Genomic DNA, 57,671 nt, shown 5'->3' with positions numbered 1-57,671 from the left:
AACTAAAACTCGTTCAATTTTAAAGGTAATCTCCTCAGCTAAAGGTAATATTTTGTTTTTCTGAGTCGGTAAGTATTCGTTTAATAAAACTATCTAGCTCTGCTTTTTTTACAGGTAAACTAACACTCATTTGGCGCTCGTTATTACTGTAAATTATTAGCTCATCATCCTTTGTCGTTATGCGTTCAATACTCTCAATAACTAACCAATCTGGACCATGCTTTTTATCAAAAAATCCCATCAAACTAAAAAGTAGTAAATGTTGGGCATCTCGCTGAATAAAATCCTCTAGCCTATTTCTTGATTTAAATAAGGGCGTTAGCCTATAAACGCTTGAGCAAAAAACAAATACCCACAACCCAAATAGCGCTTTAAACCACATAGACTCTAAAAGCCCAGTGCTAATCATTAAAATAATAAGCACTAACCCTATTAACGATATAGCTATCGCTATTTTTTTATTTACAGCGTCCACAACTAATCCCTTTTAAGTCGCTTTTTTTCTTCTGATGCTTTTTCTGTCGGCTCAGGCCAATCATTAAAAAAAACGGTTAAATAACGGCTTTTCACCAAATACCACAATACCCATAAAACAATCATCATTTGTACTGCTAAAAATGATGAAAATCGATAATGGCTATGCGCGGCTTGAATACTTAACCATGTTAAATCAACAACAGCACATACAATAAGGGGCCAGCGCATATGCCGCCATATTTTTGCTAACTTATCGCTCGCACTGTGTGAATCTCGTGGTCTGCGTAAACAAAATAAAATAGTTGGTATTATTGCGATACTTCCAATTGCTATTGCAATAAAAAAATCATTTTTATTTTTAAAAAATAACGACATTAAATCAAGTTCAGGCCTGCGACTTAAAGCCGCAATCACCCAAATAAAATAGCCACGTAATAGCACAAGCAAACTTAAATTAAATGCAATAGGAGTTCGGTAACTTCCGTACTTATCCCAGTATTCTGGACCGTATCGGCTCATTGTTGCGTCCTAACCATTATGCTTTTGAAGCAGCTCAATTAATTCATCTTCCGTGAGTATGTCGATATCTAAATCTTGGGCTTTAGTCAGTTTTGAACCCGCTTTTTCACCCGCGACTAACGCATCAGTTTTCGCTGATACGCTACCAGATACTTTAGCACCTAGTTGCTGTAAGCGTGCTTTTGCGTCATTACGATTAAGCGTATTTAGCGTACCAGTAAGTACATAAGTAAGCCCAGCAAGCGGTTGTTCTTCTTCAGAAGGTGCACTCAACGCTGGCCAGTTTACGCCTTGCTCTATAAGCGCATTAACAACTTCTAAATTATGCTCTTCATCAAAAAAGCCTCGAACATGTGTTGCAACTATTTCGCCTACATCACTTACCTGCGTTAAACTATCAATGCTGGCATTTATTATATTTTCAAGGGTAAGGAAGTGATTAGCTAAATTTTGTGCTGTTGCCTCACCTGCTTCGCGAATACCTAATGAATATAAAAACTTAGCAAGCGTAGTGCCTTTCGCCTCTTCAAGGGCTGTTACTAAATTTTTGGCTGACTTAGGTCCCATGCGTTCAAGTGATTCAAAATGTCCTTGTTTTAAAATAAACAAATCAGCGGGCGTTTTTATAAGCTCTCTGTCTACCAACTGATCAACAATTTTATCGCCAAGGCCGTCTATATCCAGCGCTTTGCGTGACGCAAAGTGTTTAATTGCTTGTTTGCGTTGTGCAGGACATACAAGCCCCCCCGTACAACGAGCGACAGCTTCGCCTTCAACCTTTTCAACATGAGAGTCACAAATAGGACAAGTTACTGGAAATTCGATATCTCTGGCATCATCAGGGCGGCGCTCAAGTACAACTTGCGTTATTTGTGGGATTATTTCAAAGTGTCACTTTATATCATACATTTCAACTAGAATTAACCTACTCTATATATTTGACTTATACAATAATTGATACCATAGTTTTTCTAATTGAAATTTTCAAGTAGGGATTTTGGGATGTCAATCGAAGTAAAACTCAACTCGTTATCCGCCTCTCTATGCCCAGAGTCACACAGAGTGCTCGTTAAGTATGCCAGAAGTCGGGCGCGCCAAGGAAGGAACAACGTAATCAACTTAGTAGATACATACATTGGACTACTAGAATCCCCCATAAGAAATGGTGACGCTGCTGAACTAACAAAGGTTCTCGTATATATCCGCACACACCTGTGCCAAAACTACACAAACCATGTGGTTCTGACAAAACTCTCCGAAATTTACAACCTAATGTCACTATTAGTAAATAAAGGAATAATCACGGGCGACTTGCGCTTCCCTGAGAAGCCCAATTTTAACGCTAAATATAAAGTTTATAAGACTCAGGTAATTCCTACTAAGTATCTAAGCAAGATCAAGCCTAAAAAGTGCAGTGCTGACGAAGAATTCTACGATACGCTATCAAGAACCTGTTCTGCTAAAATAGTCGTGAGGTTAAAAGAGCATGTCTACAATTTCAAGATAGTAAAACACCACAGAGGTCCACTAAATGACTTTTTAAACTTTGTATATTTTGAGCACCAAAGATGGTACGAACATCCAAAGGTAATCGAAGGATCGCTACTTAAATTCAGGAACAACCTACTACGCAAGTTCTCCAGAAACTCTGCCTACGGAAAGTTTCAAAACGTAAAAAATGCCATTGAGGTCCTTAGGGACCATAATCTTATACCTAAGAATACAGACTTTCCAGACAACCTACGGAGGTGCACAAAAACCATGAAGGTTACAGTCAACAACCCTCTCCTATGTACCACTGACGTTTATGATGAACGAAAAAAAAACCTATTCAGAAACACACCTGATTTCATAAAAGAGCTAGCCGATGAACTTGACAGTAATCTAAAGCTCTTACTTAAAGAAGCAAGGAAAATAGTCTACGAAGCTTACCGAAAGTTTAAAGATCGTGACCTGATAATATCGAACAGTGAAAAGTCTGAATTCCTCAAGCATCCCGAGCTTCGAACATTGAAAACAGTCACTTCAAAAAATCATCGGGCATGGGAAAAAGAGTGCAATCCATTTTCAAGCGGAATTGCTTCAACCCCAAAAAGAGTAAGTAACCTTGTGGCTTACTTCGATCACTTTTATGACTGCTTCATAAATGGTACGGGGAAACACAACCTAGAAGGAATTAGATGTATAAATGAAGTTCAACAATACCTTGGATTAACAACTTCAGTAGCTTCCGCGATGCAAGTCATCATTGTTGAAGAGCTTGGTATCAACCCTTACTCGCTGTATAGGGTGAAAGTATATTCAGGTGGTCACGGGCATGAATTTATCCAAGTAACTGATGAAGGTTCTGTAAGACTCAGGGCCTTAAAGCCCCGAGCTAGACATGCTAAAACAAGAAAGGCTGAGGGGTCTTTACTCGATCTAAAAGATATCCCAGAACAGGATATTGATGCTGCGACCTGCCTAAAAATAGCACTTAGTATGACCTGTAGGGCGAGAGAAGTTACAAAACAAAGTGAGCTCTGGTTATGCTCTTCCAAAGATGGCGTCAAATACCGCACGCCTGGAACCTTTCAAAATACATTAAAAACAATCAGAGCTAAGGCTGCAAAAAACAGCGACATATTAAATAATATCACACTAAAAAAAGTTCGCTCATCAAAAGGAGTTTGGATTTATTTAGACTCCAATGGTAACTCCTTAAAGGCCGCTAATTACTTTGGAAACACTGTAAAAACCACTCTTACAAGGTATATCCCTGATTACCTAGCTGAATTAGTGTATAGAGTAAAAATCAGAAACTTTCAGCACATCCTCTTGTTCATGGCTATAGCCTATGATGAATCACCAGAATACTCAATTGGGTTAACTATCGGAGAGTTTAGCGACCAAGTTACAAAAGCTTTCGACAATCCAGATATGGGGGGTTCTCTTTATGAGAGCCTTAAATCACAAGAGACAGAATATGAAACCTCTGAGGTTAAGTATTTTTGCGTATCATTTAAAAATATAGTGCTGGCATTGAAATATGCAAAGGATGGTAAAGAGCAAAGTCTTAAAGATGACTGTAGAGCTGCAATTTCTAAAATTTCTGAAGGTCCTCTCATCATGAAGCAACTTCTTAGACAAGCTGAGAAAAAACTTAACAGCATCGAAGAAGAGTGAAATGGAAAATACTGGATTACCCCCTTACAAAGAACTACATGACCCTAATAAATCAGCAACTATGAATAAGGTGGACAGCTACCCCAAACCCAGCTGGATGATGAATGAAAGTGTATTCGATACTACCTGGGTGATAGCAAAAACAGGGTATGCATTAGAAGATAACCAGAACCTTACTCGAAATCTTACTTTTGCCAGAGAGGTTTCTCACAACGAACTACTGACAGATAAAATCAACAAACCTTTACTTGAGGACGTAAGGAACAGCCTGCTCTACTTGAATACCAAAGGCAAGATAACAAGAGCTGAAAGAACCGGAGATATATTGAAAACTGCGTGTCACTTGATATTTCACGCAAATGAACTGCAAAAGCTAAAAAACCAGAAGCCTATAAGAACCTTGGCGGAAATCAGCTTTGAACACGTTAAAGATTATTTACTATCTTTCAAAGTAGAAAGGCTTGATTTTGATAAGTTATTGGAAATTATTCTAAATCACTGGAATTCAAAAGGCGATATAGATTGGGACTTACTAAAACGGTCAACAACACTTACAACCAGGCAGTTCGGAAGCCTAAAAAACAGGTTAATAAAATATTTAGAATGTAATCACGAAAAATTCCGCACTGAAATTGGTTATACAAAACATTACCCCAATGCTTACATTATTGAATTCGACGCAGATCGTGATTTAGTACCAAAAGCTAAAACCATATCAAACGAAATATCTAAACTTCACTGCCTTTACACAGCCAGACCTACTCAAAAGTACAAATTCAGGCACGCTGTACAGAAGCTCTTCTCAAGCGGGCACACCATTTTCAATGAAATGGTTGAACCCAAGAAAACCCCACTTATGCCAGTTGAAACGGCTCTTCATACACTGTCATCGGCACTCCACTTTATTCGCACTTATGGGCTAGCGTTGAGGGAATACCTTTCTTCGTTAAATAAGGAAGAGAGAGCCATAATAAACTCTAACGGAGCAAGAGAACATATTGATAATTTTATTAAATATCAACTTATGGCTTTTGAAAACACCTCGATACCTGCCGCCCTCAACGACCTAAATCTTACTTCATGGCGTCGTGAGAGTGAGAATTATAAAAACGATTTTAGCGACGGCATATCCGTAGCAACAGCTGTAAGGATATACATCGCCTCTATCTGGATACTTATCGCTAGTTTTTCTGCTGCCAGAACAACTTCACTTCTCACATTGAGACGCAATTGTTTTGTGCAATCACCAATAGATGGCTTATTTGATCTAATTTTGCGGATACCAAAAAGCTCAGAAAGATGGGAGCTTGAAGAGGTACACAGGCCAATCCCTGACCTAGTATATGATTACGGTTTAGAGTTTGCTGCATTTGTATGCGAAATTGAAGATAGACGTAGTTTAGTTTGTGACGATAAAGAATCGTACCTTTTTACTCGTACTCTCAATGCTCGTTCAAGCACCGCATCCACCTATACAAGAGAAACTAATGAACATCAAAAAGCACTTAGCAGAGACGCTCTAGACGATTGCTTAGATACATTTTTTGACTGGGTCGAGTCTCCAGTGATTGATGGAAAGAGATGGTACGCGAGAACACATCAATTTAGACGCTTCTTCGCAGTTCTATATTTCAATCTTACTGATGGAGAGGGGCTGGATGAACTCTCTTGGTTTCTGGGGCACGCCAGCTTAGACCAGACATTTCATTATGCTGAAATAGCTCCAACTGATGAATGGATTGAGGAAGCAGAGTTAGCTCTTGCTAGAATCGGAGCCTCTTTAAACAAACACATCAATGCTGATGAAGATATTCTCGCCATTGTTGATAAAGCTAGAAAAACATCGAATGTATCGACTGTAATAGAACCTCTTGTGCAAAAGCTAATTTCTGAACATAAAGAAAAAACCAACCAGGAAGTTCGCTTTTGTAGAATTGAAGGTGAGGAAGTTTTCTTTTATTTCTCTGGAAAAAAAGGATACTAATAATGTCTCAGTACAAGCCTGGAGAAACCTCAACTGAGGTAATAAACAAAAAGAACGACATTACCAAGTCAATTTTAAAGAAAGCCAATTTAATAGATGCAATTAAGTGTATTGATGATGTATACACATCCCTGAATATTAAAGGATATTCTATTGCGGAGTCAGCTGTTCACAAATGGAGCGATGATGAACTAGGCATCGTCTCATACTCATGGAATACAGCACACACCAAACACAACGCTCAGGCACTTAAAAAACTTCAAGCGGCGATCAAAAATGTAAATAAAAGACTCGCTGGAGGCCAAAAGGAATGTAAAAAGAGGCGGCAATATGAATCTACTGACGACACCACTGTTCAATTACGCAAAGAGAATGAAGAACTGAAAAATTCCTTAGCAGAAGTATATCGCGCTTACATGCATCTGATTGAAAGCTACCGAGAGGATAAGGTAATTGACGACGCCATTAGAAAACTAATCCTAGACCAAGCGCACATACTTGGAAAACAGCGTATTTGGGACGTTAAGTAATGTCGAAAGTTTTTATTGCCGACCAGCCTAACCTTGGTAGCATCTTAACTAGCAGCAGAATAGCTGAAAGGTCTAAATGCCAGGTCCCCCTGATTATAAAGGAAGGTGGCAGCTTTGATTGGAATGCGAACGCATTTCTTACCCATGTTGGAGGCGGCCCTAGAGTTTATAACGTAAAACCCCTTGCAACTACAGTTGTTAAAAAGGCATACAACTTAAATTTGTTCTGCTCTTTTCTAGAGCTAGAAAACACCAATATTTATGATGCGAATGATAGCACTCTCTATCACTTTGTTGAACACCTCAAAGACAGAGGTATATTTGACGACACAATAATAAAACACGTCAGGTTAGCTATTGAATACATAGTATATATATCTAACCGACAACCAGAGGTAATGTTAGCCAGCTGCGATAAAGATGACACTAAGAGTTACAAGGTAAACTATACGAAGAAGACTATAAAAAAAGGCCACATCGAAATACAATACTATACTCACCACTGCCTTGATGGCTTAATTCACATAAGTACTGATGTTGATTTCATTCGTGACCACGAGTTAGAGATGTGGCTTGATTCGATTAATTGCAACACGTTCCACCCCATTGTTGACGATTTTCTCCTAAGCAGATGGCAAGCATTCACCACTTTACTTGATATATCTGGCTCGAGAATTACCGAAATACATCAAATCACCAGATCAATGATTAAGGAAGCGGCCAAAGGCCTGCTTAGCAGCAAGCAGCACATCATTAGAAACATTCCTGTTGTGAAAGGTAAGTACAAAGGCAAAAAGCGCGAAGTTGAAACAACTCGGGACGATATCCAGATTCTACTTTGGCACATCGAAATGGTGGAAAATATATTTCCTGATATTAGCCACGATGCGATATTCGTTGACTCAAGGAACGGGAAGGCGCTCAAGGCCACATACTTAAAAAACTATGCTAAGAAAGTTATTAACGGAAGCAAATACTGCCGCCATCTCAGCCATGTTACCAACCACTCCTTCCGCCATAGGTTTATCACTCTAACAATAGCTAAGTCCATTAAAAAATTAGCTAAATCCGGAAGTTTTCATAACATTTTAACGGTTGCTGCAAATGCGTGCCGAAAAATCACTATGCACGCATCTACTGACACATTATCAACATACATTCACCTCGCCCATGAAACTAATCAACCTACTTCAAATCGAAATATAGAGGAAAACCAAGTATCAACTCAGGTTAAGATTAGAGTGAAACACATGCTCAAGGTTGCTGGCGCTCTAAACTCAAAAGAAATTAGTGAAAAGGAGGCTTTAGATTCTCTATTAATAACACTATCTGAGCTTCGTAAGTTTTCTACGCTTACTTAATGAGACTTAATCAATTCCAATTGGACATGTTAAGGATGTTTGGTCGTCGTATGCCAATATCCGGGTTACTTTACAAACTAGGAAACTCTACACTTTCAAAGTCACCAACTATGCTTCGGTAAATAGTGGGATCATTAAAATTAGCGACACTTTTACCTGTTAATATAGTTTCATAGCCATTTATAGTTATATTCCCAAATAGTTTTTAGTGCCATTAGATCCCCATTCGGAAGTTACGCCGATGCCTGTCGAATGTATGCCTTTGACCTGAAAGTAAGATTATATGTTGCTCTAGAAACAACCTCATCTTCTGCATTTCCAATACCATGGAGAAATAGAGACTAGCTAGCTTCATCACCAGCGATATCGGAGTTTTTCAAGGTTCAAAGACTATATCTGGAAAAAATGTGACTATCAGAGAAAATTTATCCATTAATAAGCTCATTAATTTCTAAAGTGATAACTTCTTGCAAAATCAAGCAATGAAGAGAGCTTCCCCTCAGGTATTGAAGTCTATTGATAGTGTGCTTCACGTCATAAGACACCTTCATTTTAGGCGTTATAGCCATACTTGAGTCTGTTTACGGTATTTTTAATTAATTCACGGCCAGCTATAGAATTCATAAACGTTAAAGGTTTTTTAGAGTCGAATTGGAGTGAAGGGGCGTTTAACCAAATATTAAAACGCTCTATATTTTCAAAGTAATCAAGACAAAAAGAGCAAATTTTTGCAATTTCAAATGCACTTTCACTCAAAGTGGTATTTAAAGACTTTAATTCTTTTTTATAGCGTACATATGAGCTGTTGCTAGTTCTAATAGCTGAAGAAAATACTCGTATATCCCAGCCTAACTCTATCCTTAGACGCTCAGCATTTTTGATATATACACCTTGATGTATAAAGTTAATTTGCTCTAGGTGACTTGAACTTTCACTGATCTTTCTATTGGTTAAAATCTCTATAAAGTCTATTTTTTTATGAATTTCAGAGAAGCTATACATAGCAACACCTTAAATTAAGTTATATTTCCTCGTGTAACTGAAATTGATGTTACCTGTAGAGGTCTACTTGAGGTAAATTCTAGCGTATTTACCGCAATTCACTTAACCCTAAAGCGATCGCTTCTTGTTGAAAACGGCCTGATATATTAATAATTCGCTCATAGGCACCGGTTAAAAAATGTTCCTCTGTCGCTTCAGGTCTATTGCTCATAACTGGCTGATCAAAAAAGTCAGCAAAGTTATCAAAATCAAACTGAGCTTTGGAGGTTTTTTTATTTTTCTTATTAAAGGTCATTTCACTTAAACCTTCATCTTCAGTAGGTTCTTCAGCAGTAGCTTTCATCTTTTCAAACTTAACTACATCAGCTTCAAATGGAACATCTTGATTAACTCTATACGCGTACTCTAAAAGCTTAGGTTCGGCAGGCATGTACATAATAGCTTCTTGGTTTTTAGAGTTTGTTACCCTCAGTATACGGCCCAATATTTGGCGATAATGCATTTCTGTTTTTATGTTTGTAAGGTGGCAGCAAACCTGCAAACGAGGGATATTTGTACCTTCGCTAATCATACCAACAGAAATAATCCACTTAGTTTGTGCATACCTAAACTGCTGAATAATACTTGTAGGTTCATTTTCTCGGTAGGTTACAACAGTGCTATCCTCGTCAAAGTGAGTTCGCATTAACATAGAGATTTGATGGGCATGCTCAACAGACGATGCAACAATCAACCCCGCTGCATCGGGGTTTATCAATCTAAATGAGATAAGCTTTTTTTGAGCGGAAGAAATTATGTATTTTATTACCGCTTCATTTTCAATAATTTCTTGATAAGAAACGCCAGAGTAGTTTAATAACGCTTTAAAGCAGTTAAATGTTTTGGTTTCAACGTCATCTACAACTGTAATATGGTTATTATCAACAGCTACTATTTTTGGAACCCGACACACATTATCTACAATAGCCTCTGAAAGCCCGTAAACGTAGTCACACGCTATTTTGTTGTTAGGCAGCTGGTAAGATGAAAGAACAATAGGTGCAGCATCAGAGCGCCAAGGAGTGCCTGTTAAGGCTAATGTGTACTGTGCTTTATTTTGAATGTTAAGTATTATCTGTTCACCCCATGCATTGGCATTGTCCATATTAGAGCCAGCACAATGATGAATTTCATCAAATATTACAAAAACACGATATCGTTCAAATAGCTGCCAAAAGTGCACATCTAAATACTGTAAGCTTTGATAGGTTAAAGCTCTACCTTTAGCGCCAATAAGCCCATCAAATCGTTCATTCGTTTTTAGCTGTAAGCTTTCCTTAAAGTCTTGAGAAACAATAGACGACGGTGAAAAACAAATGATTAAATCGACCATATTGTTTTTTAATAATTGATCGGCTAATTCTGAGGCCATTAAGGTTTTACCCGCCCCAGGAGTTGCCAAGGCTAAAAAGTGGCTATTGCCGCTCTGGTATTGTGTAAGCGCTAAATTAATACACTCGGTTTGCCATAGTCTTAGTTTCATATTTTCTCTATTTCTTCATTTTGCTTCAATAAGCCTTCAATCGCTCTAATCTTGCCAAGTATTCTTGTATTGTTGTCTCTCGCTTTGTTGTATTGTGGCTGAAGTTCATCTACCAGTTCGGGTGACTCCAAATAAAGCTCTTTATATGCCTCAGACTCCCCCATATTCAATAACAGCTCGGCTTTGTAATGGTTTAACTTACTAAGTAACAGCGCGTGTTTATCATCTGCCTTTTCTGTTGTTGCAATAGGTATGGCACTAGCTAAGTGAGTAATTGCCTCAACGTTAAAGCTCTTTGTTTTATTGAATCGTGTAAATCCTTTTTTATTTGATACCACCTTTTTCAACCAGCCTTTTTTAACAAGCTTGAGCAATTCAGCATATATATTTCGCCTAACGGCTGTAGGTACTAAAGAAGAATCACTTTTTAATGCTAAGTACGCCGAGCGGACATCACTTGTTGTAAAGTTATTAAAATTTGGTGCAACAATAATTTGAGCTACGAGAGGGTCAAATTTCAAAGTAAATCCTAATAAACTTCTTATAATAATGGGTATTATAGGGCGTGGTAGTTAAGCGCTCAACATGAAAATCTAATCATTTTGCCTTGAGGAAAATCAGGTGAGTGATTTAGTTAAACATTTTGGTGAAAAACTACGTGAAAAACGCAAAGAAGCAGGCTATTCGCAAGAAGGTTTTGCCGCCTATGTAGGTATAGAGCGTGGTAACTATGGAAAAATGGAAAGAGGTAATGTGAATATTAAGTTAGAAACATTATACAAGCTAGCTAATGCGTTAAATTGTGAATTTGAAGACATAATGCCACCAAGATTGATGTATAAACTTAACTTAGATTAATTAAAAGTACATCCAAGTTCTGCGAAATCAAATCAGGGCTTCTTAAGGATCTTTGCTCATATTCTACTGCCGATAGGTCACCATTCGGTGTATGAAACCGTTCTAAGTTGAAATAGTACATATTTGCCGTTACATCATTTCTCGTATCCTAGCGGCATTGTTTGCGCTACTTATAAAACTGTGGCCAAATTTTATTGACCACTACAAAGTCAGCAGCTATGCGAACGCTGTCTCAGCTTGTTGAATATCGCCGAAGTTTAGTGCAAGACAGTGTCGATTTATCCAATAAAATAACAGCGACATTAAAGAATTATTACCCACAGGTACTTGAATGGTTTAAAGAAAAGGACACGTATATATTCTGCGACTTCATTCAGAAGTGGCCGTCACTCACTGCGGTTAAAAAAGCAAGAAAACAGACTTTACTCGACTTTTTTGAGAGTCATAACTCACACTATTCCACGGTCAATAATGCACGATTAGACAGTATTAAGAATTCAATGCCATTAACTCTGGATGAAGGCGTCATTGTGCCTAATCAAATTCTCGTTGAAGTGCTTATTACGCAATTTAAAGTGTTATTAAAAGGTATTGAAAAGCTCGATAAAGCAATAAAATCGGCTTATAAAGCCCAGCAGGATAAAAAGATATTTGATAGCTTACCCGGTGCAGGTCCACAACTCGCCCCACGTTTACTTGTTGCTTTTGGAAGTAATCGTGCGCGTTACAATGATGCTGCAGAGCTTCAAAAGTACGCGGGTATAGCGCCTATTATTGAGCGCAGTGGTCAAAAGATGTGGACTCATTGGCGTTATAGTTGCCCCACTTTTTTAAGGCAAACATTTGTAGAATGGGCAGGCTTTTCTATTCGTTATTCATTTTGGGCTAAAGCGTATTATGAGCAACAAAAAGCCAAGGGTAAGCCGCACAACAGCATTATTAGATCACTGGCATTTAAATGGATAAGGATTGTATTTAGGTGTTGGAAAACGAATACACCCTACGATGAATCAACGTATTTAGCAGCATTAAAACGCAGAGGCTCACCACTTTTAAAATTTGCAATTAATAGCTAAATTTTACTAGTCGTCCACCTCAGGGCGTGTTGTTATAGGGCTGGCTCACTTTCTTGGGGAACAGACACAGCAGACTCTAACTCTAATATTTCTGAATACAACGTGGTCAAGTGTTCAATAGTTAAATCTAATATCGGTTCATACATAAAAGAATTAAGGTGAATATTAGAGCTGACAGTAATACTAACTTTCTCAAGGGTTTTGATAGCATTACTATCTGGCAATTCTTTTACATATGACTTTATTAATGCGCCAAATTGATTCTTTGATTGACACCAATAAGCGTCGTTTTCTTTTATTTTACGCATTTCTTCAATAAGAAAAATTTCAGAAGTCATTCTAATAGCAATTGATAAAAGAACTTTATCCTCTAAATTAAGGCCATCGTGATTGGCCCTATTCTTGATCTCGTTAGCTTTAGAAAATAGTAATTCTTTAAATGAATTTGTATTGTTAGTTGGGTAGGTTGTGCCAAATAATCGATTATAAATTTCATAATACTCCCCAATTGTGATTTGGGAGGTATCTTCTTTCCAGTGAAGCAAGCTAGTCAGCTTTAAGTAGTCAGGATCATCTTCACCTTTTATGTATTCAAGAAGATTTCTTGTAAAAGGTACAGTTGCGCATAAGATAAAATCACTACTTGTTATGTGCTCTTTCCACTTACCAATAAAATAATTTTTTATACCTTCAGCTTTTGATAGTTTTATGCCATCAGCCGTTCTACTAGCCATTAAGCATCTTTCATAATGTACGAAGCTATTTGATAAAGTCCTGAAGAAATCAAAATTATGGGTCAAAATTAATTGTGAAAAATACTCTACTTTTGATATATCCTCAAGATATTGAACAATTGCATGCTTATTCTTATAGTCAAAAGAATCCGCAACGTCGTCAATAATAAAAAGTGTTGGCGCTGACTTCCTTTTTCTATCTTCGACTTCAAAGATAAAATTAAGAAGATAGAGTGCACGCTTCTCTCCTTGGCTTAAAGACTTTATTTCACTTCTGGTACAATCTATTCGATCATCACCATCTTTAAACGTGAATTTTAATTTTGCTTTATCTTTTCCTAAAGCAGCTTCAACTTGGTTGAATAGTGACAAAGTGAATGGCATATCCACAAAGCGGTTATTAAAAAGCTCTATAGCTTTAGACCAATTCGGTGCTTCTGTTGCTGCGTCTAATTCGATTTGTCGTAGCTCAGTCTGATTGGCAGAGAATGCTTCTAGAAATACGTCAGTATCTGGACTGTTTTGAATATAAAAAGCCCACAAGCTCCTCTTGAATTCTACTTGATTCTCAGGCTTAACATTATGTAAAAGCAAATCAACTTCTGTTGCGGAAATACTTTCCAATAATGAAATCAACGCTTGAGTTTGCGCATTTTTAGATAAGTTACCTCTTAACTTTTTAAGCTCAGCATCACTGTCGATTGATTCATGCACAATTTTCATCTTTTCTTGAAGCTCTTCGTAATCAATTGAAGAAGCATCACCTTTTAGGTGAACTTTATGCCCACCTGCAAAGTACCCTTGGTTGTTTAAGGTGTTAAAAGAAGTATCAGCTTTTACAGGGTTAAAAACTCCGCGACTATAAATAGAACCTGTCTGATTAAAAAGCTCTTGATATCGTTGATTAAACTCATTAGATTTTGATAAAAATTCAGGACTCTCTAATATCGCAATAGCTTTAGGGTCAAAGATATCATTATAAATAAAACTTCCTAAATCATCTCCAATGACAATTTCTTTTGCTAACTCTATCGCTCTTACAAAATCATCTGCGTGAAAGTCATTTATCAGTTTATTTTCGACATCATCTTTTTTTATTTTTGATTTTTTTTGGAGTGATGTACCAAGCTTTGATTTCAGCTTATTAATATTTGAAATTAATGAGTCATATCTAGCCTTACTTTCCTGATTAATAAGAATATTCGTTACAGCTTCATTATCAGAGTTTATTTCTATTTCAGATTTAAGAACGTATATTTGTTCCTTTTGGATATCGACATTATCAACTTCAACAATACAAGTTGTTTGGCGATTAAAACGCTCTTCTTTTGGTTTTTCACCTTTTGATAAAGCATCAAAAGTTCTAGAAAACGATGTTTTCATCAATCCATTTGGGGCATAGATTGAGTAAGCTTTAGCTTTTCCTCGGGCATTCGACAAATCAAAAGCTTCATCTAATGAAGAAATACCGTAACAGTTTTCAAGACGTACTTTAAGGTTATCCATAACTCATCCTTTTAATTATTCACTGAGGGTAGGTTAATCATCTAGCCCTATAACAGCTTATTGAACACCATTTTAGCGGTTCATAACACACTAAAACGGCGTTTAATAATGTTGTCGCACAAAATTAGCCTTCTACTCAAATAAGCAGGAATAAATTTAACTTTTTAATGTCCGCTTATCGCTCTTTTGAGGCATTCGCCTCAACACGTTTTGGGGCAAAAACGAGTTTACCCCTCTTCCGCTTTCTTATAGTTTGCTCAAAAAACCGCCTTTATATTAATAACTAAATAGGCTTTTAGGCCAGTCTTTAATTAAGATTATTCCACAGAATAGTTTTCACGAAACGGTGACACCTCATTAAAGATGATATCTCGATAACTCATTGTTTTGCTGAAGTAAGAACGATATTAGCTTAGTTAAGCTCTCATTTAACATTTAAATTTCTTGGTAAGCGTTGCAAGCTGAATTATACTGTACAAATAAACAGTGTAGAGGTGCGTATGTTTGTTATTCCAATTTTTATAGAGGCCGGTATTACAGGATTTGAGTCTCCTGCAGCAGAATATACAGAGCTTGGAATTTCACTCGATGAACTCATAATAAAGCACCCTAATGCGACATTTATCGGTTTAGCATCGGGTGAATCAATGCAAGATGTAGGGATTTTCGATGGTGACTTACTCGTTGTAGATAGAGCTGAAAATGTGAGTACTGGCGATGTGATTGTTGCGAGTTATAACGGGACTTTTGTGTGTAAAATAATAGATAAAAAAAACCGTTTACTCATTTCTGCTTCTAAAAACTATCAGTCTGTTTATATCTCTGAAAATGATGACTTTAAATTAGAAGGTGTTGTTACTTCGAGCATTCGTCTTCATAAGAATAAAGCCGAGCTGAGTCGATGTTTGCCCTCGTAGATGCTGTTGCTTTTTATGCGAGTGCAGAAAAGGTCTTTGACCCCTCTATTCGCTTTAAACCAGTTGTGGTTCTAACAAATAACGATGGGTGTATTTGCGCCATATGCCCTATTGCCAGAAAGCTGAACATTCCAAAATTTCAGCCTTACTTCAAAGTTAAAAACTACCTAGAACAACATAATGTGGTTGTTCGCTCATCAAACTATGAGCTGTATGCTGATTTGAGCGATCGAATGATGACGGTTATAAACCGCTTTTGTGATGACCACTATGTTTATAGTATCGATGAGTCTTTCCTTCGTTTTACTGGCTTCACTAAAATCATTGATGATTGGGCCGACTATGGACAAACAATACGCCGTGCTGTTTGGCGTGAAACCGGTCTACCCGTTGGTGTTGGGTTTGGTACGACACCTACGCTAGCTAAAGCCGCCAACCATGCAGCTAAAAAGCTGTCCGGCTATAACGGTGTTGCAGTTATTAACGATGAGCATTCTCGCCAAGCAATACTGACGCGAATGGATGTCACTGATGTATGGGGCATAGGCTCCCGTTTAGGAAAGAAACTTAAATTCATGGGGATTAACACAGCTTGGGAGCTCGCTTGCCAAAATCCTAAGGCCATGAGAAGAATGTTCAGTGTTGTCGTTGAGCGAACAGTCAGCGAATTAAACGGTATCGCGTGTTTAAGTTGGGATGAAGTAAAGCAGAATAAAAAAGAGATATACTCTACAAGAAGCTTTGGTGAAAGAGTCTGTGATATAACAACACTAAAATCAGCTCTCGTTACGCATGCTGCCATTGTTGGCCGCAAACTGAGGGATCAGCACTCTTTAGCAAAACGTATCGTTATATTTGCTGCCAGCTCACCTCACGAAGAATTTTATTATAAAAAATCACTTCTATATGAGTTTCCCATACCGACATCGGATACCAGTGTTATGGCTAAAGCCGTCTCTGACGTCATAAATGATATTTTTAAAGTAAATACGCGCTTTTATCGCTGCGGTATTGGTGCAATAGAATTAGAGAGTGAGATATTCCAACAAGCTGACATGTTCTCTGTCAGTGAAGATAAACCAAGGATGATGGAGTGCTTAGATGCTATAAATAAACGATATGGCGTGGGCACTTTATCAATCGGCAGTGAAAAGCTTACACAAACGTGGAATATGAAGCGTGCTTTCTTATCACCTCACTACACAACACGTTGGTCAGACATCCCCATTATAAAATGCAATTAAATCGGTTATTGTATATTTATCAACCATAGCTTTAGACAGTGACGTTATTGGTTAAATAACGTCAGGTATAAGGAATTTTAATGAAAGCGCTAATATTAATACTAACTTTGATGGCCTCCAGTAGTGCCTCAGCTCACAGTGGTCGAACGAATTCAGAGGGTTGCCATAACGATAAAAAGCGAAACGAGTATCACTGCCATAGCAGTAAAAGCAAGCCAACATCCAGTTCGCCAAATATAATTAAACCAGTGCCAAAAGGCTTCGCAATTGGCTCGCTTACTTATAATAGAAAAGATTGGCCACATTGGGTTGATGCCGATAATGACTGCCAGGATGCAAGAGCTGAAATACTCATTAGAGATTCAAAGTCACCAGTTAAATTTAAACGAAATAAGCCCTGCAACGTTTCTTGGGGTGAATGGATAGACCCATACACTGCTCAAACATTTTATAAAGCCTCAGATATCGACATAGACCATATTGTACCTTTAGCCCATGCCCATGAAATGGGGGGTAAATACTGGACTCGAGATCAAAGAAGAGCATTTGCCAACGACTTTGAAAATCTCTTAGCTGTAGAAGACAACGCAAACCAATCTAAAGGCGCTCAGCCACCACATAAGTGGATGCCCCGAAATAAGCACTTTCATTGCGATTACCTAAATAAATGGAAATACATAAAAGGTAAATATGGGCTCAAAGAAAGTTTTAACGAAAAAACGTTTATCAACAATCTAATTAGTTCAAATGGTTGCAACTAAAAACATATGCGCCTAACGTAGACATCTCTAATTTGTAGTAGCTCATATCCGATCTTACAGTTTAAAAGAACGGGTTTAGACTTCGCCTGACAGGCGGCTTTGAGCGAGAAGCAGACGGTCGAGTAAACTCGTCGATGGACAGAAATGAGTTAGGACGAATGCGTGCTTTGTGCCATAAGTGGACAGTGCTAACGCTTTGCTAATTGGCTGCCGCAGCGCAGCGTAGGCAGTCCAGTGGAGGCCATGCTGTTTGTGGCCGGAACGAAATTAAGCAACTTGTTATGTTGAAACATGCTTGATAAGCCCCTTAGCTACGAAATAAAAAACAAAGCAGACAAATAACAGCCCAAGGAAACGAATTGCTTTTGGTGCGTCTTTCTTAATTTTCACCTGAACGGCGATGCCAAACTCATCACCGATGAGCCACAAAAATATCTTGTGTAAACTCCATAAAACCATAAATACGTAAACACTGAGGAGCCCATAAAATTCAACATCGGCTACCATCAACGTGATCGTAATGATTAATGCAGCTACTAATACCCCAAAACTGATTGTCTTAATACGAGCGATCAATATGCTGCTCCAACATAACGCCCAAATTTAGCGCGGAAAGCCGCGCAGCGGGTTGACGTCGCAGCCAGCGTTGTTTGCTGGCGATAAAATTTGCTTGTTATAGCGCGACTGAACCGATTAAACCGGTTATGGCTAATACACCAGCACTAATAATTAGCTTGTCTGAAATTTGATGTCGCTTACTGGCACCTACTTTTTGAAAAGCCTCAGACATAGGTAAGAATAGTTTTTCTGGGGCAAGACCGATTGAAATACACCCAAGTGCGCCAGCTATACCCTTTATAAACTCAAAAAAGTTGAATACATCGAACTCGAAAATTTCTAGTACTGTATTAAGAAATATGGCCGCGCCTAAAGTCAAAAAGATAAATGACGCAATTTTGTACTTCCGTTTATCTCCTATCATCCAAACTCCATTTAGCGCTATAACGCCCGCCACACGGGCGAGCAACTTGTTGCGAGTCCAGCGTCGCAGGCGCGATGTGCTGGCGCTTGTTATGTGCGTACATGCTACAGAACATGAACATCGTTGATTGTTGCAGCATAATTGTTGTTCCCAATTGGTACAAACTCAAATTCAACAGTTAGGTCGGTTATCTCGCCATTGGCGGGTAAATAAAAGCCGAAGATCAATGAGCCTGAATCGGTTTCTAAAAACTCAGGGTAACAATTCGCTATATTTTCGTTTTGAAAACTCACAGGGGCATCGCTACCAAAGTAATCATGCACAGCGTCTTTGAGTTCAGATTCTGCCCATACAACACCATAGTTATTGTTTATATCAATGAGCTTTTCTGCGTCTTCAAATTGATTTGTGGCTAATAAGCTCAGCCAATGCTGACAATAACTTTTAAGTTGATTCTCTTTATCTTCACTGGTGATTGAGAGCATGAGATACCTTAGAGCACATAACGCCCAGCGCAGACGCAGCCAACGCGTAGTGTTGGCTGTCGCTCTGCCGCTGCTTGTTAGTGTGTACGGAGTTCGGGGCACATTTCACGAAGTTGCATACTTGCCAATTGCACCATAGTCTTGTTGAAATTTTGAGCATAGCTTTTGGCCTGCGCTCTAAGAGCTTCATGGTTAACGCAGTACTGCGAATCAGCTCCAACCCAAAGCATCTCCCATTTAGTATTTTTAAAAATACATGAAGTAAATGAGATATCGAAGCCTGGGCGAGAAGGTGCAATTCCATCCGCTACTGCGATGAAGTAAACATTATTCTCTTTAAACGCCTTCTCAGCCAGACTAGCTGCAACTTCTGGTTTGTAATTATCCTTTTGCGATTCAAAAGAGCAATCAGCAAGAGCCTTTCCAGAAACTAAACATAGTAGTGACAATATCAGTATTTTTTTCATGCTTACACTAACATTTTATAGTGCGTTGATCGCGTATATTTCTGCCGACGCTACGCTCATTTTTTCACATTATATAGTTTTAACAAATAATCTAAGGTATTACTATCATTAAGTTTTCTAAAACTTTAAAGAAAAGTTAAATAGAACAATATGCGCGCGTCGCTCATTTTCATGAATATATGCGCAAACCACATAGATTAGCCAATCAACTAACTATTGTATTAAGACAATCTCAATGGCCGGTTATCGCTCTAAGCGGACTAGAAAAATTTCACAAAATTTATTAATTAAATTTATAAATTCTTAAACACTAGGATGATTAAAAATTTATTGCCAAAAGAATTCTGGAATCAAATTTAGATTAGATCTATTTAATAAAATTAGAGGGCTAGTGCTTTTTTAAATCATGCAATTGATAAAAAACTTTAGTCTCGTTGTAACTTCAAGATACCTTAGAGAAGCCAGAGCAAATTGATGGCATTTTAAGTTCAGGCAGAACCAGACTCAACTACTGAATCTGGTTCGTGCTATAAATAAGCTCGTCATCATATTTTTAAATTAAAGCTGTTATTTACCTAACAAACATCCAAATACCGGCAGCTATCATAAATAAGTTTTCTGTTAGAGAGATAAACCCTAGTGGTACGTTACTGTCACCGCCTACACACGCACATTTTAACTCTCGTTTATCTATATAGACTGCTTTTATCACTGAAACAGCACCAACCCCACCTATGAATAATGAAATAGGGGCAATAATATAGGCTGGTAACCCGGCTATCATTCCAATGCCAACAAATGCTTCTAAAAATGGGTAAACATAAGCGTACCTGACTACTTTCATAGCGACTAAGTCATAGGTTATAAATGAATTAGTAAAGCTAAATAAGTCTTGAAGCTTTTGTATTGCTAACACTGCCATTGTTAGGGCTACAAACAGTTCAGCGGTTTGCATTGATAATAAGCTATTATCCGATGCAAAACTAAATGCCACACTAAGCAAAAAACTAACCGAAAAAATCGCAATCACGGGCGTGTAAGTTGTACCTTCTTGGGCTGCTTGTGGCTTATTAAAGTAATCACGTAAATCGTCGTAGCCACCTATACGTTTATTATCAATAAATGCTTGAGGTGTAGTTTCTACACTGTGTTGTTTTTTAAATTCATCTGTTTGCTCTCGAGAAGTTAAAAGCTGATCATCAACTGTATATCCCTCTCGCTCTAGTAGGTCTTTCGATTTTAAACCAAACGGACAAATATGCTCATCTGTTGCCATTCTAAAAAGTTGGGCTGATTTACTCATGCTTTACTCCTTATGTTATGCGGTTTATTTATTTATTTGAATTGAAATCTGGAACAGCTCTTAATTGTGCTTGAGCATTGGTTTGTGCAATGCCGTTTTGCTCTATATCTTTTAGGAGCCATTGCATTTCTTTTATTTCTCGCTCTTGGGCTTCAATTATATTTGTAGCAAGCTTTTGAACGCGTTTATCTTTGATTTTTGCCCTGTCACTGGTGAGTATGGCAATTGAATGATGTGGGATCATCGCCGACATCCATGAGCTATCATCAACAGTCACTTGTGAGCGAACTAAAAATAAACTTCCTGCAAATACGGCAACACTAGCAATGAGTACTGTTATATTTTTCTTTTTATCTTTATACATATTGAGCATGAAAAGTAGCATTATCACTGCCATCGTGGCTCCCATATAAAGCGCCATATAAGTACGAGTTTCACTAAAATAAACATGACTAAGTTGGTAGGTGTTCAAATACATCAATACAAACATGGTTATTGTGGATGTTGCTATCATTAAAAAAATTTTGAATAGTGTGACATTGTATTGCTCCTTAAAAGTTTTGTATTTTGTTTTTACATGTGAGTAATTTTTACACTATCAAGCTCACAAATCAGTGTTTCCTGTTGTGTAAAATGGGTATTTAACAATTAAATCAAAAATTATGCCGTTAGGCTAAAATTGCTCGCTGGATTTACTTATGTATCTGTAGGTTTCTTCATTTGAGTTGTCAGTGAGTAGTTCAATATTATATTTGTGAAATATACCCTCCATTTCCATTCCGGGAGTGCCAATAGGCATGGCTGGTACACTTAAGCCTGTAATGTGCGGAGCGTGTTGCCCAGATAAAAACTGTTTTATATGTTTAACGGGAACATGACCTTCAAATACAAATCCATCGGCTGACACGGCTGTATGGCATGAGCGCATATTAGGTTTTATTTGATACTGAGATTTAATCGACCCCATGTCATTAACGTTAATTGCTTTTGTTTGAATATTGTTTTCACTCAAATGAGCAATCCACTTATTACAACATCCACAATTTTTACTTTTATAAACGGTAAGCTCAATTTCAGGTTTTTCTGAATTTTCATAGATTATTGATGTTTTATGCTGTTTTTCGATACTCATTGCCGAAAATGACATAGTTAATGATAAAAAAAACGCTGAGGTAATGTAGATTACTCGCATTGTTAACTCCTTAATTAGACCAGTGAATATGAGTGATTTTCCAACCTTTATCGGTGTTTTTTAATGTGATTGATTCCATTCCCGTAGACTTAATATCTTTCCCTTTATACTTTCCTTGAGTTTTACTTCTTGAAATTGAGTAAGCTATGTCTCCATTTGTGTGAACTTGATGCTCTAGCAGTTCACTATCAACTGCACTTAAGAATTTCATATCCGCTATCATATGATGGTTCGCGTATACATCTGCAGAACGCTCAACAATTCCGCCTTCAAAAATGACGACATCGTCGGCCAGTAATTTACGGGCACCTTTGGCATCGCCTTGTTTTAGGGATGCATGAAATAAGCTAACTGCCTTTGCAGCTTCGCTATCAACATTAACAAAGACCCAGCCTTTTTTTGTGTGCTCTTCATGGGTGTGTGCGTTCACAGCAAAAGAACTAACAGCGCTAAAAATTAGTAGCAATAAAATTTTTAAATTAGAGGATTTAATTAACATACATTTTCCTTTTTTATTAATCGTTAAATAGGCGGACCAACAAGTGTTGTAAATACACTTGTTGTAATAAGTACAAATAGGGCAATTAATATTTCAACAGTGATCGAGCGTTTTAATATACTTATATGGTGTTGTTGAGTGATTTGCGGGACTAAAAAAAGCTTATGCCATGCACCTAGTAACAGCATCGCGCTGACGAGTAACAGCTTTAATAAAATTAGTTGCCCATAATTTGATGTAAACAATGCAGAAAATGACTCTAGGTACTGCAGGAGCAGAGTTAAGCCCGAAATAAGTAGTACAAATACAATAACAATAGCGAGTTGACCAAAGTAATGCATTAACCGCTTTACTTCACTGGTAGGTAGTAAAGTGCAGCTTTTGTAAAGCGGCCACAATGACCCTAACCAGCTCGCAATGGCAATAAGGTGAAAGGTTAAAATACTTTTCACTAACCCATTTTCATTTGCACTGTGCCCAGTAAAAGTGAAGCTATAAGCGATAAACCCAAGCATGATTAGTATAACGGCAACGTTTTTATAACCTGCTACGTTATCATCTGATTCCACACTCCACATACATGCGCTAATTAGAGCAATAATAAGCGCTGGTATTCTAAACGTTGCTTGGTCACCTATGACTGATTGCCAAACAATTTCAAGCATAAAGGGGTCAAACATTCCCATAAAGCCTGATTCAGCCATTGCTCCAGCTTCTATTGGTACTTGTAAAAGTGCAGCAATACTACCTGTAACTACACACGTAATTTGCCAACGTTTTAAGAACTGATAAAAGCTAATTAAGTGATGCCCTGCAACATTGCTGTTGCCACACATAAAGCGCATTAATAAAGTGCCCGCAAGCCCTGAAATTGCGATATAGCTTGCTAGTTTTAATAATAGTAAGAGTACTGACCATTCACTTAATTGCATTATGTTGCTACTTAATGATTATGTTTGCTGTGGGTATTAGATTGTTCTTGCATCATCTTATGCGATTCACTTTTGTGTACCATAAATCTAAACGTGTCGGTCATTTTATGTCCATCACCACCCAGTGCTGTCCATTTAACCGTGTAAGTGCCTTGGACTAAGCTCGGCAATGACCAACTAAAGTCTGTGCTTGGGGTAGAGCTTGGTTTGAAATCAAAGTTTATTGATTTATTTTTTTCATCTTTGATGATGACTTTTGCTAGCCTTACTTCACCACCAAAAGTTAACGAAAGTTGCTCTGGGCTTTTCATTAACATGGCTTCTTGCGCAGGTGTTGATTGCTTGAGTGATATATGCGCTGATGCGGAAAATGTAAGTACTAAACCTAAAATAGCTACTGCAGAATTAAAAAACTTCATAATTACCTCTTATTTAAAATGATTAAAACCAAAATTTAATACCCGTAACAAATGCGGTGTTGTTGCTACTTTGTCCACTTGATGTGGCATAGTCGGCGGTATTGCCAAATTTATTGCTCCATTCAACGCCAATATAGGGCGCAAACTGGCGTGTAAATTCATAACGAACCCTAAAGCCAATCGCGCTGCTTGATAGGCCACTTCCAAGTTCGTTTTGTTTATCGTTTTTGCCATAAAGTGTAATTTCGGCTCGCGGTTGTATAATTAGCTTTTGCGTGAGTAATAGTTCGTACTCTGCCTCTAACGTAAATGCGGTATTGCCTCGCTCACCTACGTATGCTGTCATATCAAGTTCAAACCAATAAGGGGCTAAACCTTGTAAGCCAAAAGCCAACCATTGCCGATTTTCACCTTCTTTATTGTAATCAAGACGAACACCTGCTTGAGTATCCCAATATGCTGATACGGCGTGACCCCATAAAATATCGGTTTGGTTTTCTTCAATACTTCCTTCGCTGAAATCACCCTCGGTTTTAATTACCAATCGATCAAAGGTAGTGCCGTACCATGCTTGTAAGTCAAATACACCTGCGTTTGCTTGCTCGTTATATTCAAGACGATCGCCTAGTAATGCGTAAAATGGATGCTCATCAGCGAGTGTTAATCGCTCATTGCCCTCAAGCGCATATGGGCCTTCTGTTAAAGTTGTTCCCGCAGAGTAAGCATGGGGGTCTCTTGCATCTTTAGGTGCACTTCCTCCTTGTGGTTGCATCTTAGCGCTATTCATTTGTGCCATTTCACTTTGCGCTAATAAAGGGAAACTAATTAATGAAGCCCCTGTTAACATTAATAAACCTAATGATTTAGATAGTTTTAATTGTTTCATGATACGACTACCTCTCTAAACATACCGGCATCCATATGGAATAATAAATGGCAATGCCAAGCCCAGCGACCTACATCGTGAGGGGTGGTTAAAAAGCTGATTCTTTGTGCGGGTTGAACAGGTATCGTATGACGTCGCACTTGCACATCACCTTGCTCGTTTTCTAAATCACTCCACATACCATGCAAATGCATAGGGTGCGTCATCATGGTATCGTTTTGTAAAATAACTCTTAAACGTTGGTTATGCTTCATATGCACTGGCGTGCTTTTACCAAATTCTAAGCCATCAAATGACCAGCTATAACGCTCCATGTTTCCGGTTAAATGCAGCTCAATTTCAGCTTCTGGCTCTTGCTGGTTAGTGATCCCTTCAAGTGAGTGTAAATCTGCAAGTGTTAAAACACGACGACCATTTTTACGTAAACCAATACCAGGATCATCAAGATTTGTTCTAGGCATATCAACGCGCATATCAACTGAAGCTCCATACTCCGTTTTTGCATGACGCACTTTAGAGCTGGCAACCGCTAATGGGTTTTCAGACATACCATGTTTGCTATGATCCATCGCCATTGCACCGTGGCCCATAGCGCTATGATCCATTTCTTTAGAGTTCATACCTGACATGCCTGCCATACCAGCCATTGCAGAGTGCTCACCGCCGTGGGTCATATTGCCCATCATATCGGTCATCGTTAACCATTCAACAGGGTCAAGTGCAGGTACTGGCGCATCAATATTAGGCGAGCTTGATAAAGTTCCTTTTGCGTAACCAGAGCGATCCATACTTTGAGCAAAAATCGTATAGGCATCATTTTTAGGCTCAACAATTACGTCGTAGGTTTCACCAGGGCCGAATCTAAATTCATCAACTGTCACTGGTTCAACGTTTTGCCCATCTGCTTGTACAACCGTTAGTTTTAACTCGGGGATACGCACGTCAAAAAAGCTATTACTAGAGCCATTAATAAACCTTAACCTAAGCTTTTCACCGACTTTAAATAATCCACGCCAGTTTGCCATTGGAGTACTACCGTTCATTAAAAAAGTCATTGCTGATGCAGATAAATCAGCTAAATCTGTAGGATTCATTCGCATCTGATTCCACATTTTTCGGCGCTGTAGAGCATTTGAAATACTGCTGCTTGAAACGTCATCGAAAAACTCTGGGACAGTGGGTTGATTGAAATTAAATACATCACTCTGTACTTTTAATTTACGGAACAGCGCCATTGGGTCATCATCAGTCCAATCAGATAATTGAATAACATGCTCGTTATCTGCACTAATAATATCGTTTTCTCGCGGTTCAATAATTAATGCACCGTACATGCCTGTCATTTCTTGAAAGCCACTATGTGAGTGATACCAATATGTACCGCTTTGTTGCAGTTTAAATTTATAAACAAAGGTTTCGCCCGGCATAATGCCTTTAAAGCTGATACCTGGTACGCCATCCATTTGATACGGTAAAATAATGCCATGCCAATGAATTGAACTCGGTACTGATAACTTATTTGTTACTCTAATAGTAACGTCATCGCCTTCTTTGAGGCGCAAGGTAGGAGCGGGTATAGATCCATTGATAGTTGTCGCCATACGTACTACGCCAGTAAAGTTAACCGGCGATTCATCTATAACCAGATCAATTACTTCGCCGCTAAGTTCGGGCACAGTGCCTGTTATTGTTCCTGCTACTAAAGATGATGCAGCATGTAATACACTCGGAAAAGCAGCAAGTACACCTCCTGCAATTAAGCCTTGAACAAATCGTCTTCGTGGTGTGCTAACCTGTTGTGATGACTTTTTAAACCCCATTTCCTTACTCCTTCATAGCAGAATATGTATTGAGTATAGAAAATAGACCTGTCTTCAACATGACGCGAACATTACAAAGTTGTAATCTTGGTGTCATGTTGCTGTAGTGACAGATACTGCATAATATTTGCAGAGGTAGTTGTTAGGACTTTAATGAAGGAATTGTATGCGCTTATTAGTTGTTGAAGATGAAGCAAAAACGGGAGATTATTTAAAACAGGGACTAAGTGAAGCTGGTTTTCAGGTTTCTTTGGCGCGCAATGGTCTTGACGGTCATCACCTAGCAATGACCGAATTATTTGATGTAATAATACTTGATGTCATGTTACCTGACGTATCCGGTTGGAAAATTTTACAGTCGCTACGTGAAGCAGATAACAAAACCCCAGTACTATTTTTATCTGCTCGCGATAGCATAGACGATAGAGTAAAGGGGCTCGAACTTGGTGCTGATGACTATTTAATAAAGCCTTTTGCTTTTGCTGAAGTTTTAGCAAGAGTACGCACTCTTATTCGCCGTGGTGCAGTACAAACAGTTGACGATATACTGATCGTTGCTGATTTAGAAATGGATATTCCAAAGCGAAAAATACAACGTGCAGGCAAGCGTATTTTATTGAGTAATAAAGAGTTTAGCTTACTTGAACTATTGTTACGGCGCGAAGGTGAAGTACTGCCACGTTCGTTAATTGCTTCTCAAGTATGGGATATGAATTTTGATAGCGACACCAATGTGATTGATGTTGCCATTCGTAGGCTAAGAGCAAAAGTTGATGATGACTTTACTATTAAATTAATTCATACAGTTCGCGGTATGGGCTATAAATTAGAGGTTGAAACTGATGGCTATTAAGTCACGGCCTTTATCACTTACGATGCGTGTTGTGTTGTTTGTGGCTGTAACCGTTATTGCGTGCTTAACTTTAGTTGCCACCTTAATAAATAGTTCGATAAAACATCATTTTTTCCAGCAAGATAGTAGTGAACTGCATGTTATTAATCAATCTATTGAATTAGTTTTAAGACAACACTATAAATCAAACCTGAAATTTAAAAATGAATTATCTAACGCTGTAGCGGGTCATCACGGTGTTTACTATCAGGTAAATACCGCAAAAGGAGATCTCATTTTTCAAAGCTCTGAACGAGATTTTAGTGATTTTGTAATGAGTGCTAAGGCTTCAACTGGCTTTAACCGTAACAACATTACCTCATGGCAAAATGATACCCACACCTACCGAGCTCTGGTGAGTAATTTAAGTACTGAGCAACAGCAATACAAAATTACTACAGCGATAGACATGAGCTTTCATTTACACTTTCTCAATCAATTTCAACAAAGCCTTTGGGCCATTATGTTTGGCTCAGCGGTACTCATTTCATTGGTGGCTTGGTTTGCTGTACATCAAGGATTAAACCCTTTACGAGGTTTAAGTCAGAAAATACACGATATCCAAACTAATAAAATGGATGTAAGGCTCGATGAAAATAAAGTGCCTATTGAGCTTGTTAATATGGTGCAGTCGTTTAACTCAATGCTCGACAGGCTCCAGGGTGAATTTATTCGCTTATCAAATTTTTCTAGTGATATTGCTCATGAACTACGAACTCCACTAACGAATATAATTACTCAAACACAGGTTGGATTATCTAAAAAAAGGCAGTTGGAAGAGTATCAAGAATTATTATTTTCTAACTTAGAAGAACTCGAGCGATTAACGAAAATGGTTAGTGATATGCTTTGGCTCGCCAAAACTCAAAACGGGCTAATTAAACCAGTTCAAAACACTCTAAAAAGCCATGATGAAATTGAAGTGTTATTTGAGTATTTTGACGCTTTGGCTGAAGACTCATTGATTGCATTTAATAAAAAAGGTCAAAACCTTTGTTTTTATTGTGACAAATTACACTTTCGTCAATTATTATCAAACTTACTATCCAATGCAATTAGGTACGCTCCAAAAGGCTCATCAATCACTGTAAACAGTGAAATGACCACCGCTGAAAAAATATGCATTTCAGTGATTAATACAGGGGAGAGAATACCTTCTGAGCATTTACCTTATTTATTTGACCGCTTTTATCGACCTGATAAGTCGCGGCAACGACACAGTGACGGAGCAGGTTTAGGGCTTGCAATAGTTAAAGCTCTAGCGCAAGCAAACGGTGGAGATATAGAGGTCAGTTCAAATAATCAAACTACCAGCTTTAAAGTTTATTTAAATTTAGTTAAAAGCTAATTATTAAAACCAATAACTCAATGTTTGCTTGTAGCTCTTTGGCGAAGTTCAGCTAAGTGCCAATTGCAGTTGTTGAGCAGAAATTCTCTGACGGTCTGCTTTGAGCCTATAAGCGGACAGTCGAACGTTAGACCTGACTGTTAAATTTGTGTCATTTGCAGATCATCATTCGACCTTGATTGAATTGGTGGTAATTGTAGTATTCCGGACAATCAGCTTCTTATTGGTGAATATACAGTTCAGTAATCATTTTCAGTTGTTTTAAATTTCCAGACGAAGAGCACCGTATTTTCTGCAATACGGTGCCCAACATTCACTCCTTAGTTAATTTCGAGTGCATCATCCGATATAAAATAGGCAAAACGACCAATGTTAGGATGGTGGACGAGATGATCCCGCCAATCACTACCGTTGCAAGCGGTCTTTGCACTTCAGCGCCAGTCCCGACATTCAGTGCCATGGGGATGAAACCTAAACTTGCTACCAGTGCCGTCATCAGAACCGGACGCAATCTTGTGATAGCTCCATCAACGATTGAGTTAATCAAGTCACCTGTTTCTAGTACTCGCTGTTTAATAAATGACAACATCACTAAGCCGTTTAGTACCGCAATGCCAGAGAGCGCAATAAACCCGACTCCGGCAGATATAGACAGTGGCATGTCACGCATCCAGAGTGCGAAAACACCTCCTGTTAAGGCTAAAGGCACACCAGTGAAGATGATCAAGGCATCACGAAATGAGCCAAACACCACCACTAGTAACACAAGTATCAGGAAAAGCGTGGCCGGCACCACGATAGACAGTCGCTGACTGGCACTTTCAAGCTGTTCAAACGTGCCGCCATAATCCAGCCAGTAGCCTGCTGGTAGAGCTACCTGTTCGGTTATTTTGATTTTGGCTTCGTCAACAAAACTCCCCAAGTCGCGCTCTCTGACATTGGCGGTAACCACGACTCTGCGCTTACCGTTTTCTCGACTGATTTGATTGGGAACAGACGAATAACCCAGCGTAGCGACTTCTGATAACGGCACAAATTCCCCATCGGACGTAATAATAGGAGTGCTGTCAATGGCATCTAAGTTTGTGCGGATACCTTCATCAAATCGCACAAGCAACTCGAATCGTCTATCTCCCTCAAAAATTAAGCCTGCGGTATTACCTCCGATAGCTGACGCCAACCACTCCTGTAAATCGGCGACGTCCAATCCATAACGTGCCAACTCGACTGGCTTGGGGTTAATAGTGAAGATAGGGATATCATCGACCTGTTCAAGTCGTGCATCCGCCACGCCGTCAATTGATTGCAAAACTGTTAAGATGTCGTTTGCAGAGGCAACAAGCGTGGTTAAATCATCTCCGAAGACTTTTATACCAAGATCAGCCCTTACCCCACTAATCAACTCGTTAAAGCGCATTTGGATAGGTTGGGTAAACTCATAGTTATTACCTGTCACCGCTTGTAAGTCTCGCTCAAGGGTTTCCACGAATTCAGCTTTTGATAGGTCAGGATCAGGCCATTGCGCTCGTGGTTTTAGCATCACAAAGGTATCGGTTACGTTGGGCGGCATCGCATCGGTAGCTACTTCTGCGGTACCGGTTTTCGCAAACACTGTGAGTACCTGTTCGTATTCCATCAAGGTAGATTCAAGTGTTTTTTGCATTGCGACGGCTTGTTCAATACCTGTGCCCGGTATTCGCATGGCGTGCAGTGCGATGTCTCCTTCGTCAAGCTGGGGAACAAACTCAGAGCCTAATCGCGTTGCCAACCATAAGCTGCCCACTACCAGCACGACTGAGCCGAAAAGCACTATCCAGCGTAATTTCAGTGCAAGATTAATGATAGGACGATAGGCGGATTTAGCTGCAACAATAATGAAGCTTTCTTTCTCACTGACTTTACCTGCCATAAACATCGCGACTGCCGCCGGTACAATGGTAATGGAGAACAGCATCGCTGCTATCAGCGCCATGATGACCGTTGCCGCCATTGGTTGGAACATCTTGCCCTCAACGCCTGTCAATGAGAACAGCGGGATATACACGACAGTAATAATCAATACACCGAATAAGCTAGGACGAATGACTTCGTTGGTCGCTTGAAAAACCAGTTCTAGCCGCCCTTTTAGTGGCAAGACTCCACCTGTGCGTTTCTGAGACTCGGATAACCGCCTGATACAGTTCTCTACGATGATCACCGCACCATCGACAATTAATCCAAAATCCAATGCCCCAAGGCTCATTAGGTTGGCAGACACACCGGTATTGACCATCCCAGTGATGGTCGCCAACATCGCTAGCGGTATAACTGCCGCAGTGATGAGCGCGGCGCGAATATTGCCAAGCAATATGAACAAGATCACTATGACTAATAACGCACCTTCCACTAAATTCTTCTGAACCGTTTCGATAGCTTTATCGACCAGTAGGGTACGGTCGTAGACTGGCTCAATGACAATACCATCAGGCAAGCTGGATTGAATGTCCTTCACCTTTTTGGCTACGGATTGAGCAACGGCTCGTGAGTTTTCGCCGACTAGCATCATTGCTGTACCTAAAACGGTCTCTTCACCCTCCTGCGTTGCCGCACCAGTTCTCAGCTCCTTACCAATAGCCACACTGCCAATGTCTTTCACCGCAACGGGGACAGTATTAATGCGTTTTATTACCACATTTTCGATATCGCTAAGTGTTTGAAGTTGACCTTGTGAGCGCACCAGTATTTGTTGCCCATTTCGCTCAACAAACCCCGCCCCCTGATTGGTGTTGTTTCGCTCCAGAGCACGATGGATATCGCTTAGACTAATGTCAAAATTCAGCATAAGCTGTGGTTCAGGATTCACATGGTATTGCTTAACATAGCCTCCAATGGCGTTGACTTCAGTGATCCCCTTAACCAGTGCGAGCTGCGGTTTTACAATCCAGTCGTGTATCTCGCGAAGCGCCATTGCATTGTAAGGCTCACCATTTTTTTGCATCGCATTTTGCTTGGCTCGCAAGGTATACATGTAGATTTCGCCCAACCCAGTAGCGATAGGTCCCATTTCAGGCGCTAACCCTTCTGGTAGCTGACTTTTGATTGCGCCTAATCGCGTATTGATGAGATTACGCGCAAAATACAGATCAGTGCCTTCATCAAATACCGCTGTTACCTGAGACAGGCCGTAGCGTGATAAAGAGCGGGTGTAGGACAGGTCAGGTAATCCCGCCAGTGCTGTTTCTACTACGAATGTGATCCGCTGCTCGGTTTCCAAAGGCGAATAGCCCGGTGCTTGTGTATTGATTTGCACTTGCACGTTAGTGATATCGGGTACCGCATCGATAGGTAATTTTTGATAACTGAATATCCCCATGCCCAGCACAAGGAAGATCAACATCAGCATTATCCCTCGTCGCTCTATGGATAAACGTAATATGGATTCAATCATGTGTTCGTCCCCCAATAACTGAGACGCATGACCAAGTAAATAGCATTGAGTTATTAGTGGTCATGACCGGCCTCCGACTTTTCTAAATCGGCTTTAAACAGGTAGCTGTTCTGGCTGACAATCACATCTGCAATGTGCAGACCTGATAACACTTCAATATTGTAGTTATCTTGTTGACCTAAGGTAACGGGCACGGGACGGTATTCATCACCTTCTTTGACAAACACGACAGAAGCCCCTTCAAACTCTTGAATCGACGCTTTAGGCACCATCATGGCGACATCAAGTTTGTTGATTGTGACAAGCCCTTTGATAGCCGCGCCAACCGGCCACTGACCTGAGGTATTAGCTATTTTGGCATACGCCAATACATACGGTTTTTCATCTGGCGAGGGTAAGATATGCTGGATAGTGGTTTCTAACGATGAGCCTGCCACACTAAGTTGAACACTTTGCTGCTCTGCAATATCAGAGAGCTGTTGTGGGAAGACTTTAAGCTGTGCCCACACGTCATCATAGTTTGCGATTGAAAATAACACTTGGCCATTAGATAACTCGCCTTCATTGGCATGTCTGGCAATCACGGTGCCTGAAAACGGCGCGGCAACGGGATAACTTTTCAGGCTTTCGTTGGATTCAACTACCGCCAGTGTCTCGCCTTTTTTAACTTTTTTACCTAAATTTGCATTGACCTTGGTCACCATACCGTCGAATCGTGCACGCACATGACTCAGTGAAGCAGGGTCGGTCACGATATTTCCGTAGACAGTGGTGGTAATATTGAGACTACCCGTTTGCACACTTTGCGTCATTACGCCCATTTTTTGCGCCATGCTATCTGACATGAATACGCGTTCATCCTTATGGGCTTCCTCTTTACCATGTTCGCCTTCTGATGCTTGTATTGTGGTGCTTGAAAAAAATCCCAACGCACTGCAAACAATGAAAACTAACAGAGCGTTTTGCTTCTCATTTAATATATTTTTGTTCATTTTGTTTTTCTCGAAAAAGAGGTGTTGATCGTATCCACAAGTGGCTGTGCAGTCAGTGATTCGATATCTGCACCGCGCTGATGAGCTTGCTTCGCTGATTGAATTAAGGCTTGTTTGGCATTGAGTAGTTCTTGACGTGTACTCACCCATTCAAGGTAGCTGAATCGACCGTTGATATAGGCTTGTTCTACTAATTCCAGCGCTTGAACTAAGGGTGGGATAATAGAGTTTTGCAGTGTATGTACATTGAGCAACGCATTGTTTCTGACCATCAAGGCCATATTTAGCTGATGGTATAGGTTTTGCGTCGCTGACTCTTTTTGTTGTTCCAGCTGTGCCTGAATTGCTCGCTGCTTTTGGTACTCGCCAAGATTTCGGTCACCGGCAAACAGAGGCATACTCACGCCTGCTACAAAGGCTGTTTCATCTATGCCATTCATGCGCCTGATACCGGCCGTCCAGCTTAAATCCGATTGATTAGCTGCTTGAGTAAGGCGGACTTGGGAAGCCTGCAATCTCGAACCTTGCGTATAGACCTCAAGATTGGGACTGTCCAATAGAGTGGTGAAAAGCGCGGTTAACGAAGGAGACGATTGCAGCGCAAATAAGTCACCCTCCACATCAGTAAAAGTGGGATCTTTTTCCCCCCACATAATAGCCAGACTATTTATCATGCCTTGCTTAGTTTGCTGTGCCGTCACCACATCCAGTCTAGCTCTTGCTAGCGCTGCTTCAGCGCGTTTCTGTTCAAATGCAGGGGAAGCACCTGCATCCACGCGTCTTGTGACAGCCTGATAGGTATATCGAGCAAGTGTTTCTGCCTCTTGTTGCGCGTCAATTAACGCTTGTTGCGCCAATACATCGATGTAGCGACGTGTCACTTCAGCCAGTACATCCAAGGTGTGCACTTGTTTTTGCGCTTCGACTAAGGTGGATTGCGCCTTAGCAAACGCCTTACGTGAGTTGAGTTTATTGCCCAATTCAATGACCGACGACAATGTGAGAGTCAACTCGGTGTCCTTAATGCCAGAGACCTCGCCTGTTCCTAAGAAGTTTTCCATTTCAATGCCTACGTTGAGGGCTGGTTTGAGAGAAGCAGTTTTAATTTCTCCCTCAATCGCTTGTTGTCTATATGTGAACTCATGCAACTCGGGTGAATTCGCTAATGTTCGCTGTATGGCGCTTTGCAAGGTCATTTCGCGATTGGTGATACTGTTTGTTTGTGCTACTACCACGGTGTGTGTTGTCAAAAGAACAAGCATCGTGAAAATCACCCAAGCGTGCACACGCATAGGGCGACTCAATGAAAAATGCATCATTGTTTTATTCCTAAATTATCAAAAAAATATATATCGCCAAACTGTTGGCGAACGGTGTTTGATTAGTTCAGGGTTATGCTTTAGGTGGGCGTAGTAATTGCGTGATCGGTGCATCTATTACTTTTGATAAGTAATAGAAATTGTGATGGGTGGCAACAGAATCGAGTTCGATACCATTGGTGCTTACAATCCATTGGGCATGGGTTCCGTGACAATGGCCACAGTGGTGGCAATCAGCAGGATTGTGAGATTTATCTACGGGGACGTTATCAGCATCAGGTTGTTCGCTAGATTTTAGTTGAACCTGCGCATGTTCAGTAGCGATGTTATCGCCCAATTGATGTTCGTGTATTTCATTTAGATGTTGTGAGTCGACAGTATGAGAATCCAATGTATTGGCGACAGCAGAAAACGACTGAAACAAAATCAGCGAAATCAGCAGGTAACTTGTCACCCTTACACTAAACATATCTATCTACTCTCATCTTTTTCATATTAACAGGTAATCGAACTAAGACCAATCGACCAACCTAAACAAAGTATTTCAATCATTACATTACTCATCACGACAATCTTCATTGGCAAATTCAATTTCAATGGTAGTGTGCACAAAATCAAACTCATCAAGACCTTGGCGAAGTTCGTCTTTAAGTGTTCTCAATTGAGAAACCGAAACATCTTGTTTCAACTCCGCATGTGCCGTCATGACGCTATGTTCACCGTCCAAAGACCAGATATGAAAATGATGTATATCCGCCACATCATCAAATGACATGAGTACTTTACGCACTTCCTCCATCTGCTTAGCATCGGGCGTGGCTTGCAGGAATAACAATAAGGTTTCTTTTAGATTTCTAACTACATTGAATAAAATGAATAACGTGAAGCCAATGGATAAGATAGGATCTAAAATTGGCCATGGCTTAAACATCAGCACGATCGATACGATCAGCACTGCCACCCAACCCAAAACATCTTCAAGCAAATGCCAGTTTAAAATACGTTCGTTTAAGGAATTCCCTTCGCTAAGTTTATACGCAGCAAATCCATTAACGGCGATGCCAAAAATTGACAGGAGTATCATGCCTTCGACTTGCGGCATTTCGGGTGCAGAAAGCCTTGGGATAGCTTCGAATAAGATCCATATTGAGCCAGTCGTTAACACTAACCCGTTAATCAATGCACCAAGAAGTGAAAAGCGTTTATAGCCATAGGAAAATGTATTGGTTGCTTGTTTATCACTGAGTTTATTTAAGCCCCAAGCGGTGCCAATGGATAAACTATCGCCCAAATCATGCACTGCGTCGGCCATAATAGCCGTGCTGTTTGTCAGCCACCCGCCGATAAATTCAATGATAGTGAACATGACATTCAAGAAAAATGCCCAGCCAATACGTTTTGATGCGCTGTTATCACTGTGACTGTGGTTATGATTATGCATGGTTGATTTTGTCCAATATCGCTTGATTTTCAGCACTGATTGGCAGTCGCTTAAAGGGGCTGATGTCAGCGCCACCTGTATTCCCTTTAGGTACAAGGCCGATAGCTGTTTTGGTTGCAGCACCAACTATTCTTATTACTTGTCCAAAAACGGCTCTCCAATCTTTGTTTAGAAGACCGTGTCGCAGCATTTTACAATGAATTAAACAATGATAATAAGTAGAGTGCTGACCAATTACATGCGCATCCTCCAGCGCTGCAAATGCCTGCCTCTCATTATTGTTAGACATTGCATCTGAGTAATCTGTTAATTTGGAATCGATATGTGGCTTAACCGCTTTGTTGTATGTCATAGTGGATCACCCGCTTTACCTTTCTGTACTTCGCTATTAAGTACTTCCTGCTTGGCATCTTTGAGGATCATCCACGCTCCGCGCAGCACGACAATCGACACAATACAGCCGATAACCAAATCCGGTACTCTGCTATCAAGCCATACCACTAAAACTCCGGCGATAATGACACCCATGTTGGCGATGACATCGTTGGCCGAAAAAATCCAGCTGGCTCGCATATGTACTTCGTCGTTTTTATGATTACGAATGATCACCAAGCAAACGACGTTTGCAATTAGTGCAATGAACCCCATTCCTATCATTAGTGATGAGATAGGCTCACTGCCCAAGAATAACCTTCTGGTAATATCAATAAGAATAATTACGCCCAGCAATAGCTGAAAGTAACCACTGATTTTCGCAGCTTTGGCTTTGTGAAGTATAGATTTGCCCACAGCATAAATACCTATGCCGTATACAACGGCATCCGCTAGCATGTCCATAGAGTCTGCTATTAAAGCAGTAGAGTCAGCCAAAATACCCACGGTCATCTCAACGAAAAACATCGTCGCATTGATGCCGAGCAGCCAATACAGAACCCGTTTTTGTGAGGCATCTTTGATTTCCACTTCACAGCCGCAACCACTCATTGTTCAACTCTTATTCCCAAAACTATAGGTACAGTGTAAAGTCTATACCTAGTATAGAGTCAACAACACAAAGGCACGTTTATGAAAATAGGTGAGCTATCAAAAAAAAGTGGGTGTTCTATTCAGACGATCCGTTTTTATGAAAAACAGGATTTGTTTGAGGCTTGCAATCGCAGTGAAGGCAACTACAGAATTTACGACGCATCATCGTTGAGAGCACTGCGATTCATTAAACAATGTCGCTCATTAGATTTGACCATAATAGAAATTAAACAGCTGTTGGATACAAAAAATAATCCCGATAAAAGTTGTTCTAGTGTGAACAATTTGATCCATCAACATATGGTTGACGTCACGCATCGCATTGCAGAGCTTGAGGAGCTAAAGGCTACCCTATCTGAGATAGCCTCGGCATGCACAGATGATAGAAAAGTTAAAGAATGTGGGGTATTGCAGTTGCTTGAAGAGTGATACTTATATCTACAAGTCTTGTAGTTTACGTTTGCCTAAGGTTTCATAATTGTACATGGTTCGCTGATTGATATTAGATAAAGAATAAATAGCTATGTCCGCATTTTTGGGCTAAGCAGTCGTTCGACTGAGGTAGGTCGAATGTCCGTTGATCGCTCTTTTGAGGCATTCGCCTCAACACGTTTTGGGGCAGAAACGAGTTAATCATTAATGACTGCTCCTGGCACTTTTGAGAAGTTCAGCTGTGAGCGAATAACAGACGTTCATTTTATTACGAGTTTGGACTGAAATGATTTCCAAAAACACAGCAAGCAGTGGTAGTTGAGTTGTAGATTGTTCTCAATCAAACAGCAAGGCTAAAAATCAATTTCAACAAGCTTTATGCGATTTAACTAAACCACCTCTATAAAGTAGTGCATTTTAATTTAATAACTTTGAGTTAATCATTGTTTGTGATTTACTATATTCTCAATAAATAGAAGGAGCTTTTATGAGCGAAGGACTTGTAACATTTTTCAAATATAATTCATTGGGCTTTGCTCGTAGAGCTGATGATTACTTCGAACCTTTGAGTATGGATGTAATGCTCAACTCCTTACAAAAATGGTTTCAAGACAGAATCTCTTTAGAAGATACGCTGCTGTGGGATGACCAAACAGTCGGCTACAGTAACCGTAAAAAAGTGTATTTAAAGGCTTTAGAGCGTGATGAGGAAACAGGCGATTACATGCTTGTCCTTTGGCGTGCAATTGGCCAGGGAAATGGCGTATACGGCATTAAGGCTGATGCTGGGCTAGAAGACAATAACCTTTATAATGCTGACGATAACGTTGGTAACGACCGTGTTATTTGGGGAGAGGCCGCTTATTACTGGTTTATTCCGTCGTTAGAAATTTTCTCCTCTATTCGTTTTCCTAATTCTGTTGCAGACACCGAGATTATGAACCGATTCATGCGTGACTATGTCGAGCTGCATAGTGACTTTAGACAAAGAAAAGTCGTAGAGAAAGAGCGCAAAGGCGGTAAAGGTAAGTATCTTTCTATCTCGTTTGCTCCGACTAAGCAAGGCGAGAAAGGTAATTTATGGTTTCAGGCTTATTCTGAACAGTTTAAGAAGCCAACTACTAAATCTGATTTAGAAGATCTGACAGGTAAAATCACGCACTTCGTTAAGCGTGATGTGATTAGCGCTCAGGTCGTACAGCAAGGCGGTTGGACTAATTTATTCAAAGATCTACCTTTTGTATCAAATCAAGTTACGAGAGCTGATAGAAAGGTAGAGGTTAATATTGAGGCTAAGCCGACAGTAAGAGAACTGAAGGAGATGATTGACCTTTACGAACGAGAGTACACAGACGGTGATGACTGGCGAAACATTGGCTTTAAAAAAGAAAACTCAGGTGTTGTCTGGTTAGATAACTTCGTCGTTAAAAGCACTTTATCTGTAAACGACTTAGTAGGTGGTGGTCGTGATGATACAGGGCATTACACAGCAGAGCGTTTGTTTAAAGCGATGGAGTTTTCGCGTGACAAGCTACTGTCAGCCTTTATTGAAGAAGAACAAGAAGAAGCGGTTGGCCAATGATGAAGGCCTTTATTTGGCATGTGGCTTTAGTTTGCTTCATAGGGGTCGTTAGTTGGCTGTTCAGAGGTGACCTAAATTACAACGATATATCGCCAATAGTTAGTATTTTGCAAAATGGGTCAGCTATGATTTTCACTATCATGGGGATTTGGATTGCTTATATTTACCCCCAAGCCATGCGTAAAGTTATTCAACCAAGCTCGTCAGCTATCTTCCCAGACGAAGACAAAAAGCGTGTGCAATTGCTGGTAGGTGTAATCGTTATCTCTGCGGTAATACTGGCGATACTGTTGATAGGTATTTCTATGAAACCATTTTTAGTGAATTCAAGCTTGTACTTGAAAGCGCCTGAACTGTTTTCGTTTGTTGGGCTTAGTATGTTACTTTGTCTTGTCTATGCTCAGTTGTTTTGTATTTATAGCGTAATAGCGTCAAACATTAATTTTATAACTGATTTGGCTAATAAAGAGAATGACCAAAAGCTTAACAAGAAGCTGAACAGAACCAACGAAGATTAGTGGTCAACCCTGTTTAGTGCGGTTTTTTAGTTACTGAAATGGGGTAATATTTTCAGGAGTGTTATGAGCGAATAATATAAATATGTTTTCGCGCTAAGATAGGGAAAGTGTCCTCAGATAAAGCTGTGAGTTTGGCTCGTACATGGATGATTGATTTAAATGTCAAAAATATATAAATACTTTTCAAATGATGTAATAAAACTCGTTTTTCAAAAAGAAGGTTTTTGTGGTGTCAAATGCTCTTTACCGCAGGATTATAATGATCCCTATGAGCTATTTCTTGGGATGGATTTGAACACTCCTGCTGATCAGCTTGCTTTCTATAATGATATTATTTCTGATATTCCACAAAATCCTACAACATGTTTTTCTAAGTCTCCCATTGTTGCCCCTATGTGGGCGCATTATGCAAATAACCATACAGGTTTTGTATTAGAGTTTGATTTAGAGAAGTTGCAGGAACATTTTAAAGGTAACCCTATTTGGGATGTTACCTATAGAGATGCTCCAAGCGAGCATCTTCAACCTATCCTTCAAAGGGCTGCTGTTTTAAAAAAACCACGTCACTCGTATGCCTTACAAGAATATATTTTTGTTGAATCGTATTTTGCTAAATACGATGACTGGAAATATGAGCAAGAATGTAGGCTTGTTGATATGAGAAAGGTTACAGAGAAAGTTGCTGGGAATGATATTTTATATATTCCCTGTGATTTGGTGACTGGTATTATCATTGGTTCAAAATACCCTAAGGAAAACGTTGGCTTAGCACAGGAAATAGCTGAAGAAAATGAATTGACTTGGTATGAGTTAGTCATCGGTAAAAGCTATCCGAAGCCGTATATGAAAAATGAGTCTAATGATGTTTTTACATTCTCTGGTAGCGATATTTTAATTGCGTCCAATACTTGTGAGAGTTGCCAAGAGCCATTATTCGCGAAGGGCGATTTATGTCCTTGGTGCAGCATAACAGAAGCTCATAAGGATGACGCTGTTAGAAGTAACCCATTTAGAATGTTAAGTTCAATGGGGCAACTGGAAAGCTATATGCAATCTATGGGTAAAATAGGGAAATAGTTTTGCTAAACAAAAACTAATAAGTCGTTTAAGAGGACAAAAACAGATAGCTGCTTTCTTTGTCCAATATTTTAGCCAACAATTTTTCGCCTCTTAACGAGGCATCGCCAATGTCCACTTCTGGCACATATGCGACTGTCAGATTTGATCAAAAACTAAAAATCAAACCTGACAGATTAAGTTAAGACTTCTTCATATAATTTTTTGGGATAATTGATTTATCCAATTAAGCTAAGATATTCTTGCTCTGTTAACACTTCTACGCCCTTATCTTTTGCGGCATTAATTTTTGTTTCACCAACCTTTTCGCCCGTTACCAAATAGGTCGTGTTACCTGTAACAGACTTAGCTACTTTTGCTCCGAGTGTTTTTGCATGTTTTTCCATGTCTCCACGAGAACCTTGTTGCATGGAGCCAGTAAAAACAACAACGGTTCCAGCAATTGGAGAATTTAAACTTACTCTATCGGACTCCTTAGCCGTAACACTTAATTTAAAGCCAAGATTATAAACCTTAAAAAACTCTTCTCTAATGTTTGCTAGGCCTTCAACGATAGCTTCAGCGCTCAGTTGTGCAAATCCATCTATCTTAACCATATCCTCGACTGATATTTCGAAAAGCTCCACTATAGGACAATGCTGAAGCAATTTCTCGCAGTTCCCACCACCTAATCGACTTACTCCAAAAGCTGAGAGGAAACGCCAATCTTCTATTTCAATCTCACGACTTGCTTGCAGTTGATCTACTAAGTTTTGTGACGTCTTATCACCAAAGCCAAAAGCTAAAAATTTATGTTTAGGAATTTGATATATTTCATGTATATGTTTAATTCCAAAGTTAGTAATCTTTTCTATAACTTTAGGCCCAAAACCATCATTGTTACCTAACGTCTTGAAAAAATGTATTAAAGTGTTTTCGGTTTGGGCTGGACAATCACTTTTGTTAGGACAAATTAAATGATCTGACTCCCACAAGAGCTTCGAGCCGCAACTAGGGCAATTATCCGGGAGTTGAACCTCAGATTCCTTAATAACTCTTTCAATTTTTGGTATTACAAGACCACTTCTGACTATTTCAACTATTGCACCGGAGCCAATTTTTTTGGTTTTAACCATATTATAATGATGGACAGTAACCCTCTTAATTGTTACACCACTTAATTTTGTAGGAACTAACTCAGCTACAGGAGATATGCGACCAGTCCTTGAAGTTTGCGGTGTTATGCTTATCACTTTTACTTCAGCAGAATCTTCATTAACTTTAAAAGCAATTTGCCACCTATGGCTCTTTCTTGTAGCGCCCATATACTCTTTCAAGTCTTCATGAGTTGTTTCAAGAATGACACCATCGATATCAAAATCTACAGCTTTCCATATTTCTTCAACTATTGACTCGAAATTTTCAATGATTTCAGAAAAGTGAGCTGTTTTGTTTTTAATTAAAGTGAATGGATAAAAAACGCATGCACCATCTTTTATAGCTTTCTGGACGTTTTCGTCTAACTTCTTTTCTGCGATTATAGCTGCTTGTATATTTCTTGAGTTTTCAAAAATATCACTCAATTTACTATCGAAATAACTCTTCTTAATGACTATTTCACCGGGACCTAAACCTCGAACGCCATTTTCTGCAACTTTTAGCCCTCTATCAAATGCCCTTGTGATATCTTGGCCTCTGTAACCATCGCCTCTTGTATATAATTTCTGACCATCATCAAAAGCTGCGTAACCGTCAAGTTTCGGTGTTACTCTTAAATAAATATCTTTTTCTGAAATATTAATTTCTTGAGCCGCTTTCAAGATCCTTTTCAACCATTTTTCTATATCTTCTTTTGAATAAGCTTTTTCTGTTGAAAGCATTCTTTGCGGTAATTCTACTGTTTTTGCTTCTGCAAGAGCTTCAGGTTCAGGTTCAACTTTATTAAGGTATGGGTGAAGGTGATTAATACTTCTTAGCATAGAAATATATAAATCATATTGTTCATCTGTTATGACTTGAAGACCTACTCTATAAAGAGCGTTTGATGCTTTTAAGATTTGTACTAATTCATCTGAATCTAAGTTTGATTTATCAAAAAGACTAATTAACTCATTTGGCTTAATTTCTTTATCTATTTTTTTTAGAGTGTCTATTTGCTCATTACTGAAAGTGGCTTTTAACATTACAAGATATCCTTAATGGGCTGCTGTCGATAGAAGATTTAAAGAAGATTTGCCATCGGAAAAATGATTATTCATATAGTAACTTCTTATTTGATGATTCCTACTTGAAACAAACTTACTTAAGGTGACACTCACATCTCCAGCACGGCGAATAATAACTGTATCACCTACTTTTACGCCTAAACGTGCAACTTCATCACTGTTATGAAGCGTTGCATTTGATACGGTAACGCCACCCACAAAAACAGGCTTCAAACGTGCAACCGGTGTAATGGCGCCAGTACGACCGACTTGAAAATCAACATCAAGTAGTTGGGTTATTTCCTCTTGCGCCGGAAATTTATACGCAATAGCCCAGCGGGGAGCTCGTGCCACAAAGCCTAAACGCTCTTGTAAGGCCTTTTGGTTTATTTTTATTACTACGCCATCAATTTCATATTTAAGCTCGCCACGGCGCGTTAAAATATCGCTGTAGTACTCAAGCGCGGCTTTAGGACCTTCAACTAATTTTGTCTCTGGGCACAGTGGCAACCCCCAGTCAGTTAACTTTTCTAACTGCTGATAGTGATCCTCAGGAATACTGCCATCAGCTACAAGCCCGGTACTATAGGCATAAAACATGAGTGGGCGTTTAGCTGTAATTTTAGAGTCGAGTTGACGCAAACTCCCCGCGGCTGCATTACGCGGGTTAACAAATACTTTTTCACCGCGTTTTTGCGCTTCAGTATTTAATTTATCAAAGCCAGCGCTGTCCATAAATACTTCGCCGCGCACTTCAAGCTCTTTTGGGTAATCACCACGTAACTTAAGCGGTACATTACGAATGGTTTTAACATTTTGAGTAATGTTTTCACCGGTAAAACCATCACCTCGCGTAGCCGCTTGTACAAGCACACCATCACGATAAATAATTGATACGGCTAATCCATCAAGTTTTGGCTCACAACAAAAAGTAAGCTCATCAGTACTCATTAAGCGCTCTTTTATACGACGATTAAACGCAGTGAACTCTTCTTCACTAAAGGCGTTATCAAGTGAGAGCATGGGTACTTGGTGCGCTACTTGCTCAAATTTACTCAGTGCGGCACCGCCTACTTTTTGTGTCGGAGAGTCGGCGGTTAAAAATTCAGGGTGCTGCATCTCTAGTGCGCTTAATTCGCGTAATAACCTATCGTATTCAGAATCAGGAATACTGGGGGTGTCGAGCACATAATAGTTATAGTTGTGTTGCTCTAATGTAGTACGAAGATGATTAATTTGCTCACTAATGCTGCTAGACATTTAAACCTCAATAAACATAAAAAAAGCCACTTTGACGATTCACCGTCCAGTGGCTTATAAAAATATAATGTATGCGTTATTTACGCTGAAAAAGAACGAACCTGTTCAACATATTGCCTGATGCGCTCTACTGTCATTTCATTTCGCTCAGCATCTAAAATTTGTGCACCAAATTCATCCGCTAACTTTTTAGCTGCGCTGTGCAACATATTAAATGCCGCTAGACCATCGCCGTCGCACGGTAACGTCATAAATAAGCTTACCCCAGCGGTACTAAACTGTTCCATATTATCAATATCAAACGTACCTGGGTTATACATATTTACTAATCTAAATAAAACAGGGCCTTGGCCAGCCGGATCTAAGTGGCGATTAAAAAAACCTTCCTCAGAATATTTAAAACCTAAAGTATTAACTGCTGGTAATAATTTACTGCCCTGCATACTAAGCTCTTCTGGCATTTGAATATGCACAATAACAAAGTCAGACATTTGAGTAGGCGCTTCTTCAGCACTTTGATCTTTTGTTTCAAGATCATCAACTATCTCTAGGTCGTCTTCAATTGGTGTTTCTGGCACGCTTGTATCAATTTGCGGCTCATTTGCATCAAAGTTAAGCTCGCCAAATTGTGGCTCATCACGTTCGTCTTGCATTGGCTCTTTTGGCTCAGCCTCAGTACGAAACGGTTTAGATGAAGCTGGTGCGCTTTGTTGTAATGGCTCAACCCGTTCATTATCCGATACTTCTGGGCGGTCTTTTTTTCTAACTGACCACAATCCATGTATTAATAAACCACCAATGACAATTACACTGATAACGATTAAAACCCATCTTAATTGTTCGGCCATCCCCTCACCTTTTATTATTTGATATGCCTAAAACCTGTATATTAATGAAAAACTAATACACTTGTTATAAAAATTTATGCGTGTGCAAGTTGCACAGCTTGCTCTATATCTACAGCAACCATACGCGATACGCCAGGTTCTGCCATAGTAACACCTGTTAATCTACCTGCCATTTCCATCGCAATTTTATTATGACTAATATAAATAAACTGCACTGATTGTGACATTTCTTCAACCAAACGGCAAAAACGCACAACGTTGGCATCATCTAGTGGTGCATCTACTTCGTCCAGCATACAGAAAGGAGCTGGATTGAGCCTGAATATAGAAAACACTAATGATAATGCGGTCAGCGCTTTTTCTCCACCACTTAACAAATGAATTGTTGAATTTTTCTTACCCGGTGGTCGTGCCATTATACTAACACCACTTTCGAGTAAATCGTCACTGGTTAATTCTAAATACGCGCTCCCACCACCAAAAACTTTAGGAAATAGCTCAGCAAAGTCTTCGTTAACTTGATCGAACGTCGCTTTAAAGCGTGTTTTGGTCTCACTATCAATTTTACGAATTGCACCTTCAAGGGTGCTTAACGCTTTTGTTAAATCATCTAATTGATTATCAAGATAATCACTACGTGCTTTGGCTAAATCAAACTCTTCTATTGCCGCCAAGTTTACTGCACCTAATTTATCTAACTGATTAGTAAATCCTGTTAACTGATTTTGTGCTGCACTTAAATTTAATGAATCTGGTAATTCATCAAGTATTGCTTTTAAGCTTTGTCTCAACTCTTCTAATGGCTCAAGCGCAACTTGCGCTTTTATTACTAAGCTTTGTTCTTCAATTGTTAGCTTTTGGTGCTGCTCTTGCAAGCCCACCAGCTCACCTTGTGAATTTTTAAGGCTTATTTGCTTAGTGTTTAAGCTCTCTTTCGCCTGAGCTAATTCTTTTTGTAGCAATACTAATGCCTGCTCACCTTTTTGATGCTGTGCTAAAAGCTGCGTAATTTTATCGCTAAGTTCTTGCTCTGGTATCAGCAGCTCTTCTATTTCACTAAGTAGTTCTTGCGCACCTTCTGATGCACTAACGTGCTCTTGCTCTGCATGGCTCAATTTGGTTTGGCTTAACTGCCATTCACTGCGTGCCTTTTGCTCTGAGAGCGTTGCCTTATGTGCTTGTGTTTTATATTGCTCAAGCATGCTTAATGCTTCGCTATAACTTTTATCACTTTGTGAGCGCAAGCTATTTGCAGCGTCTACTTCATCCGCTAAGTTAAGTTGCTGCTCATTTAACACTTCAAATTGCTCTGTTTGCTCATCAAGCACGGTATTTAATTGTAAAAGCTGAGCGGTTAATTGCTGTTTTTGTTGCTGTAGCTTTTCTAGTTGTAACTTAAATTGTGCTACTTGCTGCACAAGCATGTCGCTGCGCGTACTGGCTACCGCTATATTTTGCGCAAGCTCATGTATGGCTTCTTTTAGCTCGCTTTGCTCGTTAACTAACTTTATTTGCTCAGCTGTATGTTCGTCACGAGTGTGTGTTACTTGTTGTAACTCGTCCTCGGTATTATTTAATTGCTGCGCTTTATCTTGCAATTGCTTATGCTTTAACAGTAATGAGTTTTCTGCATTACATTCAGCACTTACATGCCAATTACGACCATATAAAGCACCGTTTTTATCCATAACGGCTGTATAAAAACTATCTTTTAGTATTTCTAAATCACCGCTTTCACTATAAGCAATACGTGCTAAATGCTCTGGATAAACACCGCTTGTTATATATGTAGCTAAGCTATTTGTTGGCACACTTTTATCACTATTTGGCCAAACACTGTTATCAGCTTGCTGCTCACTTACATTTAAATGCTCTAAAGATTTAAGTGCTTGCTCTATTAGAAGCTCAAAGCCTTCTTTAACACTTAGCTGATTAAACAAACCATTAGTACGTTCACTTTTCTCATCAAGCCCTAATGTACTTTTAAGCCCCGTTATACTGGCTTTTAACTCGTTTATTGTTTGAGTGAGCGTCGAATATTGTTTTTGTGAGTTATTAACAAGCTCATTTTGCACCTCAAGCTTAGCAGTGCACTTCGTATGTGCTGTTTGTTTAGCGGCAAGCTCTTGAGTTAATGTTTGTGTTTGCTGTGTTTGCTGTATTAACTGTTGCTCTACATCACTACTTTGTAGCTCGTTAAGCTGAACAGTTAACTGATCAATTTGTTCGTTAACATGATCAATTTGCTGCTGAGTTTGTTTAATGTGACTACTATGTAGTTGCACGTTATTATTAAGCTGTTGCTGTTGCTCACACAAAGCTTGCCAATGAGTATGGTGGCGCTGCTTAAGTGCTAATAATTCCTCAAGTTCATGCGTTAACCCACTAACTTGCTCTTCACATACTAAGGCGTTTTCACTTGCCTCTTGCAGGGCTTCATTAAGTTGCTCGCACACAATTTGCTGCTGCGATTTTACCTCAGCACTTTGGATTTGGCGTTGCTGTAATTTAATTAAACTTTGTTTAAGCGTTTGGGTTTGCTGCTTTACATTGATTTGTTGTTGCTCAGCGCGAGTAAGCTCGGTGTGTATTACATGTTGCTGATGCTGTGCATCGCTTAGTTTATCTTGCTGGGCTTGTACTTGCCCTTCTAAGCTTGCAAGTACATCGTCATGCCCTGAGTTAGCGGTTTTAAAAAACAAAATTTGATCATTAAGTTTTTTAATTTGGGCACTTTTTTCAAGTTGCTGCTGATGTAACTTTTGCCATTTTAAAACGGCAATTTGGCCTTTTAGCATGCGTTCTTGTGCTTTTAATTCGCGGTATTTTTTTGCATCAACCGACTGCACAGCCAATTTATCGAGCTGGCTTTGTAGTTCTTTACGCACATCTAACAAACGTTCAAGATTTTCGCGAGTGCTTTTTATACGAGTTTGTGTTTCGTGGCGGCGCTCTTTGTATTTAGAAACGCCTGCGGCTTCTTCTAAAAATACGCGCAGCTCTTGTGGTTTACTCTCTATTAAGCGCGAGATCATCCCTTGCTCAATAATTGCGTAACTACGTGGACCAAGACCGGTGCCTAAAAATATATCGGTAATATCGCGCTTACGGCATTTACTGCCATTTAAAAAATACAGTGACTGTCCGTCGCGCGTTACTAAACGCTTAATAGCAATTTGGTTTCGATCGGCAAATGTGTTTGAAGGACTTCCTTTATCGTTATCAAAAACAAGCTCTACAGAGGCTTGTGATATGGCTTTTCGATTAGTTGAGCCATTAAAAATAACGTCGGTCATGGCATCGCCACGCAGGTTTTTAGCAGAGCTTTCACCTAGCACCCATCGTACTGCATCAATAACGTTAGATTTGCCACAGCCATTGGGGCCAACAACACACGTCATTTGATCAGGAAATGGAATTTTAGTGGGCTCTACAAACGATTTAAAGCCCGCTAATTTAATAGTGCTTAAGCGCATCTTATTGTTATTACCGATTATTATTGTTATTGATTACAAACAATTTAACTCATTAACAGTTAAATTGTTAAGCTTGACGTTTAAAATTATCTAAAATAATACCGGTCGCCATTGCAACATTAAGCGACTCTGCACCACCAAAAGCGGGAATGGTGATTTTATTAGTTACTAACTTTGCACATGTCTCGCGTATTCCATGCGACTCACTACCCATTAGTAAAACGCCTGAGCTCATAAATTGGGTTTTATGCACGCTTTGCCCATCTAAAAAAGCACCGTAAACAGGTAAATTTAAAGACTGTAGATAATCAGGTAAATCTACTTGGCTTACCGATACCCTTACAAATGAGCCCATTGTGGCGCTAATTGTTTTTGGGTTGTAAGCGTCTGCGCTGTCGGTGCTAGTTACTATATGTTTAATACCGTACCAGTCTGCCACTCTTATTATTGTGCCTAAATTACCAGGGTCTGATACGCCATCAAGTGCGAGTATTAAACCACTTGCTTGTGGTAAAGCTGCCTTTGGCATATCAACAATAGCAATGGCTGCATTATTGCTAACTAGCGTGCTGGCTTTGGTGAGGGTCTCTTCATCAGCTTCTATAAAGTTAGCTTGCGGATACTTAACTTGGTACGCATTTATAAATTCGTTTGTAGCAAAAATATTAACCACATTTAATGGGCTGTTTAATAACTCAAGTACGTTTTTCTCACCCTGTACAAGGTATTGATTATATTGCTTTCGGTACTTTTTTTGGCCAAGTTGGCGAATAAGTTTGAGTTGGTTTTTTGAAATCATAACAGCCCCATAAAATTATCCAGCAAGTATAACAGATTTCACTATAACATCTGAACTCGAAAAGCAGCGAATGGGGCTAATTTATCTTACTCGCACTTCTTTCAAAGGTCAGATTAATGCGAATAAACATGCCTTTTATTGCCTCTAATTGATTTGAATCGTCCACCGTCTGAGCCAATTCCCCATAAAGATTATCTGACGCTTGCTTAAACTTATTATTAAACTTGCCCTTGGTTGCCAACATAAATGCATCGGCTAATGTACGCTGCCACTCATTTAAATACTTTAGCTTTGTATTACCAGCCAAATTTTCACAAATTGAGTTTAAACGTACCGACGCATGCCCTAAATTTAGAGCGGTTAGTGCAAGATCAGTAATTACGCGTGAGTGTGAACCTTGATCGTAATTAGTTAGGCGAATTAACCTATCGGCCATGCGGCGGTTATACCAAATACTTGGGGTTGGATGGTTATTTATTTCGAGTAAATCTTTATAAGTGGCCTTAAAAACACGATGAACAAGTAATTGTACACTTGGTCCTGTAAATAACTGAAAAATCCAAAATAAAATACTCACCCCCGCAAAGATTGCCATTGCAGAGCTAAGTGTGTAATCGATTGAAAACGCAAGGCTCATATCGGTACTGGGTCTTACCAAAATCGTAAATGGGATACAAAACCCCAAGCCATATGGCAATGTTTGTTGATCAGCTAGCAGCAGTAAACCCAAAAAATAAGGCCCTGCTAATACAAGTAGCAATATTTCTAATTGCCCACCACTTTGTGATAATAAATTGAGTGCGTAAAAAATAGTTACAATAGCAGCAACCACCACGCCTACCAATAAACGCTTTATTACCACCTGTAAAATAGCTAACGGTATTCTCGCCAACATTATCGAAAATATGACCGGTAAAATCATAATTAATAATGCAGCAGAAGAGCCTGTATTAATCCAAATAAATGCGCCGATAGAAAATACCAAAGCAGTTCTAAATCCAACAATAATGCCAGCTAATGGGTCGCGATATGTAAGCATACTGGGTGCATTTAATAATGTATTATCACGCTCTTCTAACGCTCTGTATGCGCGTAGTAAAATTGTTAAGTCGGCTGCTACTTCTAAGCTCACATTGAGCATCTGAGATTCAAATGGCGAATCACACACCGTATTTGCTCTATAGTCGGTTAGCTCTTTACGCAGCGTTTTAACTTGTTCGGCGCAGTAATCAAAATCGTCAGACTCTTTAATTTGCGCAAATACGTGCTTAAGTTTACTTATTAATTTATCTAAAGTTGGTGTAATAAGGTCTTCGTGGTTTCGCTGTAGGCGGCCAATTATTTGAATTAAGGCCAATAAAGAAAGTACTTTTTGCGACAACTGATTTGCAGCACGCGAGCGCCCTGGACCTTTTGGTCCTTCGTACCTTACTGCGCTGGAATCTTCGTTTATTGATCCCAATGTTGCCATAATGCCATCTATTTGCTGGTGACGGTTTTCGTGCGAGCCCTTAGAATCAAGCTCAATAACTAAATAATGTAACGTTTGATTTATAACCGACCGCGCTTGTACTTGTAGTAAATTTTTAACCTTTACAGGCCAAAATAGATGACTCACAAGCCCAGCACATACAGAACCTATTATTATTTCGCTTACTCGCGCTTGTGCAATATCAAATATACTTTGGCTGCTCACCATTGCCGGAGTAACCATGACTAAAAGCACAATAATGGCGGCTGTTACACCGGCCATAGCAAACGCATACACAAAGTTTGCTTGGCGTACCATTGCCGATAACGAAGAGTTCACCCCCAACCATAATGCCAGTGCACCGAGCGCTAAATAAGGGTAGAGAATTAACTGAGTTAAAAGCAATATGCCAAATAAACCGCCCACTATGGTGCCTATTATTTGGCATATTGCTTTTTCAATAACCAATCCGCTTTGCGGGCGTAATTGCAAAAAAATAGCCGAGACTAACGCCCAATAAGGCCTTTCAAGATTAAGCGACATAGCAATAGTGAGCGCCATCACCATGGCTATAACGCCCTTAGTCGCAAAAATAATTGCCTGTTTTTTAGGAAAAAACAAATTTTGTAATACAACGCCCACTGTATTCCCCTTAACGTGTAGCGAGATGTATAGTGGCGGTCATTCCTGCGCTAAGCTGTGTATTTTCGGGCAACGAATCTAACTTAATATCAACAGGAATACGTTGCGATAAACGCACCCAATTAAATGTTTGTTGCACTTGCGGTAAAAGCTGACCGTTACTTTGTGTATTCGTATTTGCAATGGCTTTACCTACACTCACTACATGCCCTGTTAATTGCTTACCACCACTTAAAAGGGCTATTTTAGCTTTTTGATCAGGATAAATAAGCGGTATTTTACTCTCTTCAAAGTAACCCGTTACATAAAATGAATCTGACTGAACAATAGCAAAAACAGGTGTGCCTTGAGCAACATAGTTACCTTGGCGTAAATTCAAATTAATTATTTGCCCTGATGCAGGCGCAACAATTTTAGTTCTATCAACATTTAACTGCGCAATTGTTTGCTCTGTCTTGGCTAGGTTATAATTTGCCTCAGCAATTTTAGTATTAATACGTGTTGATTCTAGCGTTTCTTCACTAATTGCCTGTTGAGTGTTTAGCTCAACACGTCTTTCGTATTTATGTTTAGCAAGTTCCCATGTATACAATGCGTTTTCTGTGTTTGCTTTACTTTTATCAAGCGCTGCTTGATAACGCTTTTTATCAACATTAAAAAGTACTTCGCCTTTTTGTACGTTTTGACCATCTTTAATATTTAAAGCAGTTACCCAACCCGACACGTCTGGAGCAACCGTGACAATATCGGCTCGAATACGCCCATCACGCGTCCAAGGAGTATGCATGTAGTCAGTCCATACCCAACGCCCAGCAAAAACCGCAGCTATAACAACCAAGATAGTAAAAGTAATACGCAGATATTTAATCATTCAATTTATCTTCCACTTAGTAATACCAACCCGCAATAATACTTGAGTAATTTGAGGGCTTAAACCTGACGCTAACTGTGTTAAAAATTTCTGATATAGAACAACTAAATAACGAAATTTTTGCCTTGTTATCGACACGGTTTTCTTACCTCAAAATAGCTCAATTAATTAAGCAAATTGGTATAAATAGACGGCGAGTGCCAAGTAACAAACAAATAGTGACACCTCAAACCAAGCCACTTTCCAAATACGGTCATGCCAATCTAGTCGATGCAAAGCAAAACGAGTCAACGCCGTTAAAATAAATGCTATTGGGAAGTAAACAATCAGCGGGCTAAACTCTAATCCCCCTAACACGACTGCTTGGAACATAATAAATATCCTAATGTTATTTAAAGCGATGATAAAAGCTGTAAAACCTAAATAAATTTACATCCGCACTACTCTTACAATCTATTATTTTGGCATATAAATCAATTAGCTTAATTGTACGTAGGTGTGCTTAATACATAATTAATGCCATTACATTTAAGCAGCACTAAGTATGTATAGTAGCTAAATCGCATATTAATAAGCTAAAGACCCCAGTTACCAGCCAAATAAATAAACCAGCGAGGTTTGTTTATAAAAAAGTATTAGAGTATTTAACTCAATATTTAAAACGCCTATTTATAGCTGTTTGCAGAAGGGTTGGATAATTATAAACATTGAATTTTGCACTAAAAATGGGTAAATTAACAAAAAAACAACATGGATATAATTTAATGGAATCAATACACCCTACCCCATCTGAAACAACCCCACCAATAAATGAACCTGCTGAACCAATTTTTAGCGGAAAAGTGCAATTTAGTGGTAAAGGTGGTGAGTTTTTTGGAATTTGGATTGTAAATATATTACTTAGCGTTATTACGCTTGGCATATATTCGGCGTGGGCTAAAGTACGTACGCATCGCTATTTTTACGGCCACACCCGTATAGATGGCCATAGTTTTGACTACCTGGCAACACCAATACAAATTTTAAAAGGTCGGATTTTAGCGGTTGTTGTATTTTTTATTTACACATTTTCAATTAGCTTTATGCCTATTTTAGGCCTATTTATTGCTCTTGGTTTTATCTTTTTAATGCCATGGATTATTAACCAAGGTTTACGTTTTAATCTGCGCATGACCCGCCATCGTAATGTTCGCTTTGCTTTTAAAGGCAGCTATGGCGAAGCCTTTGTTAACTTTATACTTTTACCTATTGCCAGCATATTTACGCTTTATTTATTAATGCCTTACGTTATAAAACGTATTGATAGCTATATCCATAGCAATATTAGTTATGGCGATAAACCACTTACTGTAAATCTTAAAGGCGAAACCTATTACCTAACAGCGCTTATTTGCTTTGTAGTGAGCTCTATCACCATGGTGGTATTTATGGGGATTTTAGGATTATTTGGCCTCAACTTAGTAGATATTGAAAACCAACAAAATTTAGAAAACTCTGCAGCGATGGTTATGCTTCCTATCTTTATGATGATTGCCTATGTGCTAATGATTGCCATTGTTTCTGCTGTATGGCACGCCGCTATTAGAAATCACATTTTTGATAACAGCCATTTTGAAGGCGTTGCTACATTTAAATCAGAGCTAAAACCAATTCCTTTCGCTGTTTTACTATTAACTAATATGTTGGCTATTGTATTTTCTTTAGGGCTTGCATACCCATGGACAAAAGTACGTACATCAAAAATGCTCGCTGATGTAACTAACGTCACTATTTATCCTGGTGCATTAAACCTAATCGATACCGCGCAAGAACAGCAATCATCATTTGCTGAAGAAGCTGCAAACGTATTTGATATTGACCTTTCTCTAACTTAAGAGCTCACCATGCATGTAAAGGGACATTTTTTCCCCATCGCATCGAGTAACTATCAAGTGTGTGTTGCCACTATTAGCGACACACACATTGAAGTTATTAACGATGAACACGTTATAGCTCGCCACGCAATCTCAAGTCTAAAATTAAGTTCGGGGATGGCAGGACTTGCCGACGAATTAAACTTTGAAGATGGCAGTCGTTTTATTCCTCAAGATGTAAGTTACAGATGGCCATTTAAAGAAAATAACCACCACGTAATGGAACGCCTTGAAAAAAGTAAATGGGCAATTTTAGCCGCAGTAATATTTACACCGCTTTTTATGTGGTTAGTACTTTATAAAGCAGTACCCGCCATTGCTGTTTACAGTGTTGATACCCTGCCACGTAATGTTGTAGAACAAATGGGGGAGCAAAGTTTTACACTAATTAAAAAGATTGCGCTTGATCCAAGTGAGCTGCCCGCAGAGCAGCAAGCTAAAGTACAAGCGCATTTTACAAGTATGCTTAATGCGTTATCGCTTGATCAATCGGTGTATAGATTATCGTTTTATAAATCCGACAGCTTTGGTGCTAATGCGTTTGCACTACCCCATGGCCGTATCGTGGTCACAGATGATTTAGCAAATTTACTTGCCGATAAACCCAATGCACTAAAAGCGGTATTGCTACACGAAATGGGCCATGTAGTCCACCAGCATAGCGTACGTATTACAGCACAATCTGCCGCAAGTACGATTGTGCTAGCGGTTGTATTTGGTGATTTAGAAGGGGTTGCAGAGGTTGCGTTAGGTACAGGCGCATCATTTGCTCAGCAAGGATTTTCACGAGATATGGAACGCGAGGCAGATACCTTTGCACTCATTCAATTAGAGTCACTTGGGTATTCGAGTAATGATTTTGCTGATGCAATAGAAGCGCTGCAAGAAAGCCATACCAGCGAAAACGAACACCTAGAAAAAGTAAATGACTTTTTAGAGTACTTGTCTAGCCACCCAAGTGCACAAGAGCGTATTGACAATGCTAGGAAATAATCGCGGTTATATTCAACTTACTCGCTACATAGTGAGTTTAAGTTGGATATACCACGGCTTTTTTCCAAAGCTTTATCATATTGCACCGCTTGAAAAATTAATGACTGGCAGTGCGGGCTATTCTGAACAGGTGTCTGATTTAATTACACGTTCAGCGGGAATTGGTGAAATTATATTTGGCGTGTGTTTATTTGTATTTTATAAACATAAGCATTTGGTAGCTTTAAATATATTGGCGCTTATGGGGCTTTTACTCGCTGTAGTTGTAATGCAGCCACAATTGCTTATTGAAGCATTTAACCCTGTAACTACTAACCTGCCTCTTATTGGTCTAAGCGTTATTTGGTTAAAAGAAATTAAGCAGTTGAATAATCGATACCTCTAAATAAAAAAAGGGTATGCAAGCGCATACCCTTTTTTGTAGTACTTAAGTTATTTAATTAGTACTTATTTTTATGCGTCCACAAATGCAGTAATTCGCTCGCAATGGTTGCTGCAGCAATAGCGGTAAGCTCACTTTGGTCGTACGAAGGTGATACTTCTACTACATCCATACCTACCATGTTTATGCCTTTTAGCGCACGCAGTACTTTAAGTACTTTATCTGACGTTAAACCACCACACACAGGAGTGCCTGTACCAGGCGCAAACGCAGGGTCTAAACAATCTATATCAAACGTTAAGTAAACAGGTAGGTCACCTACTCGCTCAAGTATTTGCGCTGCAATTTCATTTGCATGTAAATCATTGGCTTGCATTGCATCAATCACAGCAAACTCATGTTTACTTTGATCAAAGTCGGTACGAATACCTATTTGTATACTGTGCTCAACATCAATCAGCCCTTCCATTGGTGCATGATAAAACATAGTGCCGTGATCAAATCGCGAGCCATTGCTATAAGTATCGGTGTGCGCATCAAAATGCACTAACGCCATTTTGCCATGTATTTTTGCATGAGCACGTAATAGCGGAAGCGTTACAAAGTGATCGCCCCCTAAACCTAATAGTGTTTTACCTTGGCGAAGTATTTGATCCGCAGCCATTTCTAGTTGCGCAGTAAAATACTCAGGATCCCCGACAGGGTAAGTAAAGTCCCCTGCGTCTGCCACTTTTAAGCGCTCAAACAACGGGAACGTCCACGGGTATTTAGTGTCTTCCCATGCTAAATGAACCGATGCACGACGAATTGCATCAGGGCCTAAGCGCGCACCAGGGCGGCCCGAGGTCGCTAAATCAAACGGTAAGCCTAAAACCACTACGTCTGCATCAATTGCATTAATGTTTTGCACCATAGGACGACGTAAAAACGTCATCCCATTTGAGTACAATGAGTGATCTGCGTGACCAAACAAAGTCGACATTGCTTATAACTCTTCTAAATAAGTGTAGCCATCAAGGCCGCTTTGCAACTCGTCTAAAACGCTTTGCTGTTCGTGTTTTTCAATTTTAGTGCTTACTAACTGCTCGTATGATTGCTGAAAACTTTCAACATCTAAATGTACGTAGCGCATCATATCGGCCACAGTGTCACCTTGGTTTATCTCGGTAATACTTGCAACGCCTTGCTCATCCATATTGACAATTGCGCTGTGCGTATCGCCAAACAAGTTATGCATGTCACCTAAAATTTCTTGATAAGCACCCACCAAGAAAAAGCCCATTAAATAAGGTTTATCGGCACTAAATTCTGGCACTGGTAATGTGCTTTCAATACCTTGTCCATCTACATAATGCTCAAGTGCGCCATCTGAATCACAGGTTATATCAAGTAATACGGCACGTTTTTTTGGCGCTTCAGTCAAGCCACTTAATGGCAATACCGGAAACACTTGATCAATGCCCCATGCATCTGGAAGGGATTGAAATAACGAGAAGTTTACAAAAAACTTATCGGCTAAACGTACGTTTAACTCGTCAATAATCGGACGATGAAAACGGTTTTTATTATCCATGTGCTTGTTGAGTTCATAACAAATACGAATATTAATTTGCTCAGCCCATGCACGTTGCGATAAGTCTAATAACCCGAGTGCAAATTGGTTATGCGCTTCAGCTAAATCACCTTGGCTGTCGTGATAAATCTCAATTAATGCACGGTCATCCGTTAAATCAGTTAACTGTACAAACGATGCCCACATGTTTTTTAATAACAGGGGGGCATCTGCCGCTGGCGCTACTAACTCTTCTGGCGTGTAACTTTCAGTACCAATAACATTAGAAATAAGCACAGCATGATGCGCCGTAAGCGCACGACCCGACTCAGAAATAATAGTCGGCATTGGTTGCTCATATTGCTTACATGTATCACCAATGGTGTACACAATGTTATTCGCATATTCAGCTAAACTATAATTCATAGAGTTATGCGACTGACTACGCGTGCCGTCGTAATCAACAGCTAAACCACCGCCTACATCAAGACAATCAATTTCTGCGCCTAATTTACGTAGCTCACAGTAAAAACGCGCAGCTTCGCTTACACCTAAACGTACGTCACGAATGTTCGCCATTTGTGAC

Annotated in this window: 52 protein-coding genes and 2 pseudogenes (1 of these 54 running past the window's edge); 18 read left to right on the top strand and 36 right to left on the bottom strand. The window is 39.4% G+C overall.

The genetic code is table 11. The annotated features are described in order from the left end of the window. Positions 1–34: 34 nt before the first annotated feature. The 3 genes and pseudogenes from H5087_RS05070 to H5087_RS05060 form a co-directional block, all read right to left on the bottom strand. The gene (locus H5087_RS05070; protein WP_182671375.1) at positions 35–475 is read right to left on the bottom strand and encodes a hypothetical protein; all 441 of its coding nucleotides are present in this window, start codon (positions 473–475) and stop codon (positions 35–37) included. A 2-nt stretch (positions 476–477) separates the two neighbouring features. Then, positions 478–996, bottom strand: coding sequence for a DUF2919 domain-containing protein (locus H5087_RS05065; protein WP_138489372.1), 519 nt, complete (start codon positions 994–996; stop codon positions 478–480). A 9-nt stretch (positions 997–1,005) separates the two neighbouring features. Next, positions 1,006–1,881 (bottom strand): annotated as a pseudogene (locus H5087_RS05060) (helix-hairpin-helix domain-containing protein); the annotation flags it as partial. Between the two features lie 117 nt (positions 1,882–1,998). Here H5087_RS05060 and H5087_RS05055 point away from each other — a divergent pair. Genes H5087_RS05055 through H5087_RS05040 form a run of 4 tightly spaced genes read left to right on the top strand, consistent with a single transcriptional unit; the run spans position 1,999 to position 8,036 of the window. Next, a complete protein-coding gene (locus H5087_RS05055) occupies positions 1,999–4,161 on the top strand; it encodes a hypothetical protein (RefSeq protein ID WP_182671374.1) in 2,163 nt (720 codons plus the stop codon). 1 nt (position 4,162) lies between these two features. Further along, the gene (locus H5087_RS05050) at positions 4,163–6,145 is read left to right on the top strand and encodes a hypothetical protein (protein ID WP_165744960.1); all 1,983 of its coding nucleotides are present in this window, start codon (positions 4,163–4,165) and stop codon (positions 6,143–6,145) included. 2 nt (positions 6,146–6,147) lie between these two features. Further along, positions 6,148–6,675: a hypothetical protein gene (locus H5087_RS05045; RefSeq protein ID WP_165744959.1), complete on the top strand. Its 528-nt coding sequence runs from the start codon at positions 6,148–6,150 to the stop codon at positions 6,673–6,675. Then, on the top strand, positions 6,675–8,036 hold the full coding sequence (locus H5087_RS05040) for a site-specific integrase (RefSeq protein WP_182671373.1): 1,362 nt from the start codon (positions 6,675–6,677) through the stop codon (positions 8,034–8,036). The genes H5087_RS05045 and H5087_RS05040 overlap by 1 nt, the downstream gene beginning before the upstream one ends. Before the next feature lie 552 nt (positions 8,037–8,588). Here the strand turns inward: H5087_RS05040 and H5087_RS05035 are convergent. The 3 genes from H5087_RS05035 to H5087_RS05025 all read right to left on the bottom strand — a co-directional run bounded on the left by H5087_RS05035 (position 8,589) and on the right by H5087_RS05025 (position 11,081). After that, positions 8,589–9,038, bottom strand: coding sequence for an MbcA/ParS/Xre antitoxin family protein (locus tag H5087_RS05035; RefSeq protein ID WP_182671372.1), 450 nt, complete (start codon positions 9,036–9,038; stop codon positions 8,589–8,591). 88 nt (positions 9,039–9,126) lie between these two features. Then, on the bottom strand, positions 9,127–10,560 hold the full coding sequence (locus H5087_RS05030; protein ID WP_182671371.1) for a DEAD/DEAH box helicase: 1,434 nt from the start codon (positions 10,558–10,560) through the stop codon (positions 9,127–9,129). Continuing rightward, positions 10,557–11,081 (bottom strand): hypothetical protein, encoded by a 525-nt coding sequence (locus H5087_RS05025; RefSeq protein ID WP_182671370.1) that lies wholly within the window; start codon positions 11,079–11,081, stop codon positions 10,557–10,559. Before H5087_RS05025 ends, H5087_RS05030 begins: the two co-directional genes overlap by 4 nt. 100 nt (positions 11,082–11,181) lie before the next feature. On the opposite strand from H5087_RS05025, the gene H5087_RS05020 reads away from it, so the two are divergent. Both H5087_RS05020 and H5087_RS05015 read left to right on the top strand, forming a co-directional pair. Next, positions 11,182–11,418, top strand: coding sequence for a helix-turn-helix domain-containing protein (locus H5087_RS05020; RefSeq protein WP_024591386.1), 237 nt, complete (start codon positions 11,182–11,184; stop codon positions 11,416–11,418). 218 nt (positions 11,419–11,636) lie between these two features. Next, the gene (locus H5087_RS05015) at positions 11,637–12,494 is read left to right on the top strand and encodes a transposase (RefSeq protein ID WP_259397740.1); all 858 of its coding nucleotides are present in this window, start codon (positions 11,637–11,639) and stop codon (positions 12,492–12,494) included. Between the two features lie 32 nt (positions 12,495–12,526). Here H5087_RS05015 and H5087_RS05010 read toward each other — a convergent pair whose 3' ends face one another. Next, on the bottom strand, positions 12,527–14,734 hold the full coding sequence (locus H5087_RS05010) for a hypothetical protein (protein ID WP_165744872.1): 2,208 nt from the start codon (positions 14,732–14,734) through the stop codon (positions 12,527–12,529). A gap of 500 nt (positions 14,735–15,234) precedes the next feature. On the opposite strand from H5087_RS05010, the gene H5087_RS05005 reads away from it, so the two are divergent. The 3 genes from H5087_RS05005 (at position 15,235) to H5087_RS04995 (ending at position 17,656) form a co-directional block, all read left to right on the top strand. Continuing rightward, on the top strand, positions 15,235–15,651 hold the full coding sequence (locus tag H5087_RS05005) for a LexA family transcriptional regulator (protein WP_182671369.1): 417 nt from the start codon (positions 15,235–15,237) through the stop codon (positions 15,649–15,651). Then, positions 15,636–16,895: a Y-family DNA polymerase gene (locus H5087_RS05000; RefSeq protein WP_182671368.1), complete on the top strand. Its 1,260-nt coding sequence runs from the start codon at positions 15,636–15,638 to the stop codon at positions 16,893–16,895. Before H5087_RS05005 ends, H5087_RS05000 begins: the two co-directional genes overlap by 16 nt. A gap of 80 nt (positions 16,896–16,975) precedes the next feature. Then, complete coding sequence (locus H5087_RS04995) at positions 16,976–17,656, top strand: HNH endonuclease (protein WP_182752809.1); 681 nt, start codon at positions 16,976–16,978, stop codon at positions 17,654–17,656. Between the two features lie 279 nt (positions 17,657–17,935). Here the strand turns inward: H5087_RS04995 and H5087_RS04990 are convergent, their stop codons facing one another. From H5087_RS04990 to H5087_RS04935, 12 genes are all read right to left on the bottom strand, one after another. After that, positions 17,936–18,232, bottom strand: coding sequence for a hypothetical protein (locus tag H5087_RS04990; RefSeq protein ID WP_024592041.1), 297 nt, complete (start codon positions 18,230–18,232; stop codon positions 17,936–17,938). 97 nt (positions 18,233–18,329) lie between these two features. Next, positions 18,330–18,638 carry a hypothetical protein gene (locus H5087_RS04985; RefSeq protein ID WP_182671367.1) on the bottom strand — a complete coding sequence of 103 codons (309 nt, stop codon included), beginning with the start codon at positions 18,636–18,638 and terminating at the stop codon, positions 18,330–18,332. Positions 18,639–18,742: 104 nt separating this feature from the next. Continuing rightward, positions 18,743–19,123: a hypothetical protein gene (locus H5087_RS04980; RefSeq protein ID WP_024592043.1), complete on the bottom strand. Its 381-nt coding sequence runs from the start codon at positions 19,121–19,123 to the stop codon at positions 18,743–18,745. 77 nt (positions 19,124–19,200) lie between these two features. Further along, positions 19,201–19,590, bottom strand: coding sequence for a hypothetical protein (locus H5087_RS04975; protein ID WP_182671366.1), 390 nt, complete (start codon positions 19,588–19,590; stop codon positions 19,201–19,203). Positions 19,591–20,161: 571 nt separating this feature from the next. Then, positions 20,162–20,893, bottom strand: coding sequence for a MauE/DoxX family redox-associated membrane protein (locus H5087_RS04970; RefSeq protein ID WP_002963060.1), 732 nt, complete (start codon positions 20,891–20,893; stop codon positions 20,162–20,164). Between the two features lie 28 nt (positions 20,894–20,921). Next, a complete protein-coding gene (locus H5087_RS04965) occupies positions 20,922–21,407 on the bottom strand; it encodes a DUF305 domain-containing protein (protein ID WP_182671365.1) in 486 nt (161 codons plus the stop codon). Between the two features lie 159 nt (positions 21,408–21,566). Then, positions 21,567–22,085, bottom strand: coding sequence for a DUF411 domain-containing protein (locus H5087_RS04960; protein WP_002963058.1), 519 nt, complete (start codon positions 22,083–22,085; stop codon positions 21,567–21,569). A 10-nt stretch (positions 22,086–22,095) separates the two neighbouring features. Further along, on the bottom strand, positions 22,096–22,584 hold the full coding sequence (locus H5087_RS04955; protein WP_002963057.1) for a DUF4440 domain-containing protein: 489 nt from the start codon (positions 22,582–22,584) through the stop codon (positions 22,096–22,098). A 23-nt stretch (positions 22,585–22,607) separates the two neighbouring features. Continuing rightward, positions 22,608–23,516, bottom strand: a complete 909-nt coding sequence (locus H5087_RS04950; protein ID WP_010388414.1) for a copper resistance D family protein — start codon at positions 23,514–23,516, stop codon at positions 22,608–22,610. Positions 23,517–23,527: 11 nt separating this feature from the next. Further along, entirely contained in the window at positions 23,528–23,935 is a 408-nt protein-coding gene (locus H5087_RS04945; protein WP_010558009.1) for a copper resistance CopC family protein, read from the bottom strand. 22 nt (positions 23,936–23,957) lie between these two features. Further along, positions 23,958–24,821, bottom strand: a complete 864-nt coding sequence (locus H5087_RS04940) for a copper resistance protein B (protein ID WP_002963237.1) — start codon at positions 24,819–24,821, stop codon at positions 23,958–23,960. After that, complete coding sequence (locus H5087_RS04935) at positions 24,818–26,641, bottom strand: copper resistance system multicopper oxidase (protein WP_010388409.1); 1,824 nt, start codon at positions 26,639–26,641, stop codon at positions 24,818–24,820. Before H5087_RS04935 ends, H5087_RS04940 begins: the two co-directional genes overlap by 4 nt. Positions 26,642–26,807: 166 nt before the next feature. Here H5087_RS04935 and H5087_RS04930 point away from each other — a divergent pair, with 166 nt between their 5' ends. Beyond that, entirely contained in the window at positions 26,808–27,494 is a 687-nt protein-coding gene (locus H5087_RS04930) for a heavy metal response regulator transcription factor (RefSeq protein WP_010388408.1), read from the top strand. Next, positions 27,484–28,881 (top strand): heavy metal sensor histidine kinase, encoded by a 1,398-nt coding sequence (locus tag H5087_RS04925; protein ID WP_010388405.1) that lies wholly within the window; start codon positions 27,484–27,486, stop codon positions 28,879–28,881. Before H5087_RS04930 ends, H5087_RS04925 begins: the two co-directional genes overlap by 11 nt. Positions 28,882–29,194: 313 nt before the next feature. Here H5087_RS04925 and H5087_RS04920 read toward each other — a convergent pair whose 3' ends face one another. The 7 genes from H5087_RS04920 to H5087_RS04890 all read right to left on the bottom strand — a co-directional run bounded on the left by H5087_RS04920 (position 29,195) and on the right by H5087_RS04890 (position 37,044). Further along, complete coding sequence (locus tag H5087_RS04920; protein WP_182671364.1) at positions 29,195–32,308, bottom strand: efflux RND transporter permease subunit; 3,114 nt, start codon at positions 32,306–32,308, stop codon at positions 29,195–29,197. Between the two features lie 53 nt (positions 32,309–32,361). Next, positions 32,362–33,300, bottom strand: a complete 939-nt coding sequence (locus H5087_RS04915) for an efflux RND transporter periplasmic adaptor subunit (RefSeq protein WP_182671363.1) — start codon at positions 33,298–33,300, stop codon at positions 32,362–32,364. Continuing rightward, positions 33,297–34,619: a TolC family protein gene (locus tag H5087_RS04910; protein ID WP_182671362.1), complete on the bottom strand. Its 1,323-nt coding sequence runs from the start codon at positions 34,617–34,619 to the stop codon at positions 33,297–33,299. Before H5087_RS04910 ends, H5087_RS04915 begins: the two co-directional genes overlap by 4 nt. Before the next feature lie 73 nt (positions 34,620–34,692). After that, positions 34,693–35,088 carry a hypothetical protein gene (locus H5087_RS04905; RefSeq protein ID WP_182671361.1) on the bottom strand — a complete coding sequence of 132 codons (396 nt, stop codon included), beginning with the start codon at positions 35,086–35,088 and terminating at the stop codon, positions 34,693–34,695. 87 nt (positions 35,089–35,175) lie between these two features. Then, on the bottom strand, positions 35,176–36,060 hold the full coding sequence (locus H5087_RS04900; protein WP_182671360.1) for a cation diffusion facilitator family transporter: 885 nt from the start codon (positions 36,058–36,060) through the stop codon (positions 35,176–35,178). Then, positions 36,053–36,412: a DUF3703 domain-containing protein gene (locus tag H5087_RS04895; RefSeq protein ID WP_182671359.1), complete on the bottom strand. Its 360-nt coding sequence runs from the start codon at positions 36,410–36,412 to the stop codon at positions 36,053–36,055. The genes H5087_RS04900 and H5087_RS04895 overlap by 8 nt, the downstream gene beginning before the upstream one ends. Next, the gene (locus H5087_RS04890; protein ID WP_182671358.1) at positions 36,409–37,044 is read right to left on the bottom strand and encodes a cation transporter; all 636 of its coding nucleotides are present in this window, start codon (positions 37,042–37,044) and stop codon (positions 36,409–36,411) included. The genes H5087_RS04895 and H5087_RS04890 overlap by 4 nt, the downstream gene beginning before the upstream one ends. 81 nt (positions 37,045–37,125) lie before the next feature. On the opposite strand from H5087_RS04890, the gene cadR reads away from it, so the two are divergent. The 4 genes from cadR to H5087_RS04870 all read left to right on the top strand — a co-directional run bounded on the left by cadR (position 37,126) and on the right by H5087_RS04870 (position 40,695). Next, positions 37,126–37,515, top strand: coding sequence for a Cd(II)/Pb(II)-responsive transcriptional regulator (cadR, locus tag H5087_RS04885; protein WP_182671357.1), 390 nt, complete (start codon positions 37,126–37,128; stop codon positions 37,513–37,515). Between the two features lie 490 nt (positions 37,516–38,005). After that, the gene (locus H5087_RS04880; protein WP_165744480.1) at positions 38,006–39,100 is read left to right on the top strand and encodes a hypothetical protein; all 1,095 of its coding nucleotides are present in this window, start codon (positions 38,006–38,008) and stop codon (positions 39,098–39,100) included. Between the two features lie 125 nt (positions 39,101–39,225). Further along, a complete protein-coding gene (locus H5087_RS04875; protein ID WP_206013321.1) occupies positions 39,226–39,618 on the top strand; it encodes a hypothetical protein in 393 nt (130 codons plus the stop codon). 159 nt (positions 39,619–39,777) lie between these two features. Then, complete coding sequence (locus H5087_RS04870; protein WP_182671356.1) at positions 39,778–40,695, top strand: DUF2971 domain-containing protein; 918 nt, start codon at positions 39,778–39,780, stop codon at positions 40,693–40,695. Between the two features lie 218 nt (positions 40,696–40,913). Here the strand turns inward: H5087_RS04870 and H5087_RS04865 are convergent, their stop codons facing one another. The 8 genes and pseudogenes from H5087_RS04865 to H5087_RS04830 all read right to left on the bottom strand — a co-directional run bounded on the left by H5087_RS04865 (position 40,914) and on the right by H5087_RS04830 (position 52,617). After that, positions 40,914–42,857 (bottom strand): BRCT domain-containing protein, encoded by a 1,944-nt coding sequence (locus tag H5087_RS04865; protein ID WP_182671355.1) that lies wholly within the window; start codon positions 42,855–42,857, stop codon positions 40,914–40,916. A gap of 18 nt (positions 42,858–42,875) precedes the next feature. Further along, positions 42,876–44,138, bottom strand: a pseudogene (gene ligA / locus H5087_RS04860) (NAD-dependent DNA ligase LigA); the annotation flags it as partial. Between the two features lie 80 nt (positions 44,139–44,218). Further along, the gene (zipA, locus tag H5087_RS04855; protein ID WP_154903395.1) at positions 44,219–44,986 is read right to left on the bottom strand and encodes a cell division protein ZipA; all 768 of its coding nucleotides are present in this window, start codon (positions 44,984–44,986) and stop codon (positions 44,219–44,221) included. A 74-nt stretch (positions 44,987–45,060) separates the two neighbouring features. Next, positions 45,061–48,462, bottom strand: coding sequence for a chromosome segregation SMC family protein (locus tag H5087_RS04850; RefSeq protein WP_182671354.1), 3,402 nt, complete (start codon positions 48,460–48,462; stop codon positions 45,061–45,063). 67 nt (positions 48,463–48,529) lie between these two features. Beyond that, positions 48,530–49,261: an RNA methyltransferase gene (locus H5087_RS04845; protein ID WP_182671353.1), complete on the bottom strand. Its 732-nt coding sequence runs from the start codon at positions 49,259–49,261 to the stop codon at positions 48,530–48,532. A gap of 76 nt (positions 49,262–49,337) precedes the next feature. Beyond that, entirely contained in the window at positions 49,338–51,374 is a 2,037-nt protein-coding gene (locus tag H5087_RS04840; protein WP_182671352.1) for an FUSC family protein, read from the bottom strand. A 10-nt stretch (positions 51,375–51,384) separates the two neighbouring features. Then, positions 51,385–52,245 carry an HlyD family secretion protein gene (locus tag H5087_RS04835; RefSeq protein WP_138489375.1) on the bottom strand — a complete coding sequence of 287 codons (861 nt, stop codon included), beginning with the start codon at positions 52,243–52,245 and terminating at the stop codon, positions 51,385–51,387. Positions 52,246–52,413: 168 nt separating this feature from the next. Next, positions 52,414–52,617, bottom strand: a complete 204-nt coding sequence (locus tag H5087_RS04830; RefSeq protein ID WP_024597474.1) for a DUF1656 domain-containing protein — start codon at positions 52,615–52,617, stop codon at positions 52,414–52,416. Positions 52,618–53,009: 392 nt separating this feature from the next. On the opposite strand from H5087_RS04830, the gene H5087_RS04825 reads away from it, so the two are divergent. The 3 genes from H5087_RS04825 to H5087_RS04815 are packed head-to-tail and all read left to right on the top strand — an operon-like array spanning position 53,010 to position 55,536. Further along, complete coding sequence (locus H5087_RS04825; protein ID WP_002958576.1) at positions 53,010–54,119, top strand: YjgN family protein; 1,110 nt, start codon at positions 53,010–53,012, stop codon at positions 54,117–54,119. A gap of 9 nt (positions 54,120–54,128) precedes the next feature. After that, positions 54,129–55,151 carry a M48 family metallopeptidase gene (locus H5087_RS04820; protein ID WP_182671351.1) on the top strand — a complete coding sequence of 341 codons (1,023 nt, stop codon included), beginning with the start codon at positions 54,129–54,131 and terminating at the stop codon, positions 55,149–55,151. After that, on the top strand, positions 55,138–55,536 hold the full coding sequence (locus tag H5087_RS04815; protein ID WP_165744490.1) for a DoxX-like family protein: 399 nt from the start codon (positions 55,138–55,140) through the stop codon (positions 55,534–55,536). Before H5087_RS04820 ends, H5087_RS04815 begins: the two co-directional genes overlap by 14 nt. 55 nt (positions 55,537–55,591) lie before the next feature. On the opposite strand, the gene speB is transcribed toward H5087_RS04815, so the two are convergent. Both speB and speA read right to left on the bottom strand, forming a co-directional pair. Further along, complete coding sequence (speB, locus tag H5087_RS04810) at positions 55,592–56,515, bottom strand: agmatinase (RefSeq protein WP_008138249.1); 924 nt, start codon at positions 56,513–56,515, stop codon at positions 55,592–55,594. Between the two features lie 3 nt (positions 56,516–56,518). Then, a protein-coding gene (speA, locus tag H5087_RS04805; RefSeq protein WP_002958572.1) for a biosynthetic arginine decarboxylase crosses the window boundary here: on the bottom strand, positions 56,519–57,671 show its 3' portion. 761 nt of this gene lie beyond the right edge of the window; 1,153 of the gene's 1,914 nt are visible here — the last part of the coding sequence; its start codon lies off the right edge, out of view — the gene reads right to left on this strand; its stop codon occupies positions 56,519–56,521.

The organism is Pseudoalteromonas sp. SR43-7 (genome assembly GCF_014163785.1).
GTDB lineage: Bacteria > Pseudomonadota > Gammaproteobacteria > Enterobacterales > Alteromonadaceae > Pseudoalteromonas > Pseudoalteromonas distincta.
The sequence above is the reverse complement of the archived record's forward strand: the minus strand, read 5'-3'. Positions and strand labels throughout refer to the sequence as shown.

What these genes read in the sequence shown, in the direction of transcription:
- H5087_RS04875 (WP_206013321.1), top strand. Translation starts at nt 39,226, where the DNA reads ATGATTTTCACTATCATGGGGATTTGGATTGCTTATATTTACCCCCAA.
- H5087_RS04830 (WP_024597474.1), bottom strand. Translation starts at nt 52,617, where the DNA reads ATGTTCCAAGCAGTCGTGTTAGGGGGATTAGAGTTTAGCCCGCTGATT.
- H5087_RS05035 (WP_182671372.1), bottom strand. Translation starts at nt 9,038, where the DNA reads ATGTATAGCTTCTCTGAAATTCATAAAAAAATAGACTTTATAGAGATT.
- H5087_RS05030 (WP_182671371.1), bottom strand. Translation starts at nt 10,560, where the DNA reads ATGAAACTAAGACTATGGCAAACCGAGTGTATTAATTTAGCGCTTACA.
- H5087_RS04965 (WP_182671365.1), bottom strand. Translation starts at nt 21,407, where the DNA reads ATGATAGCAACATCCACAATAACCATGTTTGTATTGATGTATTTGAAC.
- H5087_RS04870 (WP_182671356.1), top strand. Translation starts at nt 39,778, where the DNA reads ATGTCAAAAATATATAAATACTTTTCAAATGATGTAATAAAACTCGTT.
- H5087_RS04815 (WP_165744490.1), top strand. Translation starts at nt 55,138, where the DNA reads ATGCTAGGAAATAATCGCGGTTATATTCAACTTACTCGCTACATAGTG.
- zipA (WP_154903395.1), bottom strand. Translation starts at nt 44,986, where the DNA reads ATGGCCGAACAATTAAGATGGGTTTTAATCGTTATCAGTGTAATTGTC.
- H5087_RS05040 (WP_182671373.1), top strand. Translation starts at nt 6,675, where the DNA reads ATGTCGAAAGTTTTTATTGCCGACCAGCCTAACCTTGGTAGCATCTTA.
- H5087_RS05065 (WP_138489372.1), bottom strand. Translation starts at nt 996, where the DNA reads ATGAGCCGATACGGTCCAGAATACTGGGATAAGTACGGAAGTTACCGA.
- H5087_RS04950 (WP_010388414.1), bottom strand. Translation starts at nt 23,516, where the DNA reads ATGCAATTAAGTGAATGGTCAGTACTCTTACTATTATTAAAACTAGCA.
- H5087_RS04825 (WP_002958576.1), top strand. Translation starts at nt 53,010, where the DNA reads ATGGAATCAATACACCCTACCCCATCTGAAACAACCCCACCAATAAAT.
- H5087_RS04835 (WP_138489375.1), bottom strand. Translation starts at nt 52,245, where the DNA reads ATGATTAAATATCTGCGTATTACTTTTACTATCTTGGTTGTTATAGCT.
- H5087_RS04820 (WP_182671351.1), top strand. Translation starts at nt 54,129, where the DNA reads ATGCATGTAAAGGGACATTTTTTCCCCATCGCATCGAGTAACTATCAA.
- H5087_RS04915 (WP_182671363.1), bottom strand. Translation starts at nt 33,300, where the DNA reads ATGAACAAAAATATATTAAATGAGAAGCAAAACGCTCTGTTAGTTTTC.
- speB (WP_008138249.1), bottom strand. Translation starts at nt 56,515, where the DNA reads ATGTCGACTTTGTTTGGTCACGCAGATCACTCATTGTACTCAAATGGG.
- H5087_RS04945 (WP_010558009.1), bottom strand. Translation starts at nt 23,935, where the DNA reads ATGAAGTTTTTTAATTCTGCAGTAGCTATTTTAGGTTTAGTACTTACA.
- H5087_RS04865 (WP_182671355.1), bottom strand. Translation starts at nt 42,857, where the DNA reads ATGTTAAAAGCCACTTTCAGTAATGAGCAAATAGACACTCTAAAAAAA.
- H5087_RS04845 (WP_182671353.1), bottom strand. Translation starts at nt 49,261, where the DNA reads ATGATTTCAAAAAACCAACTCAAACTTATTCGCCAACTTGGCCAAAAA.
- H5087_RS04920 (WP_182671364.1), bottom strand. Translation starts at nt 32,308, where the DNA reads ATGATTGAATCCATATTACGTTTATCCATAGAGCGACGAGGGATAATG.
- H5087_RS04900 (WP_182671360.1), bottom strand. Translation starts at nt 36,060, where the DNA reads ATGCATAATCATAACCACAGTCACAGTGATAACAGCGCATCAAAACGT.
- H5087_RS04910 (WP_182671362.1), bottom strand. Translation starts at nt 34,619, where the DNA reads ATGATGCATTTTTCATTGAGTCGCCCTATGCGTGTGCACGCTTGGGTG.
- H5087_RS04850 (WP_182671354.1), bottom strand. Translation starts at nt 48,462, where the DNA reads ATGCGCTTAAGCACTATTAAATTAGCGGGCTTTAAATCGTTTGTAGAG.
- H5087_RS04880 (WP_165744480.1), top strand. Translation starts at nt 38,006, where the DNA reads ATGAGCGAAGGACTTGTAACATTTTTCAAATATAATTCATTGGGCTTT.
- H5087_RS04930 (WP_010388408.1), top strand. Translation starts at nt 26,808, where the DNA reads ATGCGCTTATTAGTTGTTGAAGATGAAGCAAAAACGGGAGATTATTTA.
- H5087_RS04895 (WP_182671359.1), bottom strand. Translation starts at nt 36,412, where the DNA reads ATGACATACAACAAAGCGGTTAAGCCACATATCGATTCCAAATTAACA.
- H5087_RS05055 (WP_182671374.1), top strand. Translation starts at nt 1,999, where the DNA reads ATGTCAATCGAAGTAAAACTCAACTCGTTATCCGCCTCTCTATGCCCA.
- H5087_RS04970 (WP_002963060.1), bottom strand. Translation starts at nt 20,893, where the DNA reads ATGAGTAAATCAGCCCAACTTTTTAGAATGGCAACAGATGAGCATATT.
- H5087_RS04935 (WP_010388409.1), bottom strand. Translation starts at nt 26,641, where the DNA reads ATGGGGTTTAAAAAGTCATCACAACAGGTTAGCACACCACGAAGACGA.
- H5087_RS04975 (WP_182671366.1), bottom strand. Translation starts at nt 19,590, where the DNA reads ATGAAAAAAATACTGATATTGTCACTACTATGTTTAGTTTCTGGAAAG.
- H5087_RS04890 (WP_182671358.1), bottom strand. Translation starts at nt 37,044, where the DNA reads ATGAGTGGTTGCGGCTGTGAAGTGGAAATCAAAGATGCCTCACAAAAA.
- H5087_RS05045 (WP_165744959.1), top strand. Translation starts at nt 6,148, where the DNA reads ATGTCTCAGTACAAGCCTGGAGAAACCTCAACTGAGGTAATAAACAAA.
- H5087_RS04925 (WP_010388405.1), top strand. Translation starts at nt 27,484, where the DNA reads ATGGCTATTAAGTCACGGCCTTTATCACTTACGATGCGTGTTGTGTTG.
- H5087_RS05000 (WP_182671368.1), top strand. Translation starts at nt 15,636, where the DNA reads ATGTTTGCCCTCGTAGATGCTGTTGCTTTTTATGCGAGTGCAGAAAAG.
- H5087_RS04980 (WP_024592043.1), bottom strand. Translation starts at nt 19,123, where the DNA reads ATGCTCTCAATCACCAGTGAAGATAAAGAGAATCAACTTAAAAGTTAT.
- H5087_RS04940 (WP_002963237.1), bottom strand. Translation starts at nt 24,821, where the DNA reads ATGAAACAATTAAAACTATCTAAATCATTAGGTTTATTAATGTTAACA.
- H5087_RS05005 (WP_182671369.1), top strand. Translation starts at nt 15,235, where the DNA reads ATGTTTGTTATTCCAATTTTTATAGAGGCCGGTATTACAGGATTTGAG.
- H5087_RS04985 (WP_182671367.1), bottom strand. Translation starts at nt 18,638, where the DNA reads ATGATAGGAGATAAACGGAAGTACAAAATTGCGTCATTTATCTTTTTG.
- H5087_RS05015 (WP_259397740.1), top strand. Translation starts at nt 11,637, where the DNA reads ATGCGAACGCTGTCTCAGCTTGTTGAATATCGCCGAAGTTTAGTGCAA.
- cadR (WP_182671357.1), top strand. Translation starts at nt 37,126, where the DNA reads ATGAAAATAGGTGAGCTATCAAAAAAAAGTGGGTGTTCTATTCAGACG.
- H5087_RS05010 (WP_165744872.1), bottom strand. Translation starts at nt 14,734, where the DNA reads ATGGATAACCTTAAAGTACGTCTTGAAAACTGTTACGGTATTTCTTCA.
- H5087_RS04995 (WP_182752809.1), top strand. Translation starts at nt 16,976, where the DNA reads ATGAAAGCGCTAATATTAATACTAACTTTGATGGCCTCCAGTAGTGCC.
- H5087_RS04955 (WP_002963057.1), bottom strand. Translation starts at nt 22,584, where the DNA reads ATGTTAATTAAATCCTCTAATTTAAAAATTTTATTGCTACTAATTTTT.
- H5087_RS04905 (WP_182671361.1), bottom strand. Translation starts at nt 35,088, where the DNA reads ATGTTTAGTGTAAGGGTGACAAGTTACCTGCTGATTTCGCTGATTTTG.
- H5087_RS05050 (WP_165744960.1), top strand. Translation starts at nt 4,163, where the DNA reads ATGGAAAATACTGGATTACCCCCTTACAAAGAACTACATGACCCTAAT.
- H5087_RS04960 (WP_002963058.1), bottom strand. Translation starts at nt 22,085, where the DNA reads ATGCGAGTAATCTACATTACCTCAGCGTTTTTTTTATCATTAACTATG.